The sequence below is a fragment of the Emticicia fluvialis genome, from assembly GCF_024793945.1.
Taxonomy (GTDB): domain Bacteria; phylum Bacteroidota; class Bacteroidia; order Cytophagales; family Spirosomataceae; genus Emticicia; species Emticicia fluvialis.
In genome coordinates this window covers 1-57,671 of sequence record NZ_JANUSD010000020.1, presented here as the reverse complement: position 1 = coordinate 57,671, position 57,671 = coordinate 1, and the positions used below count along the sequence as shown (strand labels likewise).

Here is a 57,671-nt window from a genome sequence, read left to right as displayed (position 1 = left end):
TGATATATAGGTAATTGCATACGTAGATTTTAATTAATTTCAGCTTTTTTTACCTGAAACCTGAATTTTTGTAAAGTAGAGCATTAAAACAATAATGCTTGTAAAATAGACTAGCGTGCGGGAGTCTACCAGGCCACGGCTGATTGATTCATAATGAAAGCTGAGGCCAAGGTAATCTATTGAATATTGCGTAACCCCATTGAATAGCTGGGCCAGTTGATGAACACCATCATAAAGAATAAAACAACCAACCGAACCCAAAATGAAGGCAACCACCTGGTTATCGGTAAGCGAAGACGTAAACAGCCCGATAGATGCAAATACAGCACCCAGATAAAACAGGCCTATATATGAGCCGATTACCGAAGAAGTATCAATATTGGCCTTGGGGTTACCCAGAACCGACAACGAATAATAATAAAGCAATGTAGGTAAAAGCGCTATTACTATTAAAAAAAACGAGGCCAGAAACTTACCGATAATAATTTGCCAGTCGGTTAGTGGTTTGGTAAATAAAAGCTCAATGGTACCTGATTTAAATTCTTCCGAAAAAAGACGCATGGTAATGGCCGGAATCAGAAAAATAAAAATGTAGGGCGCCAACTGAAAAAAGCTTGTCATGTCGGCAAAGCCGTAGTCTAGCACATTGCCCTCAAAAACCCAGGTAAACAAGCCAGCCAGAACCAGAAAAACCCCGATAACTATGTAGGCCACCAGCGAATTAAGAAAACTACTGAGCTCTTTTCTGAATATATTTAGCATGTATTAAAAATTCATTTCCGGTTTATCTCTCTTCATTATAGCTGATATGATTAAAGAACACACAAAACCAATTAGCATATAAACTAAAAGCCCGATAAGAAACATAAAACCTGGTGTTGTAAAAGGAGCAGATATTTCAATAGCCTGATTAATCTGTTCTTCTGTTAAGCCCTGGGCCTCCCAATTATCACGTTGCAGGTCTTGCATTTGGCCCATGAGGGTTGTATCAATAAAAAAAATGTAAACGTAGGCAAAAACAGAAGAAATTACCCCGGTAACGGCACTAACCAGCGTACCAACGCCAAGCGACTCACCAAAACTAATAAAATTCTCGTTCAAGGCTCTGAACTCCCGGATGGCAAGAATAATACCGAATAAAAGAAAAAGATAATTCACAGCGCTAGAAAAACCGCTTTTGAACAAACCGGTTGTATAGCTTACCACTGAATAAATACCTGTAATTACGGCAATAATAATGCCCCACTTAAGAGCTACACGCGCAGTTGAGGGTTGTTCCATAATTGTTGATTATATTTTAAATTCTAATATAAACTAAAATTATTAAAATTTACGAAATATTGAAGGTATGTCGTCTGAAAATCAAAGAAATAATTGTTACGGCAATAATACAAATCTGTTTTTTGCCTATTTCGTCCAGAAAAACATACCCTGCAGACGGTACCTGTTTAGCCTGTTCCAACAGTTGGGTGTATTCCTGCAAGCCGAAGTTCTTGATATGGCTGTCTCTGATTTTTTCAATGGCCTGTATGTTTTCATTTACCCAAAGCATAATGGCTTCATTACCTGCCAATTGCAAAAAAATGAAATACGATGTGGCAGTAATAAAAGCAGCAAACAAATTGGTAAGAAAACCCACCGAAAAGCCTTCGGTAAAAGTTAAAACGCCTCGGTTAGTGGCCCGGTAGGTCCAGATGGCAATCAGAATAAAAAGAACGTTTATACCAAAGGCCGGTAGTTTGTAACGCCCGAACGGACTTTTATGAATACCATAAAACTGAATAAGCGCCACCAATATACAAATGGCAGCTGCCATGCTTCCATAAAGCAGCGAGTGTCTGATAATTCTGTTCTTTAGCATAATATCTTTTTCAAAAGCAGCGCTCAGGCTACCAGGTTCTTATTCACTACCGCAACTACCTTGCCTTTAAAAGTATGCCCCACAAATGGTGTATTTTTAGATTTTGAGCGGATATCTTTTTCAGTGAAAATCCATTCTAAATCAGGGTTAAACACAGTTAAATTGGCAGGAGACTCTTCTGTTATGGTGTTAGATGTTAAACGCAATAAACCTGCCGGATTAGTGGTAAGCTTGCTTATCAGTTTCTCAATCGATAACTGCCCGTAGGTATTGGCTACCGCAAAAGTGGTTTCAAGCCCTATAATTCCGAAATCTGCCATATCAAATTCCAGGTTTTTAGACTCTTCATCCTGCGGGTTGTGGTCAGACACGATCGCATCAATTGTGCCATCGGCCAGGCCGGCTACTAGTGCTTCTATATCAGTAACGGTTCTGAAAGGCGGATTTACTTTCAGATTCGTATCAAACTCTTTCAAATCAGCATCTGTAAATACAAGTTGATGTGCGGCAATATCGCAGCTGACAGGCAAGCCTTTGGCTTTGGCCTCTCTTATTAATTCTACTGCCCTGGCGGTTGAAATAGTTGAAAAATGCAATGCAGGGTTTTCTTTTTTCTCACTTATCTGGCTGTAAGCATATTCAAGTAATTTCAAGTCGCGCATAATAATCAACTCCTCTGCCGTTGACGGAATACCTTTCATACCCAACAAAGTACTTTCTATGCCTTCATGCATCTGGCCAAACATAGCCAGCGTGGTCTCTTCCGGTCTATTCATCAATAAACCATCTATAGGATATAAATACTGAAGCGTTTTAAGCAGGATGTCGGCATTCCAAAGCGGGTGGTCTCCATCTGTAAAAGCCACGGCACCGGCATGATGAAGGTCAAGCATTTCTGTAAAGTCTTTTCCCTCACAATTTTTTGTTACGGCTGCGGCAGGTAGTATGTCTACCACCTGGGTTTTAGAAAAACCTTTATAATAAGCAATAGATTCTTTGGTTTGAACAACAGGCTTTGTATTAGGTAAGGTAACAACAGTAGTAAAACCACCTGCTGCTGCAGCCCGGCATAAAGAACTTAAATCTTCTTTCGATTCGTACCCGGGGTCTTTCGGCGATACACGCAGGTCTATCCAGCCAGTAGATACATGCAGGTTTTCTCCTTCAATCAGTTTATCTGCTTTTTCGTCTATAAGGTCAGCAATCCTGCTGATTTTACCGTCCTCTATCAGTATATCTTTTATCTGGCTGTTGTAGTCAGATTTGGCGTCTATAATCTTTACAGATTTTAGCAAAGTTTTCATTTTCCTATAAAAATTCAAAAAAAATGCCCTTAGCAGGGCATCTCTGTTTAAAATATCTTCGATTCGAATGTCATAATCTTATGCTTAGATAATTTTTTGGTAAGCCTCAGCATCTAACAAAGAGTCTATCTCAGCAACATTAGCTACCTCCACTTTAATCAGCCATCCTTCACCGTAAGGGTCAGAGTTTAACAATTCCGGATTGTTGGCCAGTGCTGAATTTACCTCAATTATTTTTCCGGACACCGGCAAAAATAAGTCAGAAACGGTTTTAACGGCCTCAACAGTGCCGAAGATGGCGTTAGCTGCCAGTTCCTGTCCCTGGGTTTCTATCTCAACAAAAACTATATCACCTAATTCGCTTTGTGCAAAATAAGTAATACCAACCACAGCAACATTGCCACTTTCTAGCTTAATCCATTCGTGTTCCTGGGTGTAACGTAAATCTGAAGGAAAATTCATTTTTCGTGAAGTGTTTTATAATTTCGACCGCAAGTTAGTAGATTTGTCGGAAACTTGAAAAATTCCCGGTTAAAAAAAAGCTGATAAGCCAACAAAATAAGCCTTTACTGTTTTTGAATTACGAAACAAAACGCGCTTATCTTTGGCACACAATTATATACAATGCAAAAAAGGCTTTCAATACAAGCATATATAGAGGGTGTATTATCCGGCAACAGGATGATACTTAGCCGTGCTATTACGCTTATTGAAAGTCAGTTACCACAAGACAAGGCTCTGGCACAACAACTGCTGGAACAACTGTTGCCCTATACGGGTAAATCTATCCGGCTGGGGGTAACCGGTGTACCCGGTGTGGGTAAAAGCACTTTTATTGAGGTTTTTGGTAAAACCATTACCGCCCTGAACAAAAAAATTGCCGTACTGGCCATAGACCCCACCAGCCAGATTACCAAAGGCAGTATAATGGGCGACAAAACCCGCATGGAAGAGCTGGCGCATGACCCGCTTGCGTATATACGCCCCTCGCCGGCAGGCAACAGCCTTGGGGGGGTAGCCAATAAAACCCGCGAGACAATTCTATTATGCGAAGCGGCTCAGTTTGAGGTAATATTAGTTGAAACCGTTGGCGTCGGACAATCGGAAACAGTGGTAAAAGGAATGGTTGACTTCTTTTTGCTATTGATGCTTGCCGGAGCAGGCGATGAACTACAAGGTATAAAACGTGGCATTATTGAAATGGCAGATGCCATTGCCATTACAAAAGCCGACGGAGATAATATGCAGGCTTCTAAAAATGCCAGGCTTGAATACCTGCAGGCACTGCATTTGTACCCCGCCGCAGGCAATGGGTGGCAAACTCCTGTTCTTACTTGTTCTGCCTTAAATAATACAGGTATTGAAGAAATCTGGAACACGATAATTGCCTATGTAAACCAAATGCAGCAGAACGGTTTCTGGCAGCAAAACCGACAAAAACAAAACCTTGAATGGCTGCATACGTATATAAAACAGACACTGGAAGAAGAGTTTTTCGGTAATCCGGTTATAAAAAGTAAAATGAACGAGGTTGAAACAAACATTTTATCGGGCAAAATGCTGGCTATTCAGGGTGCCAGAGAGTTGCTAAACAGTATCAGAAAATAATTAGAAAAAATAAAGAAAGGTGTTGTATGATTAATTTTCATGTTGAAGATATTGATTTCAGGTTGCAGCAAAAGCTTAAGATTAAAAACTGGCTGAAGCGTATTATTGAAGAGGAAGGCTTTAAGGCCGGAGATATCAATTACATTTTCTGCTCAGACGACTACCTGCTGAAAATTAATATTGAATACCTTGATCATGACTTTCTGACGGATATTATCACTTTTGACAATTCGGAAGAAGAAGAACGCATTGACGGAGACATATTTATTAGTATAGACCGTGTAAAAGACAATGCCACCGCATTTCAGGCTAGTTTTGAACATGAACTGAAACGCGTACTGGCACACGGGGTTTTACATCTTTGCGGCTATATGGATAAAACAGATGAAGAAGAAAAACTGATGCGCACAAAAGAAAATCAATATTTGCAATTGTTTCAGTAAGCGCATCAAAATAGATGTTTATTTAATCAATTCTTTTATTTTTTGTATCAGTACCTCATTTATCCGTACGTACGATTCGTGCGTCCAACCAGCTATATGGGGTGTAAAAATCACTTTATCTGACATAATTAACTGTTCAAAAGTTCCTTTCGAATCTTCTGACAACTGGTGAAGTTTTTCGTTCTCAAGCACGTCGAGGCAGGCCCCTGTTATTTTACCCGATTTAAGGCCCGCCAGAATGGCATCAAGCATTACTATTTCTCCTCTGGCGGCATTTACAAAATAGATACTTTTGGCAAAACTGCTTAAAAAGGTATTATCTACCATTTTGTGCGTTTCACGAGTTAATGGTATGTGCAAACTAAGGATATCAGCCTCTTCAAAAATATCCTCCATTGCGGCCTCCTTTATGTATTCATCAGAAAAACCCGTTTTGTATTTATCATAAACCAGTACCTTGCATCCAAAAGCGGCAAACCTTCTGGCGGTTTCAGAGCCATTGTTGCCATAGCCTATAATACCTACGGTTTTTCCGTAAAGCTCGTAACCTCTGTTTTCCTCTCTCAGCCATCTGCCTTCTCTTACCTGCCTGTCTGCTATGAGCAGATTATTCATTAAAACCAGTAGCATACCCAGTACATGTTCGGCAACAGCAACCCTGTTGCCTTCATTAGCGGCAAATACTACAATGCCTTTTTGGCTTGCCAGCTCTTCATCAATTAAATCAAGCCCCGCCCCTGCCCTGGCAATAAATTTCAGCGAATTTGCATTTTGCAGTAGTTCATCATCAACAAAGGTTTTACTTCTGATTATCATGCCCACATAATTACCCAAACACGCAATTATCTCCTGCCGTTTTATTTTGGGCTGGTAATCTGGTACCAGGCCAATACCGTCAAGCATAGGCATGATACTCGGGTGCATTTCATCCACAATCAAAACAGAACCTTTCTTACCAGGCTTAATTGTATTCACAGTATTTTTTTTATCGTATGTTTGTCAGTAAATTGCGGCAAAATTACGTTTGCCAACCATATTGTCAAACAAATATCGGCAAGAATCAATACATATTTGTCGGAAAACCCACCGCCTGCCCGATAACATATCATTTAAGAAAGAATTGAAATAATTAAATCAATAGAAAAGTGAGCGAACAACATAAACCCGTAATTGGCATTAGTATCGGCGACATGAACGGCATCGGACCGGAAGTGATACTGAAGGCAGTTGGAGGAAATCGTTTAAACAGAATATGTACACCTGTTATTTATGGCTCAGGGAAAATCATAAACAAGTACCGGCAAATGCTTGAACTAAAAGATTGGCAGTTTTTTACGATTCAGAAAATTGACCAGATTAACCATAAGCAGGTAAATGTAATTAATTGCATGAACGACCAGAACCTGGAACTACAACCCGGTAAAGTAACGCCGGAAGCAGGTAAACTGGCGTTTGAGTCTTTGAAAAGAGCCGTGGCCGACCTGAAAGCAGGCAAGTTAGATGCTTTGGTAACAGCGCCTATTAATAAGCATAATATACAGAGCGATGAGTTTAAGTTTCCTGGCCATACTGAATACCTGGCCAGTGAATTTGAAGTAGAAGACGTCTTGATGTTTATGGTGAGTGATACCCTTAAGATAGGCGTAGCCACCGGACATGTACCTATTGAGCAGGTAAAACAAAAAATAAACAAAGAACTGATAATTAAGAAAATAGAGCAGATACATACTTCATTGAAGAGAGATTTCGGTGTCCAGAGACCACGCATTGCGGTTTTGGGGCTGAATCCGCATGCGGGTGAAAACGGTTTGCTGGGTAATGAAGAGAAAGAAATTATACAACCGGCTTTAACAGAACTAAAGAAAAAAGGCACGTTGGTTTTTGGGCCGTTTCCGGCTGATGGCTTTTTCGGAACTGCCGCCTGGAAACAGTATGATGCTGTTCTGGCCATGTACCACGACCAGGGGCTGATGCCATTTAAGATGCTGGCATTTGAAAACGGTGTAAACTTTACAGCTGCGCTACCAAAAGTGCGCACATCGCCAGACCACGGAACAGCCTATGATATTGCCGGAAAAAATGAGGCAGATGAGTCGTCTATGATTCATGCCATCTATACGGCTGTTGATGTGGCCAAAAACAGGGCTGAATTAAGTGAACTGGAGGCTAATTCGTTGAAAAAGAAAAATATAGTGCTGAAAGAAGCCAGCATGGAAGATTAAGCATAAAAAACCCGATGGAATTAGTTTCATCGGGTTTTTTATTAGAACCTTAAATTTCAAGATCTTCAAACGGGCTTCTGAGGTTGGCCAGGTCAATATTGGCCAGTTGATAATAGATTGAAGTAGTTTGAAGGTACTTATGGCCCAGAATATCTTTAAGCAGGTGTATGTCCATTCCTCGTTCCAGACAATGCACCGCATAACTATGGCGAAGTGTGTGAACCGTGGCGTTTTTATCAATTTTAGCTTTCTGCAAAGCCTGCTGAAAAACCAACTGCACACTACGCGGGCTGTATGTTTTTCCTTTTTCGCCTACAAACAACAACTCTTCAGGTTTATGTTTTTCAAAGTAAGCAATCAGAATAGGAATCAGTTTTGAGGGAATCCTGAGTTTGCGGCCTTTATCTGTTTTTGAAGAAGGAATGGTAATATGGCGAGCCTGCCAGTCAATATCATTAATTTTAAGCACAAGCACATCGCTCAGCTTTAAGCCAAGGGCATAAATTGTTGCCATTAAAGCTTTATGCTTGGGGTTATCAAGCACGCTTATTATACATTCAACTTCTTTCTCGGTCAGTACCTCGGGCAGCGTATCTTCTTTCATGCGGCCTGAACTTTTTATTCCCAGCTTGCGCTTGAAAATCAGTTCAAAAAAAAGCTTAATGGCTTTTCCTGCCTGCTTTGAAGCCTCAGACCCGGCCCCCTTCCTTTCGCTCAGTTCCAAAAGATAATTAGATACAAGTTCATCTGTGATTTTGCTTTGCGGCAGGTCACGAAAATGGTTGTAAAAAACAAAAATGGCGTTTCTATAAGCGGCTATAGTTTGGGAGTTGTACTTTCCCTTCTTCAGAATTTCTGTAAATCGCTCAATGAGATGGGTCACTGTTGGGCAATTTTTTAATTAAGAAATGGTTTAAACTTTTCTCTGTGGTGTTTGGCTATGTCAGAGATGAAAGCACAAAGTTGATATTAAAAAACGAAACTAGGCGCCTTTTTTAAAAAATTTTGCAAATGAAACAATATTTTTAAATAAAAAACCACATTAGCGGGCACTGAACTCCAAAAATTACTATTTTCAAAACCTGATTAAAGCCAACCGTATCAAAGCTGACTAAGCATGCTATTAACGTTTATTTTTATTTACCTTCTGGGAACAGTACTTGTAGGGTGGTTTGCCTCTAAATTTGTTAAAACAGCCAGTGATTTTGCCATTGCAGGCCGCAGAATGCCAACTTACGTGGTTGCGTCGGGTCTGTTTGCTACGTGGTTTGGCTCAGAAACGGTTATGGGGGCGTCATCAGAATTTGTGCAGAATGGCCTGTTGGGTGTCATTGAAGACCCCTTCGGGGCGTCGTTATGCTTACTGCTCATAGGCTTATTTTTTGCACGCCCGCTTTATAAACTAAACATTCTTACGTTCAGCGATTATTTCAGAATCAGGTACAGCAATAGCCTTGAATGGATTTCGGCACTTTTTCTAATACCCTCTTATTTCAGTTGGATAGCTGCTCAGTTAGTAGCCCTTGCCATAGTTTTACAGGCCATTGCGGGTATCCCCTTTGTTTATGGTGTTTTGATATGCGCCTCGGTGGTTGTGTTTTATACCTATGTGGGTGGTATGTGGTCGGTATCTATTACAGATACCATTCAAACGGCCATTATTATAGTAGGTATGCTTATTTTAATGCTAGAGCTTTTGGGTAAAATTGGCGGCTGGGGCGAACTGATAAACAAAACCCCAACGGGTTTCTTCAGATTTGTACCCAAAGAGCATTCATTCAGCAGTTGGATAACCTATTTTGCTGCCTGGATAACCATTGGCTGGGGTTCGATACCTCAGCAGGATATTTTTCAACGGGTTTTGTCGGCCAAATCAGAGAATGTTGCCGTAAGAGGTGCGTACTGGTCGGCGTTTATGTATATGAGCGTGGCGTGTATGCCTTTAGTAATTGCGCTGTGCGGAAGTTTGCTGTATCCTGACATAAAAGCAGGTGATACCCAGATGGCTATTCCGTTTCTGGTGCTGCGTCATTCTGGCCTGGGTATACAAATACTTTTTTTTGGGGCTTTGCTTTCTGCCATTTTAAGTACATGCAGTGGGGCTGTGCTGGCGCCTGCAACAGTTGTAGGCGAAAACCTGCTTAAGCCTCTATACGGTCATAAGCTGTCTGACAAAAGACTTTTGCAAATTATGAGGCTTTCAGTAATTGGTATTACAATGGTGAGCGTTATATTATCGCTCAACAAGGCTGAAATATATGAGTTGGTGGGCGAGTCATCAGCCGTTAGTCTGGTGGCTTTGTTTGTGCCGTTGGCATCAGGCCTGTACTGGAAAAGAGCGTCGGCACTAGGGGCGTTACTTTCAATGGTTATGGGCATGACCGTCTGGCTTACTTTACAATTTTATCCGACCGATACACCCGGTATTATTTATGGTCTGCTGGCCAGTATTACAGGAATGTTCGTCGGTTCATTCATTAAACCCAATGACAAACTACCTGTCGGTTGAAGACTTTAAAAGTCATCAGCTACCACATATTGGCAAATTGATTGCAGGTCTTCAGGAACTGATTATGAATGCTCATCCTAAAATGCAGGAGCATTTCAGTATCAATACCCCTATGTACAAAGTGAAGCATGATGTGTGCTATATAGGCAAAATACACCCCAAAAAGGGTCTGGAATTGTGTTTTCTGAGAGGTTATCAGTTATCTAACGAGCAGGGACTTTTAGATGCGAAAGGCAGAAAGTATATACAAGGCATCACTTTTACTGATATTGACGACTTACAGAACAAAAAACAGTCTTTTATTGAAATACTAAACGAAGCGCTGATACTTGATGAAATGAATGAGCGAAACGTATTTACCGATATGCTTCAGACAGCCCGCCGGAAAAAATCATAAACTTTGTGCGGCAATCCAGGCGCCTGTCCAAGCTGCCTGAAAATTAAAACCGCCTGTTACGGCATCAATATTCAGTACCTCGCCGGCCATGTATAGGTTGGGATATTTTTTAAGGCTGAAAGTACTGAAATCTACCTCTGCCAGGTCAACGCCTCCGGCTGTTACAAATTCTTCTTTAAATGTACTTTTACCTTTAACACTAAAGCGGCAGTCGGTCAATTGTTCTACCAGTTTTGCTATGTGTTTTTTACCTGTTTCAGCCCATTTCTGGTATTCTCCTACCCCAGCGGCCATGCACAAGCTTTTCCAAAGCCTGATTGACATACCAAACTCTGCATTAGCCAGCACATTCTTTTTAGGCTGGTTTATAATCTGCTGGTGTAGGTGCTGCCTAACTTTTTCAATATCCGGCGTACCCAGCCAGTTTACAGATATGTTAAATTCGTAGTTGGCATCGTGCAGGTCACGGGCAGCCCAGGCCGACAATTTCAGAATAGCAGGGCCAGACAAACCCCAATGGGTAATAAGTAAGGCTCCATTAGAAGTGTAGGCATTCAGTGCTTTATTTTTAGAATCGCTCAGCCTGCATATAACATTTTCTGTGCTGATACCCATTAAATCCTGAATGCGCTCGTCTTTAATATTAAAAGTAAACAAAGAAGGAACAGCCGACACCGTTTCAATTCCCAGATTCTGTAATAATTTCCAGACTGCGTTATCGCTTCCGGTGGCTATCATTAGCTTTTTTGTAGTAAACTGTCTGTCACCAATGGCATTCAATTGCCAGTTTCCGCCATTATTTTCAATGCTTTCAACACGCGTATTGGTAATAATTTCAATCCTGTTTTTATAACAGGCATCTAAAAAGCAATCAATAATGCTTTGCGATGAATTACTGACCGGAAACATCCGTCCGTCAGATTCTTTTTTTATTCTTACTCCCCGGCTTTCAAACCAATCAATGGTGTGTGCCGGATTAAATCTTTTAAAGGGCTCCAGCAATTCCTGATTTCCTCTCGGGTAAAAATTAATGAGTGCCGAAGGCTCAAAACAGGCGTGGGTTACATTGCAACGCCCACCGCCAGACACCTTAACTTTTTGTAAAACATCTCTTCCGCGCTCCAGAATAGCAATCCGCAGGTTTTTGTTTCTTTCGGCAGCATTAATAGCCGTAAAAAAACCTGCTGCTCCACCACCAATAATGAGAAGGTCGTACATGATAAAATTAAAAAGGTTAAAAAAAAGTCACCTTAGCTGATATTCAAGCTAAGGTGACTAATGGCTGCAAAGCAAGTGTTTATAAGGCAGATTTCAAAATACCTGCTGAATAATATTAGTATTTTACATATTTGTTTTCAAAATACTCCCTTTTTTCACGAAGTACTTTCAAAAGAGGCGCAAATTCTTTCACGTCTTGGCCATGCTCAAATGTAACTTTATGTCTCGAATCGTTCATGGTTATTTCAACCCATTCAGCCCCGCCATCAGCGCAATCAGGGCAGCCAATCACCTCTTTCAAGTTTTTAAACTGCTCAAAATCAACACTTTTCACCAGCTCATTCATATAATCTGTTGTAAGTTTCTCTTTATACGTTTGTGGGTCACCACCCTGAGAACCGCGGCCACTGTTAAAATAAATAGTGAACGAGGCTTCGTCGCCCATTAATGTCAATTCTCTTTTGCATGGGCCCAGGCACATACCAAATGAGGTACCGTGTTTAATGACCATTGTATTCAAATCCTTTGACGTTTTCGTCATTACATCATCCGATTGCTGTTCACAGCCTACAAAAGATAATGTGGAAAGAATGATGCCTATAAAAAGTTGAATTTTCATTTTTATAATAGATTTTTGTGTTTGAATTGATTCTATACTCAAGGATTCAGTTTCTAACAAAAAGGTTGGAACCATGACAACAAAACAAATACAAATTATAGTACAAGCTGTAAACGCAGCTGAAAAATATGTTACCAATACCATAAACTTATTGGAGGAAGGCGCTACTGTACCCTTTATTGCCCGCTACCGTAAAGAAATGACAGGTAGTATGGATGAAGTGCAGATAGCCCAGGTGAAAGATTTGTACGGAAAATTTCAGGAGGCGGATAAGCGGCGGGAGGCCATTATTAAATCTATTGAAGAACAGGGGAAAATGACTCCAGAGCTGTTGGAAAAGCTTCGTAATGCATTGTATCTGAACGAACTGGAAGATTTATACCTGCCTTATAAACAAAAGCGCAAAACACGTGCTACCATGGCTATTGAAAAAGGTCTGGAACCGCTGGCAAAAATCATATTTGCGCAAAAAGACCGTAACATTGAAGCCATAGCCGAAAAATACCTGAACGATAAAGTTGAAAGCATTAATGATGCCCTGCAAGGTGCAAGAGATATAATGGCCGAATGGATTAATGAAGACATACAAGCGAGAAATGCCGTGAGGAAGATATTTGACCGGGAAGCCATCGTTACAGCCAAAGTAAAAAAGGGCAAAAAGGAAGAAGGAGCCAAATATCAGGATTATTTCGAGTTTTCAGAACCATTATCGCGCATTCCATCTCATCGTTTGCTGGCCATCAGGCGAGGCGAAGAAGAGGGAATATTGTCTGTTGTTATATCAATAGATGAAGAACGCGGAGTTGATGCCCTCGACAGAATTTATCTGCGAGGCTTGCCTGAAGCCAAAGATCAGGTGGCTGATGCCATCACAGATTCTTATAGCCGATTGCTGAAACCTAGTATTGAAACGGAGTTTTCGAACCTCTCGAAACAAAAAGCAGACGCAGAGGCCATCAAGATATTTACAGGCAATCTCCGGCAATTGCTTCTGGCGTCTCCGCTTGGGCAAAAGCGTGTGCTGGCCATTGACCCGGGTTTCAGAACAGGCTGTAAAACTGTGGTTTTGAACGAGCAGGGCGATTTGATTTACGACACGGTGATATATCCGTTCGATAAGAAAATGGAGGCCGAAGGAATGGTAAAAAAACTGGTACTTGATTATAAAATACAGGCCATTGCCATTGGTAACGGTACTGCCAGCCGTGAGACCGAGGGTTTTGTGAAATCATTAAAGCTGGATAAAATACAGGTGCATGTGGTGTCGGAACAAGGGGCTTCTATCTATTCGGCTTCTGAAATTGCACGAGATGAGTTTCCTAAAAAAGATGTAACAGTACGTGGCGCAGTTTCTATTGGCCGGCGATTAATGGACCCACTGGCCGAACTGGTTAAAATTGACCCCAAGTCAATCGGAGTCGGTCAATACCAGCACGACGTTGAGCAGAAAATGCTGAAAGAAAGTCTGGATTCAGTGGTTGAAAGCTGCGTGAATCTGGTGGGTGTAGAACTCAACACTGCCAGTAAGCATTTGCTTAGCTATGTATCTGGTCTGGGCCCTGCTCTGGCTCAGAACATTGTTGAGTACCGCGCGCAGAATGGTGCATTTGGGTCAAGAGCCGAATTGAAAAAAGTACCTCGTCTAGGCGCTAAAGCATTTGAGCAATGTGCAGGTTTTTTGCGTATTAATGGAGCAAAAAACCCGTTGGATAACTCGGCAGTGCATCCGGAAACCTACCCGATTGTTGAGAAAATGGCCAAAGATTTAGGCTTGAAGGTGTCTGACCTGATAAATAATGCAAGCATAAAATCGAAAATAAACCTGAATAACTATGTAACCCCAACTGTGGGTTTGCCTACACTGAACGATATTTTATCTGAACTACAAAAACCAGGCAGAGACCCACGCGAGGCATTAGAAGAGTTTGAGTTTTCGGCTGATGTACACAAAATAGATGACTTGAAAGAAGGTATGGTGTTACCTGGTATTGTGACCAATATAACGGCGTTCGGGTGCTTTGTGGATATAGGAGTGCATCAGGACGGGCTGGTGCATGTTTCACAAATGGCCAACCGTTTTATTAAAGACCCCAATGAGGTAGTAAAGGTGCATCAGAAAGTGCAGGTGAAAGTAACAGAAGTAGACATACCCCGTAAACGTATTGCCCTGAGCATGAAGTTCTGATGCCATTACCCAGGCGGAACGAATAAATATGTTTTAAAAGTATGATTGATTAGTTCCCCCTGGTGAACAATAATTTCTTAATGGCACGAACTTTTCATAAATTTTTTTTGTCTTATAATGACCATGGGGACGACCGGTTTTGACGGCGTGAGTGGTTGCGAGTAAAAGCATGTCAGGAGTTGGTAGAACCTCCTGTTAAAAATTCTTCCGAACAATAACTGGCAATACTTCGTATGCCATGGCTGCTTAATTCCGGAGTGAATTAAACTTTTAGCCACATTCCGCCCTGGCTAACCTCTGCCGCGGGGATTCCGGAGTGTCGACCTGCAGAGGCGATTAAGTGCGGGGAACTTGTTCTTGATTAGTATTTAGGTTTCTAAGGAAAAGATCCGGTATGTCGGACACCTACCTTTTCTCGAAAATTAAGACCGAATAAACATGTAGAAGGCTCGACAAGTGCCATGTTCGGACCAGAGTTCGACTCTCTGCGTCTCCACAAAAAAAGCACCTTTAAAGGTGCTTTTTCTTTTTTCAGCCAGTAAAAAAACTTAGTTCTTCTTTGATTTTGCCCTGAACCACAGATAGGATACGAACTTTGTAAATGCGTTCAGATAAATGTATCTATCCGGAAAAACAATTAACCTGGGCCGCTCAAGTTTACTGGTTACAGAATAAAACTGAACCAATTTGTTGATTAGGCCTATCCAGCTGAGGGGTTTATCTTGCAGGTTTTTATAGATAATATTATATTTGAATTTAGGCCATACGCGGTCATAGTGCTTGCCTGCCTCCCAGAAATCAAAAATTCTTTGTTGTATCTGCTGTTCAAAACTGTTGAAATTTGCAGGCTCAAAAAACAGATTATTCATAATGGCATTACCCACTTCAAAAACCTTCCGCATCTTCATCTCGGCCGACCAATTACTTAAAACCTGGTCATCATGTTCAGGGAAACTATTCCGGTAAGCAATCAGGTCACAAAAATCTTTTAACCTTACCCAGCACCCCCTGCCTCCGTGGTGATTCATAATCATCTTGAAAATAATTTCAGAATTGGGTACCAGTAATTGCTGATTCTGGAAGTTTTCAACCACAGACTTGCTAAGCATATCATCTACCTCCAATACATAATCATGAAATTTTTCACCTATCGACCAGTGGTAATCAATATGTACTCTAACGGCAGGGCCAAAAATTTTATCAAAACCAATTTCCTGATTTTCATTGCGTGTCAGCAGCTCATTTATCAGTTCGTCATTTATTTCAACAGAATCTTTCTGGTTATAATGACCCAGACTTAGTATATATCCATCTTCCAGAAGCAACTTAACGCCTTTCATGGCGTGTTCGGGCTTCACGATTATATCTACATCTACACTTTCTCTTACAATTTGGTTTTTATAGATTTTCTCTGAAAACAAAATACCTTTATAAGGTATGGCTTGAACGTTATTTTCACTAAAAAAATGAAGAATCCGACCCAGTTCTTTTCTACTTGCCAGGTGGTTAATAACCTGTTGGTGTGTAATTCTCTTCAGATTATCCACGTATTCGTTCTGAATACCTACCCTGCGGCAGGCTTCATATAAAAATGGACGTATGCGATGGTAAAAAGCCAGTCCATGCAGGCGTGTCCAGTTAACTTTAGGGTCATTAATCAGGTTTTCAAAATAGGTGGAATTTTCTTTTAAAAGCGTCAATTTAATTGCCTCTATCAAAATCAGCAGCTCTAACGTAAATTGTTTTGTACGTTTATCCATATTAAGTTTTGCTATAAATCTATATAACTGAGGGTGCAGTTAAAGTCACGAAATAAGTTTTGGTGCGATTACCATTGAAAATATATTCAAAGTAAACGAAAATAGCAGATAAATTGAAGAAGAGATTACATATCTTTGTTATGGGTATTCATACAGTGCTTGCCTTGTTTATGGTCTTTTGCCATTTAGAAAACACACTTAAATTACTTTTCTGAAATTTTGCTGAAGAACAAAAAATAGGTTACTATTACAAAAATTATATCACTTTTAGCTGTTAACACTCAAATCTTCAAAAAATGAAAAAATCACTTACTCTCCTATTCCTGTTCGTTTCGTTTGCATCTTTGGCACAAAACAATGAAGCAAAAATCAAAGACATAAAGCATTTTCTGGTAGTAAGCGGTGCGATTAATGCTGTTAAAGTAACCATTGAAAACATGGTCAATTCGATGAAAAATTCAACAGCCAACAACAACTTACCGGAAGGTTTTCTTGATGAATTCAAAAAAGAAATCAATTATCAGGAATTTGTTGAACTCTATATACCAATCTATGATAAACATTTTTCTCATCAGGAAATACGGGACATGATTATATTTTATGAGACCCCTACCGGGAAAAAATTGGTTGAAAAAACACCCATGCTGTTAACAGAATCTATGAACGCCGGTAGAGAATGGGGGCAAAAGATGGGTATAAAGGTTTATGAAAAAATGCAGAAGAAGCAGGCAAATACCAACTGATTATCAACCATAAACCCAACGACCTGGCTTATGGCAGGTAATTGGGTTTATGGCTTATTGTTCAAAATCACTTATACTTATTAACGTCAAGGTTAAAGAACCGGGCGGCGTTGTTAAAGAAAATGTCTCTTTTTTGGTCTTCAGACAAGTAATTGGCACTTTCAATTACGTTTATTGAGGTCTCGAGTAATTTAGGCCAAACCATCAGGTCTGTACCATACATAATGCGTTTACCGAATCCGGCCTGAATCAAGCGTTTCAGATAGGCATGAACTTCCTCAAGCGGGTAGCTCCAGATGAATCCGGCCAAATCAACATATACATAAGCGTTGGCGCCCATCAGGGCAATCATTTCGTCAATCATCGGGTACCCGGCGTGCATCACCCAAATTTTCAGTTTCGGGTGGCGGGCCAGCATATCTTCCAATAAAAACGGGCGGCCTAATGAAGCCCGGTATTTAGGCGCGGTGATATTCGCCATCCCATTGCCCCCTGTACCCATGTGTATACCTACTGGCACGCCCAGTTTTTCGGCCACACCAAAATATTCATCCAGACTCATATCACTTGGCGACATACCCTGATACTGTGGAGCTACCTCTCCCATCACTTTGTAAAAGCTTTTCGTCAGTGAATCTTCAAAAGCCTTTACAGTCATTTCATTAGCATTACTGATACCAATAGACGGAATAATACGGTTTGGCGCAGCCTTGTGCCAGTCGTGCAAAACGCCTGCATCACCACTGGCCACCATAATTACATTCAGGCGTTCGGCAGTTGCCAGCAATGCGTCTTTCATTTCTTTGTCAGACTTGGCGGCTTTCAATGGGTCGGCACAACCATTGCTCAGGAAAGACGGTGCCGGTTGTTTAGGGTCACCGCCCGGCATATTTTTAAGAAACCAGGGGCAAAGGTCGTTAGCAAAGGCAGGGTTTACCTTCATGGCATGCACGTGTACATCAATAATAGGCGGGCGTTTTTTGGTTTCCTGCGCATGGGTCTGAAAACCGACCAAAGCAGCCACCAAAACTAAAAGCAGATTTTGTTTAACAGAGAATTGTTTCATCATAGTTTTTTATTGTTTAAAGGCTTAAAATAACAGCAAAGCCATCATAAGTCAAAAAACAGTCGACAGAAACCCGGACATTGTCTATCAAAGGGCGAATCTACTTATATTTCAAATTTGAAACTTCTTTTCAGCAAAAGGCGTTAAATTTGTTCACCTTTGCTAATAAAATAGAGCGGGGTACCCATAGGTCTTAATACAAGACCCATAATTTTTTTCAATAATGACTTTCGAAGAATTAAATCTGAATAAACCCTTACTAAACGCCTTAAACGATTTAGGTTACACCAAACCAACTACTATTCAGCAAAAGGCTTTCTCGGTAGTGATGTCAGGGCAGGATGTATGCGGTATTGCCCAAACCGGTACGGGTAAAACTTTTGCCTATTTGTTACCATGCCTAAGACAATATCAGTTTTCGAAAGAGAAAAACCCTCAGTTACTGGTAGTAGTACCTACACGAGAGCTGGTTACCCAGGTAGTTGAAGCCGTTGAGCAATTAAGTAAATACCAGAGTGTGCAGGTTGTGGGTGTTTACGGAGGGGTAAATATTAAGCAGCAGGTGGCAGAACTGGCCAACGGAGTAGATGTGCTGGTAGGTACGCCGGGCAGATTAATAGATTTACTGGCTGCCGGTATTGTAAAATCAAAGTCGATTAAGAAACTGGTGATTGATGAAGTTGATGAAATGCTGAACCTGGGTTTCAGGCCTCAACTGATTAACATTCTTGATTTACTGCCCGCTAAACGCCAGAATCTTTTGTTTTCGGCCACGTTGACCGAGGAAGTAGAAGAAATTATACAAACGCATTTTAATCTGCCTGTACGCATTGAGGCAGCTCCGGCAGGCACACCGCTGGAAAACATAGCACAGTCAGGCTATCAATTGCCTAACTTCTATACAAAGGTCAACCTGCTTGAACTACTGATTGCCAAAAGAGAGGAAGCCGCCAAAGTATTGATTTTTGTGGCTACTAAACAACTGGCTGACCAGCTTTTTGAAGAACTGGAAAATGAGTTCTCGCCTGAGATTGGGGTTATCCACTCAAACAAATCGCAGAATAATCGTTTTGATACCATTCAGAAGTTTCAGACTGGCGCTTACCGTATACTGATTGCCACCGATCTGGTTTCGCGCGGGCTTGATATTTCGGAGGTATCGCATGTGATTAATTTCGATGTGCCTGAGGTGCCAGAAAGTTATATTCACCGTATTGGCCGGACAGGCCGGCAGGATAAAAAAGGTATAGCCATCAGTTTCTTTATCGAGAAGGATTCGGAAGCCAGAGAAGCCATTGAACAACTGATGAATTACCAGATACCCATGCTGCCTTTGCCTGAGCAACTGGAAATTTCAGACCAGTTGACAGAAGATGAAAAACCCAGGGTTTTTATGAAAGAACCTGCACTGAAAAGGGTAAAAAAAGAAGATATCGGGCCGGCTTTTCATGAAAAAGCAGAGAAAAACAGGAAAACAAATGTGCGGCGCGACTACGAAGCCGAAAAGAAAAAGAAGTACGGGAAGTCGTACGAGAAGCGTTCAAGAAATTAAGTATTTTTACCTATTCTCATTTTATTAGCATTGGCCGGTGGCATTATTCAATTTTAATATCTAAGTTTGTATAGTTTTACGACAATTAAATATTTGAATAATTATGCAAAGGCGCAATGCAATTAAAAACTTGTCGCTGGCATTTGGTGGTCTGGTTTCGTTGCCTTCGTGGGCATCAGGCTGGACACCCGAGTCAATCGGCACAACCTCTAACTTACCATTTGATGATGAAGCGCTATTGGGCGAAATCGTTGAAACCATTATTCCGGAAACATCTACACCAGGAGCCAAATCTTTAAAAGTGCACCAGTTTGCCCTAAGAATGATTAACGATTGCTACGGAGAAGCAGCACAGAAAAACCTGAAAGACGGTTTGAAAGCCACCGAGGCACTGGCACAGCAAACCTACCAGAAATCCTTCACCACGTTAGATTCAAACCAGAAAAAAGCACTCTTCACACAGATGCTTAATTCATCAGACACTACCTCAAAAACATTTGCCAATACCATTAAACGGCTTACCATTCAGGGATACACCAATTCTGAATTTTATATGGTAAATGTTATCAAATTTAACATGGCTCCAGGTTTTTATCATGGTTGTGTGCCTGTAAAAGCATAAGCCAAAGTACAACAATTATTACAATCTATTCATACACTATAAGCTATTATGTCATATTTGAATATTGATTCTGTCAAAGACCGCACCTTTGACGCAATCGTGGTTGGCTCTGGTATCAGCGGAGGCTGGGCTGCCAAAGAATTAACAGGAAAAGGTCTGAGAACGCTGGTACTTGAAAGAGGGCGAGACGTAAAGCACGTAACCGACTACCCTACCACCATGATGCAGCCCTGGGAGTTTGAGCATCTGGGCCAGATTCCCAAAGCGCTGAAAGATGCCAATCCAATCGCCAGCCGCTGCTACGCTTTCAATGAAGATGCCGCCCATTTTTTTGTAAAAGATAACGAACACCCATATATACAAGACAAACCCTTCGACTGGATACGCGGGTATCAGGTAGGTGGGAAATCGCTGATGTGGGCCAGAGGAACCCAGCGGTGGTCGGAATATGATTTTGATGGCCCCGCACGTGATGGTTTCGCCGTTGACTGGCCTATCAGATACGCAGACATAGCACCTTGGTACAGCTATGTAGAGAAATTTGCTGGGATATCGGGCAATAAAGACGGCCTGCCACAATTACCTGACGGTGAGTTTTTACCACCGCATGAGCAATCATGTGTTGAAAAACACTTTACCAACGAAATGGCCAAACATTATAAAGGAGCGCGGCCGGTTATTATTGGCCGTTGTGCACACCTTACCAAGCCGCAACCCATACACCTGCAACAAGGCCGCGGGCAATGCCAGAACCGTTCGCTGTGCCAGCGTGGCTGCCCTTATGGCGGCTATTTCAGCAGTAACTCTTCTACCCTTCCCTGGGCAGCTAAAACCGGAAAACTGACATTAAGACCAGACTCTGTGGTGCATTCAATCATTTTCGATGAAAAGAAAAACAAGGCAACCGGCGTAAGAGTGGTTGATGCACATACCAAGCAAATGACCGAGTACTATGCCCGGGTTATTTTTGTAAATGCGGCTACTATCAATACCAACCTCATTTTACTAAACTCAATCTCAAGCCGTTTCCCTAATGGATTAGGCAATGATAACGGTTTATTGGGTAAATATATAGCCTTCCATAATTTCCGTACTACTATATCAGCTGAATATGAGGGATTCCTGGATACTAAAACAGAAGGTATCCGTCCGAATGGTAGTTATATTCCGCGTTTCCGGAACGTTTTCAAACAGGAGACCGACTTTCTTCGGGGTTATGCAGCCGGTTTCAGCGGTAGCCGTATGGAATACACCGATAACAGTGGTATAGGTGAAGACCTGAAAAACAGTCTTTTCAACCGTAAATACGGCAACTGGCGTGTGGGCTCGCACATGATGGGCGAAACCATACCGAAAGAAAGTAATTTTGTAACCCTTGATAAAGACCAGAAAGATGCATGGGGAATACCGCTGATTCGTACTTCTGTTGCCTATGACGACAACGACGAGAAGATGATCAAGGATTTCCACGAGCAAATGACAGAAATGCTCACGCTGGCCGGTTTCAAGAATATCAGAACCAATGACAACCCTAAAAAGGCTCCGGGTCTTGATATCCACGAAATGGGTGGCGTAAGGATGGGCAAAGACGAGAAAACGTCATTACTGAATAAATGGAACCAGATGCACCATTGTAAAAACGTTTTTGTTACCGATGGCGCCTGTATGACGTCTAACTCAACACAAAACCCGTCGCTCACATTTATGGCTATCACAGCCCGTGCAGCAGACTACGCAGTGAAAGAGTTTAAGAAAGGAAATTTATAATACTGATATGAATGCTGCATGCCCGGTGATTCTATTGAATTGCCGGGCTTTTTGGTTTAGTATTTTAATGTAAAATGATATATCCCAAAAAAATACAAATCAGTAATTAGTACCATAGATTCAATGTCGCCTACCACAGTTTCAGTTTTACCTGCTTTAACTTTGTAAGCATAAAACAGAAACCAAAATGAACAAACTCGAAGCAGCTATAAAAATGAAATGCCCCCGTTGCCATGAGGGCGAAATATTTGAAACTAAAAATCCGTTTGCGCTGGGCAAAATGACGGTCATGCACAAACATTGCCCACAATGCCACCTGAAATATGAAAAAGAGGTGGGTTTCTTTTATGGTTCAATGTATCTGAGCTATGCATTTAATATTGCACTTTTTGTGATGGCCACCGTAGCGTATTATGTGTATTTTGAAACCAGAGTAGACTGGCGGGTTTATATCTGGCTTTATTTACTTGTAACCTTCATTTTATTTCCGGTATTTTACCGTTTCTCAAGGTCTTTATGGTTACAGTTCTTTAACGATTACCAGCCACAACACAAAGAAGCCGTTAATTAAGCACAAAAAGGATGAGCCCAACCAATCAAATTCCGATAGTTGATATTTGCAATCTGACTGATTTCAGAGAAGATGATATCCTTGTCAGCCGCTTTGCCGACTATCTGAAAGCCCATCATAATTTGTGTTCGGCTCACAGGCATACATTTTATCACTTATTGCTTTTTACCAAAGGAGGTGGTTCACATACCATCGATTTCAGCAATTTCCCGGTTATTCCGTATCAAATCTATTTTATGGTGCCGGGGCAGGTACATAGCTGGAGTTTTGAGGGCGAGGTTGACGGCTACGTTATTAACTTCTCCACCTCCTTTTTTCAATCTTTCCTGCTCAGGCCCGACTACCTGGAGTCTTTCTCGTTTTTCAACGGCATTGCCGAAGACGGTGTCATTCAACTTCAAGACGAGATAAAAGACACAATCATCCATATTTTTGAAGAAACAATCAGGCAGTTACAGCAGATCAATACTATCAGCCGTGACCTGGTACGTGTATTACTATTGCAGGCATTTATTGAAATAGAAAAACACACCCAGGTTTATAAATTGCCGGGTGTTCCGGCCTTTAACTACACCTTGTTAAAGAATTTCCAGAAATTGGTTGAAAAACAATACATAAGCCTGAAAAGACCGATGGATTATGCCGGGCTGCTCTACATTACGCCTAACCATCTCAATGCCCTTTGCAAAGAACATCTGGGCATAACTGCCGGTGAAGTTATCAGAAACCGGGTTTTGCTTGAAGCCAAGCGAATGCTGGTAAACCAGAATCAGAGCATTTCTGAGATTTCTTACGCACTCAATTTCAGCGACAACTCTTACTTCACAAAATTCTTCAAGAAATATGAAGGCATTACCCCTGAGGAATTCAGAAAAAAGACCAGCCAGGTTCTATTATAGGGTAAATGCCACAATACTCGCCCAATAAATTGTACAAAAAAAAGATATTGTCGTAAATATTAAACTTTCTTATACTTTTTTTAGTTCTCTATTTGCAGAACTAAAAAAACCAATTACTTTTGTAACGTTATTCAGTGATACGATGGACAGTTTGAAATTAAGCGACGAAAAATTAGCACTTATTGAAAAAGTAGGCCTCATGTTTGAGCAGGGCTTACAACCGGCAGCTGCCAGAATTGCAGCCCTGCTGCTGGTTTCTGACAGGCTGGAATTGACCTTTGATGAAATATGTGAAGCACTGAATCTGAGCAAAAGCGCTACCAGCAATGCCATTAATTTATTGCTTAACATGAACAGAATTGAGTATATTACAAAACCTGGCGACAGAAAAAGGTATTTTAAAAGTAATTTGTCTGACTGGAAAGAAACCATGAAAGCCAAGTTTCTTGACTTCGACAAGGTTAATAATATTATGCGTGAGGTACTTGACCAAAGACCCCACGCTACCAAAGAGTTTAATCAAAAACTAGAAGAATTTATTCAGTTTATGGAGTTTATGGGTAGAGAAATTCCGGCTTTATTCAAAAAGTGGGAACAATCTAAAAAATAAAATTTTTTACCCTTTTTGGTTCTTTTATTTCTGAACTAAAAAAATAAAACTAATTCTCAATATTGTACAAAATAATGAAAAAAGTAAAAGTCTTATCAATTGCTGTTTTTGCTTTAAGTGCCACAATAGTAGCTCAGGCACAACAGGCAAACCCTACTATTTTTAGTTTGAAAGAAAGCATTGCTTACAGCCTTGCCAACAACCCCAGCAGTACTATTTATAAAAATGAGGTTCTGATAGCCAAGCAAAAGAAAACCGAGGCGCTGGCCGGATACCTGCCACAAGTAAATGGGACAGGAACTTTTGACGACAACCTGAAACGCCAGGTAACGGTGCTTCCGGCAGGGGCTTTCAGTAAAGAAGAAATTAAGATTCAGTTTGGTAACCAGTATAATACCAATTTGGTGGCACAGGTAGATCAGGTCATTTTTGACAGAACCATAACGGTAGCTAAAGAAGCCAACCGCGTAAATACCCTGCTGGCAGACCTTAAATTGTTGCAAAACAATGAAACCATCGTTTATAATACCGTAGCAGCCTACTACCAGATATTGACGCTGAACGAACAGGAAAAACTACTGGTTGAGAACGAAAAAAAATATGAAGAGTTACTGAGAATCCTGCAATTGCAGTACGAAAAAGGTGTAGCCAAAAAGATAGATTACGACCGCATGCGTGTAAGCCAGAGCAACATTAAGTCGCAGTTGTCGCTTTTAAAAACCAATAAAGAGCTGGCACTTAACAAACTGAAATTTGCCATGGGCATGGATCTGGCACAAAATATTGCCATCACTGATTCGCTGGACTATTCTATGCAGGTAAGTATGCCGGTTAATACAACACTGGAAACCAAAAACCTGCTCGATTACAAGATTTTATCAAACAATATCAGACTTCAGCAATTAGATGTGGAACGTAAAAAGTTTGCTTTTTACCCCACGCTGGCCGGGTATGCGCGCTATGGAGCGCAGACATTCGGCAACGACTTCGGCAAATCTTTCGGTAACTGGTTCGATTACTCTTCCGTTGGGTTAAAACTCAACATACCGATATTTGACGGTAACCGAAAGAAAAGCCAGTTGACACAAAGCAAGCTAAGCCTGTTGAATGCAGAAGAGAATCTGAAAATAAGCTCAAGAAATTACCAGTTGCAGTTTCAGAATGCCAACACTGCTTTGTTCCGTTCTTACACCAGCATGAACGACAACAAAGAAACACTTGACCTGGCGGCCGACATTCTTAAAAACACAAGTTTGCAGTATCAGAAAGGAACAGCATCGCTCACCGATTTTCTGAACTCCGACTATTCGTACAAAGAAGCACAAAGCAATTATATATCATCATTGCTCAGCTTCTTAACCGCCCGCGTTGACTTTGAAAAGGCTCAGGGCAACCTATCAACCTATGTAAATCAATTAAAGTAACATCATTAAAAACCATAGCTTCCTTAGCTTTTAAAATACAAAAAAATGAAAACAAGAATCATCACAATAGCTATTATCGTGGGCATTATTGGTGCCATCTCGTTTAAGCTGGTGGCCAACAAAAAGAAAATAGACGAAAGCAAAAAGGTGGTAGACCGCAGCCAGGTGCCTGTTTATGTGGCTACTACAACAGTAGCACTGCTGCCCGTAAGCGGCAACCTGACCTTGCCTGCCGTTTTAGAACCCAAAGAAAAAGCTACTATATCCACAGGAACCCAGGGTAAAATTGAAACCCTGAATATTGAGTTGGGCACAAGAGTAAACAAAGGCCAGGTAATTGGTACCATTGATTCAAAAGTGAAGCAAATCAACCTGCAATCAACAGAGCTGACCATCAATAAGGCCAAAACTGACTACGAACGCAATAAAGATTTGCTTGCCGGAAACGCCATTAATGAAACCGCTGTAAATGATGCCCGGTTTAACTACGAAAACAATCAGCTACAGGCAGCGCAATTGAAACAACAAATTGCTGATGCGCGCATTATTTCACCAATCAGCGGCATAGTAACCGATAAAAAGCTGACAGCCGGTGAGTACGTAAACATGGGTACCGTAATTGCTTCGCTGGTTGATGTAAGCCAGTTAAAAACAGTAGTTTATGTAAACGAAAAAGATGTGTACGAACTGAAACTGGGTCAACCTGCTACGGTTACTACAGACGTTTACCCAACCAAAACCTTTAACGGTAAAATCATCTACATCAGCCCGCAGGGAGACGACAACCACAACTACAAAGTAGATGTTTTACTGGCCAATGGCAATGCGGCATTGAAAGCCGGTACTTACGTAAAAGTGGAATTTAACCTGAACAAAAGCGCAAATGCTTTGCAGATACCTAAAAAAGCCCTGGGCGACGGCATGAAAAACCCTTATGTATTTGTGGTTGAAGGCAAGAAGGCAGTGTTGCGTAAAATTGTATTGGGCAGAGAAATCGGCGAAAACGTAGAAGTTTTAAGTGGTTTAAACGAAGGTGAAACTATCATTACAGAGGGTATCATCAACATTGTAGACGGTAGTAATGTGCTGATTTCACCTAATAAATAATCCTGAGCTATGTCAATAACAGAATTATCAATTAAACGACCCTTACTGATTACAGTAATTTTCGTTACCCTCATACTATTCGGCTTTATCAGTTATAAAACATTGAATTATAACTTGTTACCGAAATTTGAGACGAATGTAATTATGGTGCAGACTACTTACAGAGGTGCTGCATCTGACGAAGTAGAAAGCAGTGTAACCAAACCTCTGGAAGAAGCGGTATCATCTATTGAAGGGGTAGACATGATATCCTCTTCTTCTCAAGAGGGTCTTTCTCTGATAACCGTAACCCTGAAGTCTGGCTTTAATGTAATTAATGCCCAACAGGATGCCGAACGTAAGGTTAACCAGATAAAATCGAGACTTCCTGACGACATTGATGACCCGGTGGTAACCAGACTAAGCCTTGATGACCTGCCGATTCTGAAAGTGAGTGCCACATCAAAAATACCGCAAACCGAGCTTTACGATTTCATTGACCTGCAGGTAAAACCATTGCTTACCAATGTAGCCGGTGTGGCACAGGTAAATATTATTGGAGGCAATGAAAGGGAGATTGAAGTATATCTGGATAACGATAAACTGCAGACTTACAATATCTCATCATCAACCGTTAATCAGGTTATTGCGGGTAGTGGTGTTTCTTACCCGGCGGGTAGTATTAAAACCGATCAGTCGCGTTTTTCATTGCGACTGGATGCGAAACTGAAAATAGTAGAAGACATCAGAAATCTGGTAATACGCGAAAACACTAACGGCAGCCGTATATTATTGAAAGACATTGCCAGTGTAACCGACTCTCAAACAGAAGCCAGTACGCTGAACCGCATAAACGGCAGACCAGCCATTGGTATACAGATTATGAAGCAAACCGATGCCAACGCCGTAGAAGTAAGTAAAGGGGCAAAAGCGGCATTGGCTAAAATCAAGGCTAGTTATCCGTCAAAAGATTTCAATTACGAAATCGCCTCTGACCAGTCGGTTTATACCCTCGCTTCTGCTGATGCCGTTATGCACGATTTATACCTGGCCATTATTATTGTTGGTGTAGTTATGGTGTTGTTTCTGCACAGTATCAGAAGCTCCTTATTTGTGTTGGTGGCTATACCATCAGCCATGATACCCACCTTTATACTGATGTGGGCGTTTGGTTTCTCGCTGAACCTGATGACCCTGATGGCCTTGTCTTTAGTTGTAGGTATTCTTGTAGATGATAGCATTGTGGTGTTAGAAAATATTTACCGCCACCTTGAAATGGGTAAAGACAAACGCGAAGCATCGTTAGAGGGAAGAAATGAGATTGGCTTTACTGCGATGGCCATTACCCTTGTTGACGTAGTGGTGTTTTTACCACTTGCACTGGCGGGTGGGTTAATTGGAAACATCCTGAAAGAGTTTTCGCTGGTAATTGTGTTCTCTACCCTTATGAGTTTGTTTGTTTCTTTTACCCTTACGCCTCTGCTGGCTTCAAGATGGGGTAAGCTTGAGATTCTGAATAAAAAAACGCTTTGGGGTAAACTAAACCTTGGCTTTGAGAGCATCATTGACAAGATACGTGATATGTACATATCTGCCCTCAGCTGGTCTCTTGGTCATAAGCGTTACGTGTTTATTGGTATCATACTCTTGTTTGTTGCTACATTCACCCTGCTTGCAAAAGGTTTTGTAGGGGCATCATTTATAGGCAATGCAGACCGTGGTGAGTTGTCTATACAGCTGGATATGTCGCCTGAAACACCATTAGTACAGACCAATCAGGCAGTTGCAAAAGTTGAGAAAATGTTGCTGGAAAGACCAGAAGTAACCAATGTTTTCTCGAATGTTGGTACACAATCATCGGTAGTGGGTAATTCTTCAAACAGTAACCTTGCCGAAATTACAGTAACATTGGTTGATAAGCATGATAGAAAACTATCAACTGATGAGTTCGGGCAAATCATGCGCGATACCATTGCGAAGATTCCGGGTCTGAGTGTCAATATTCAGCCTATATCGGCTACGGGTAATGCGCAGGCGCCGATTACCATTGCCGTGAAAGGAACCGTAATGGACGACGTAGTAAAAGCCGCAGCCATTGTAAAACAGATTGTGGTAAAAGTACCCGGCACAGACTACGTAAAATACAGTACTAAAAGCCCTAAAACAGAAGTGGCTATTAACATAGACCGCGACAGGATGTCTAAACTGGGTTTGAGTATTCCGGAAGTAGGCTCTGCCGTTCAGATAGCTTTTCAGGGAAACAATAACACCAAATTTAAGGATAAGGGTGAAGAGTACGGTATCAATATTATCTTTGATAAGTCAGATAAACGCAATATTGAGAACGTAAAGAACCTGACCATACGCAACAACCGCGGTGCGATTGTAAAACTGACCGACTTTGCCAATATTACTGAAATAGTTGGGCAGTCTATTCTTGAAAGAACAGACCGGCTGAGTTCAATTAAAATTAACTCAGCGGCTGTGGGTCGCCCATCGGGTACCATTGTTGAAGACATCAAGAAAGAACTGGCCAAAACCAAATTGCCGGAAGGTGTGATTATTGATTATCTGGGAGACGCCAAAAACCAGGGAGATGCTTTCGGAAGTTTAGGTTTGGCTATGGGTATCGGTATTCTTTTGGTTTATCTGATTATGATTGCCCTTTACGAAAGTGTGGTGTATCCATTTGTGGTGTTATTCTCTATACCTGTAGCCATGATTGGCGCCATTCTGGCACTGGCGTTGACCATGAACTCGCTCACTATTTTCGCTATTCTTGGTCTGATTATGTTGCTTGGCCTGGTTTGTAAGAATGCGATTCTGATTGTAGACTTCACCAACCACCTGAAAAGCGAAGGCATGAGCGTAAAAGAAGCGTTGATTGAAGCCGGTAAAGAACGTTTACGCCCGATATTAATGACCACCCTGGCCATGATATTCGGTATGCTGCCCATAGCATTGGCATCTGGTGCAGGTGCTGAAACAAAAAATGGGATGGCGTGGGTTATTATCGGAGGCTTAACCAGCTCAATGGTACTGACATTAATTCTTGTTCCATCAGTTTATTTGGTAATTGAAGGCTGGAGAATAAAAGTAAATAGAATCTTTGGCATAGGCGGAAAGCAAAAAACCAATGCCAAAGTATCAAAGGTTGAAACGGTTTAAATGATGTCAAATAATAGTTGAACGGATAAAGCGGGTGAATTTTCATCCGCTTTTATTTTTACATCTCCACTACTCCACCCGCTTCATTCTCGAAAACGGAAACCCGTTGCAGCCTTTGCGTGGATTGGCTCTGTCGGCAATTTTTACGGCTTCTGCGGCCTCTGCAGTAGGGGCATTATAAGCGCTCAGGCAGAATCCCCATAAAAATGGGCTCATGTTTTCAAATGCCATGTAGTCAATTCTGGTGTACAACCCGCCATCGGCAGGATTTCCCACGTCATTTCTGGCTATCAGATACTGCTCTTTTTCATTCCATTTAATAATATGGTATTTAGCATTGGGCTTTTGTGTCCAGAGGGTATCATTAATGGTATAGGTAATTTTATAATCGTCCATAAAATTACCCTTTTGTATTTCAGGAGCCTTGGTTTGTGCCAACAAACTGCCATCAGTAAATAGAATTGCGATTGAAATAAGTAATTTCTTCATGAGAAAGGAATTTTAAAAATTCAAAAATACACAAGTCTTGATAAAAGATTAAGGCAGCCATAATAAATCTTTTAATCAAAAGCAGCACTTATTCCATTGGCCATTAAGAAACCTTCATCAATGAACTTTCTCATAATAGGCATTCGCCCAGATATTAAAAAAGGGAGCGATTTTGCAATCACCCCCTTGAACGTTTCATCATAGTACTCAATTAAAACTTAACTACTTCCCAATAAGCCTGCTTAGGCTTATAGTTTTCATCAAATAGCAAGGGGTAGTCTTTCCTACCCACAAAAGGGAAGGCATCCAGCCAGGTTGATTTATCAGACAAATTCCAGAAGGTAACACCTGTCAGCTGGCCTTTGTATTTTCTGAATACCTCAAAAAGCATTTTATAATGCTCTGCCTGCTTTTTTTGAATTTCAGGCGGGTAAGACGTTATATCAGTAGGCCGTTTCTCCCGGCGTTCATGCTCTTTTACATATACCGAAACATCCATTTCAGTAATCTGCACCTGCAAACCTAAAGAAGCAAATTTAGTGATTGACTCTTCCAGTTCTTGTGCTGTTGGTTCATAAACAGACCAGTGCCCCTGCAAGCCAACGCCATGAATAGGCACTCCTTTATCTTTCAGTTTCTTTACAAGCCTGAAAATCCTATCGCGCTTCGATGCGTTTTCGGTGTTGTAATCATTATAAAACAAAACGGCGTCAGGGTCTGCGGCATGGGCATATTCAAAGGCTTTTTCGATATACTCTTCGCCAATAATCTCATAAAATTTGGTTTTTCTGTAAACCTCTTCTCCTGCATCAGGCACGGCCTCATTCACTACGTCCCAGGCATAAAGTTTACCTTTGTAGCGCGTTACTACGTCGGTAATGTGTTGCTTCATGCGCGCCAGAAGCTCTTCTTTTGTTACCGGTTGACCATTTTTGGTAAAAAACCAATTGGGCGCCTGGGTGTGCCAGCAAAGCGTATGACCCCGTACTTTCAGACCATTTTTAACAGCAAAGTCTACAATTTTATCGGCTGGTTCCCAGTTATACCGGTTTTCTTCCGGATGAATCGGCCCCATTTTCATAGCGTTTTCGGGTGTTACACTATTAAAATGCTGCAATATCAGGGCAGACTCCGGCCCCGGCTCCATCATTCGGGGGCTAACGGCCACCCCAACCGGGAAATACCCCTTGTAAAAATCTTTCAATCCTTTGGTTTCCTGTGCCTGTGCTGTAACCAGGCAAATCAGAATAACCCAGGCCATAGCCACAATTTTTTTCATGATTGGATTACTTATTTGTAAGGTTCGATGGTCTGGATGGTTCCGTCCGGATTATACTTCAATTCTGTTACCTTGATGTTGCGCAGGTGAGTCTGGCCGCTAATCTGAACGTCATGATAATACAAGTACCATTTACCTTTAAATTCAATAATTGAATGATGGTTTGTCCAACCCTCTACCGGTTTCAATACTATACCTTTGTAAGTAAATGGTCCGTAAGGATTATCGCCAATGGCATAGCAGATATTATGCGTGTCACCGGTTGAATAAGACAAATAGTATTTACCTTTGTATTTGTGCACCCATGCAGCTTCAAAGAAACGTTTGTCGTTATTGCCCTCTGTAAACAGCTTGCCGTTTTCATCAACAATCCGGATATCCTTTGCGGGTTCGGCAAGGGTAAGCATATCGTTGCTTAGTCTGGCAATTTTGGGTAAAAGCGCCTGTTCATTGGTTGCTCTTAGTTTTCCGTCGGCCTCATATTTGCCACTGGCCCAGCGTTGCAATTGTCCGCCCCAGATACCTCCAAAATACATATAATATTTTCCGTCGGTATCCTGAAAAACAGTCGGGTCAATACTGAATGTACCTGCCATTGGTGTTTTTTCAGGCTTAAACGGCCCTTCCGGTTTTTTGCTGGTGGCCACCCCTATTCTGAACACATCCTGTTTATCTTTTACCGGAAAATACAGGTAATAAGTGCCGTTTTTATAGGCCGCATCAGGCGCCCAAAGTTGGCGGCCAGCCCAGGGAATATCTTTAATGTCAAGTGCTACTCCATGATCAGTTACTTTACCGGTCGGGCTGTCCATTGAAAGAATATGGTAATCTTTCATGTCAAAATGGCTACCGTTGTCATCCTGCTTAATGCCAGACTCTATGTCATGGCTCGGATAAATATATATCCTGCCCTTAAAAACATGAGCCGAAGGGTCTGCAGTAAAAATATGGCTCACCAATGGCTGAGAAATGGGTTGCTTCTTGGTTTGGGCATGGCTTGTTGTTGCTACAACAGTAAAGGCCAACAGCGCAAGCGTTTTTTGTTTAAGGCTATGCATTTATTTGAGTATTAAATTAAAAAATTGATTGTTTTGCAAATAATCAGAATCCAATAGAGTTACCTCCGTCTACGGGCAATGAAGCTCCGGTAATATAAGCCGCTGCTTCTGATGCCAGAAATACTGCCGCCCAGCCGATATCGTCGGGCTTTCCGAATTTACCCATTGGTGTACGGCCTAATGCGCGGTTCATTCTGTCGGGGTCGCTGTTCATGGCGGTTCTCATCATCGAAGTTTCAATAAAGCCAGGCGCTATGGCATTAACGCGCACATTGAATTTTGAAAACTCTGAGGCCAGTACTTTCACCATACCCTCAACGCCAGACTTTGAGGCTGCATAGGCCACCACCCTATCAATACCATAATAGGCAGCCATAGATGATATCATGAGTATACAGCCGCTTTTACGGGCAATCATAAGGCTTGCGCAGGCACGGGTAAGGGCAAAAACAGCATTCAGATTAGTATGAATGATTCTGTTGAAGTCTTCGTCAGAAACCTCCAACGCAGGTTTTTTCATGTTTATACCCGCATTATTAACCAGAATATCAATAGACCCAATGCTGGATTCAATGTATTCAACAAGGCCATTGAGCGTGCTTAACTCCGTAACATCATTTACTACATACATGGCCGATTCTCCTAAAGCCTTCACTGACTCCTGAAGGGCGTGTTCACGCCGACCGGTTATAACCACTCTTGCACCGGCGGCTATCATACATTGGGCAATATTAAAGCCAATACCGCTGCCACCACCTGTTATTAAAGCCAGTTTGTTTTCTAAAGAAAAAACCGTGTTTGCTGCGGCAGGTTTCTCTTCCTTGGCCATACTTTTATCTTCCGTCATCTTAAATGGTATATTTCAACAAGTTTTTTTACTTCATCCAACGACCTCGCCGGTAATTTCAATGGCGCCGGAAGTGGCATTTTAGCATAATTAATAAAATACAAAACGCAGGCATCACGCCACCAGAGCGCTTCTTTTTCCTGAATCATTAACCGCCCTTTTACATTTTCATAAGTTTCTTTGTCAATCAGTGGCTTAAGGCTTTCCCAATCTGCTTGCAAAACTTTTACCTGCTCAGCACCATCATAATAGCGCCAACATAGCTCGTCCCACAAAGTTCGGCCTGTACTCAGTTTCTTTTTCCAGGAAACATGATGAAACCAAAGCAGGTAATCTAAAGGACAATTATCCGGGTTTCCCCATATTTTCTGTACGTCAGGCTGATACAGACTCAGTGCATTACTTACTTTACCGGTTCTGTCGAAACCCAGACCAATGGTATCGGCGCGATGATAATAGACCGAGGTCCAGTCGGGTCTGCCACTTTTTTCCAGCCAGGGTTCCGGCCCATAATGGTGTCCCTCGCCCATCATGTGTGCCGTACCCAGAGGATACGTGTAACTAATGTATATGGGTAATGACCTCATCATCATTTCATTTATTTTGCGTTGGGCAACTTTATTTGGCGTTAAGGTCATGGCTATCCATTCAGACGCTATCTGTTCTGAACTCAGGGTGTAATCCCAGGCCAGTCGGCCAAAAGCATACCAGTTGGCCTGATTGAATGGATGGCCTGTCCAGTTGTTGTCAGAGCCGGTATTAGCAACCCCAGCCATTAACGACAGCTGGTGTCCGTCAAGGCTGCCATCTATTACCTTTGCAACTGTTGACCCTTTTCCTTTGGCGTAAGTGTCAGCATCCAGGCATTCTTTAAACATAGGTGCCAGATAAGTAAGATGGGTTGACTGCCCCAGGTACTCTTGCGTTATCTGAAACTCCATACCCAGGGTAGTTTTAGGAAATGCACCAAACATTGGATGAAAAGGCTCGCGAGGCATAAAATCTATAGGGCCATTTTTTACCTGCACAATTACTTTTGGGTCGAAAGTCCCTTCAAGGGGTTTAAACTGTTCGTAGGCCTCTTTGAAGCGGTCGCCGTTGGGGTCTGCTTTATAAACAAAGGCCCGCCAGATAACGATACCTTTATAAGGTCTCATGGCCTCAGCCAGCATATTGGCTCCATCAGCGTGGGTACGGCTATAGTCTTGCGGGCCCGGCTCGCCTTCTGAGTTAGCCTTGACCAGAAAACCTCCGAAATCGGGTATATATTGATGAATCTCTTTGGTTTTTTCATTCCACCATTTTTTTACCTCGGGGTCAAGCGGGTCAGAGGTTTTTAAGCCTCCTAATGTGCGAGGAGAACGAAAATTAACAGAAATAAACACACTGATGCCATAAGGGCGTAGCACATCTGCCACAGCTTTTATTTTTTCAAGGTATTCGGCAGTCAGAAACCTTGAACTGGCATTTACATTATTAATTGAAGCCGCGTTGATACCTATAGAAGCATTTGCCCTGGCATATTGAATATACCGTGGGTCAATTCTGAAAGGTAACTCGGGCCATTTCCACATAGACGAGCCCGCATAGCCGCGTTCAACGGTTCCGTTGGCGTTGTCCCAATGGTTCAGCATTCTTAGCTTTACCTTGGGGTTACTAACCAGATTCAGGCTTTGCAGGCTTTTGCTGGTTTGTATGTATCTTAACAATTCAAAAGTACCGTAAAGAATACCGGATGGATTCCTGGCAGAAATAACAATATTTCCTTTTTGCGACCTAATGCTGAAACCATCATGAATCAGTAGTGGCGCTTCATTATCTAAATGTAATATTATGCCTCCGGTTCTGGTGTCTGCCTTGCTATAAACCTGTATCCTTCTGCCCAGTAGTCCGCCAAGCCCTGATTGCAATTCGGTTACGGCCGTTTTAATGATGGGTGACTCATCATGCGCAACAATAAACCGGGTAGATGAGGTGTAAGAAGTTCTTAAAACCGGGTCTTTCAGTAAATCATACTTAAGCCATAGTCTGGAGCCATCATCCGCGCGTGCAGCTAAAGAAAAGACCATCAACAAAACAAATATTTTCTTTATCATGTGGTTGCTGTCTTTAGGTTTTTGTCTATCAATTAAATCTTATATGCTAGTCAGACTCCTGTCGATGGCCATTTCAAGCCCTCTTAATTCTGCCAGACCTTTCAGGCGACCAATGGCCGAATAGCCGGGATAAGTCTTTTTGTTCAAATCGTCCAGAATCTGGTGTCCATGGTCTGGCCTCATCGGTATTTCGTAATCGTCAAGCCCATTCGCCTTTCTTTTTAACGCCTCCTTGGCTACAGCTTTCACAACTGCATACATATCTACGTCGCCATTCAGATGCGCAGCTTCATGAAAATCAAGCGGATTTGCTTCACGCCGGGTGGTTCTCAGATGCAGAAAATGAATGCGGTCTCCCAATCGTTCAATCATACCCGGCAGGTCATTATCCGGCCGAACCCCCAAAGACCCCGTACAGAATGTAATACCATTATTGCGGATGTTGCAGGCGGCCATGAGTTGTTTCAAGTCGTTTTCAGTACTAACCACTCTGGGCAGCCCTAAAAGTGGTTTCGGAGGGTCATCCGGATGTACACATAAGTTGATGCCAACCTCCTGCGCCACGGGTGCTACCTGTTGGATGAAGTAATACAGATGCTCACGCAGCTCGGTATCTCCTATGTGCTTGTATGCATCTAAAAGCCCCTGAAAAGTGGCCAAATCAAAAGCTTCCTCTGACCCAGGCAAGCCCAACAAAACTGTATTGGTAAGGGTATGTATTTCACTGGCCGACATGGCCTGCAGTTTGTTCAATGCACTTGTTTTCACTTCAACGGTGTAGTCGTTTTCTGCACCGGGGCGTTTCAATATATATAAATCAAAAATAGCAAAATCTTCCCATACGAATCTTAAAGCCTTACCACCGTCTGGCATTTCATAATTAAGATTGGTTCTTGACCAGTCAAGCACAGGCATAAAATTATAGCACACCGTTTTAATGCCACACAACGCCAGATTTCTGAGGGAAGTTTTATAGTTTTCAATCCATTTTTCTCGTTCAGGCAATCCCTTTTTTATATCTTCATGTACGGGTAGGCTTTCAACTACCAGCCATTTTAAGGGCGTGAACTTATTATTATCGGCCTCAACTATCATTTTTCGTTCTTCTATTGCCTCAATAGACCAGATTTCACCAACCGGAATCTGGTGCAAAGCCGTAACGATGCCTGCGCATCCGGCCTGCCTGATATCCATTAATGAAACCGGGTCGTTAGGCCCAAACCATCGCATGGTATGAATCATACTCTTATCTAACTTATTTTAATTTAAATCTGTTGAAAACGGAGAAGCCGGAAGCCCCTCTTTGTTATATAAATTAGCTGATGCCGGGTTGTCTGCCCAGGCATAACGTACGGCTAAAGGTTGTTTTACCTCATGGCTCCAAACTATTATTTTATGGCCCTTTATGCGGGCATTTGCCCAGACATATTTTTTGTCGGCACCGGCTATGGCAAAATGCTTTAATTGTGGTTCACCCTTTGCCATTAAACCGGAGCCGGTATGGCTAAAAGAAAGAACAATTTTATTTTTACGGATTTGCATTGACTGATAAAGCGGGCCGGAAGATACCAGCTTTTGTTCGCCATAAGCCAGTTTTCTGGCCGCCAAAGCAAGTCTTTTGCCTATGGTTTGCTTGTCAAGCGGGTGGATATCGTTCCATTCACCGGCGTCAATGGCCACAGCCATAGCAGTATTAGTTACGCCAAGCGCCAGCCTTTGTTCTTCTCTCAGCTGCGCCCACTGGCTTTGTGTGGGCTGGCTTTTTGTTTCCATAAAATTGGCAAGCTGCACATAAATAAAAGGGAAATCTCCCTGATTCCATTTTTGCCGCCAGTTAGTAATCAAGGTAGAAAAAACCGATTTGTACCCCAATGGATTGCTGGTATTAGATTCGCCCTGATACCAGATAACACCTTTGATGCCGTAATTGATAATCGGCGATATCATGGCATTGTAAAGGCCTGCAGGTTTGTACTGAAAAAAGGTTACGTCGGCCAGGGGTTCTTGTCGTGTACCCAGTTTATACTGCCATAATCCAGCGAGGTTTATAGAGGCATCGGCCGTTCTGATTTCATAGTTTTTATCTTTAATGAACCCTCCGCGTCCGGATGTATTGATTACCCTTGCTACTATTATGTTTTTTCCGGGTTTAAGAAGCCCTTCAGGTATTTGGTATCTTCGGGGTGGATACTGATACCCAATGGTGCCAACGAACCGACCGTTAACGTAAGCGGAGTCGCTGTCTACAATGCGTCCCATAAAGAACCTGGCAGCTTTGCCAGCCATTGAGGCAGGCACTTCAATTTCTTTTCTGAACCAGACTACGCCGTTGGTATTCTGCAGGCCCTGGTTATCCCAAAAATCAGGCAAGCTCATGGTTTTCCACTCAGATGCGTCAAAATCAGCTTCAAACCATTTTACGGGTCCATTCATGCCTTCATCATTTCTTCTGAGTCTGGTGTACCATTCTCTGGAAACTGCGTTTTCCTGTCTTCTGATTCTGTTTACATAACTACTGTCTTTAACCTGATTGAGCAAAGCCAGGGACCCGGGAAATTCCCTGAGGCCGTCTTCACTTATCCAGGCATCAACGGGTGTGCCTCCTACGCTGGCATTTATCAGCCCTACAGGCACGTTGTATTTTTCAAAAATATCTTTAGCAAAAAAATAGGCAGTGGCAGAAAACCGCAAGATGTTTTCTGGGGTGGCGGTCTCCCATCTACCGGACTGAAAATCATCCAGCGGTGCGTTAAAATCAAACCGGGTAGGTATAAAAAAATGATGTATCTGCGGATTGTTGGTGGCTGCTATTACGTCTGCATATTTTTCTTTCACTCTCTCTAATGGCAATACCATATTTGACTGCCCCGAACAAAGCCATACCTCGCCCACCAAAATGTTAGTCACCAGCAGTTCGTTTTCGCCTTTAATTTTCATTTCATAAGGGCCGCCTGCTTTGGGTGTGGCAATGATGGTTATCCATTTGCCGTCTGCACCGGTGGTTGTATCATAAACCTGACCATTAAAAGTTACACTAACTTTTTCTGCAGGGGCGCCCCACCCCCAAACTTTTACTTTTGATAGCTGCTGCAAAACCATACCATTGCTGATTAGACGCGGGAGTTTCACGATGGCCTGCGAATCTCTGAAGCAGCAGATAAGAAAAAAAAATACAAACCTGGTAAGGGCTTTCATGCGTTAATACTGACTAAGGTTTTATTCGGGATGTAAAAATGAGGGTGGTGAAAAACACCACCCGACATTGTCTCAAAACAAATGTATGAATATAAAATTAGGTACTTTTTTGAGTGTATCCAGTCGGATACTGTTTCATGGCGATGATGATTGGCAAGAAGTATTTCTTCAAATAATACAATTGAATTGATTGTATCAGACGCTCCTTAACCGCTTCCAGCCATGTATATTATGGCTAATTTTGTATAAATGAAAGATTTAAATAGCTATTTTTAATAGTTTTGACCCGGGCATCTATCGGTTGCGTTTCCGGAAACGTTTCCGAAACAAAAAGTATTTTTACAGACAGAATGGTATTGATTAATACATTTAAAACCAGCCCGGTTTAAAAACCAATCATTAAAATTAATGGCTGAAACCAATATTGAAATAATCTAATTCGAATGACACCTTGCATAAAATGTGGTAATACCGACCAAATAGTGAGGGCCGGATTCGTCAGAGGGAAACAGCGGCTCTATTGCAAAGCGTGCGACCTATATTTTACGGTTGCAACAGACCATCAGGCGCAAGCCAAAAAGCCTCGCCAGACTACCATTATTGATATAGCCAAGGTGCTTGGTATAGCCGCTTCTACGGTATCGCGGGCATTGAATAACAGCCCCGAAATTAATGAAAACACCAGAAGAGAGGTGCTCAGGATTGCGAATGAAATGGACTATCGCCCTAATTTTCTGGCACAAAGCCTCAATCGCGGTGAAACACATACCATAGGTGTGATTATTCCGGATATACAAAGGCCTTTTTTTGCCGGAGTAGTGGCTGGCATTCAGAAAGTAGCAACAGAAGCCGGCTACAGAGTAATGATTTGCCAGTCTAATGAATCACATCATACAGAGACCCTGAATGTGCAGGCATTGGTTACAAGCCGGGTAGATGGCTTGCTGATCAGCCATTCAAAAGAGACGAGTTCATTTGAACACGTTAAACTGCAATTGAAAAAAGGGGTTCCGATTGTGCATTTCGACCGGGTTTGTAACGAGGTTGATACCGCAAAGGTAGTTCAGCAAGATTATGAAGGCAGTTTTATACTTACCCGGCATCTGATTGAGCAAGGATATAAAAGAATTGCGGTTCTGGCAGGACCAGCCGACTTACTTATCAGTAAAAACAGATTAGAAGGATATAAAGCTGCACTGAACAAATATGGAATAGAATTTGATGAAAAGCTGGTCTACTATAGCAATTTCAGTACCGAAGAGTCTCTGAAAGCGCTAGGATACTGGCTGGCCCTACCACAAAAACCTGACAGCGTTTTTACGGTTCATTATGGTAATGGAATAGAACTAATTATGGAGCTAAAGAAGAGAAACATAAAAATACCGGAAGAAATGGGTGTTGTTGCGTTTGGAGATGAGCTGATAGCCTCGCTAATAGAGCCATCGCTCACGGTCTTTCAGCAGTTTCCATTCAGCATTGGCGAAACCGCTGCACGTGTTTTAATAGACAACATCATCAATAAAGATAATTTTGAACCTTATACCCGAACAATAGAGGGAGAACTGATAATCAGGAAGTCCTCCCGCAGACGCTGATCGGTAAACAAGGGTTTTATAAAAACGTGGTTCTCTCGCAATCCTTTTTAATAAATGAAATACCTAGCCCGGATGTTTGATTGACGAATAACGCAAATTCAGACTTTGAAGTCAACCTATAAAAGCGCCATCGGGTCATCAACAATTCTCAGGTTTTCATTAAAACTACAAATGAAGGTTATGTCTTGCTGGCTGATTTCAAAATCAAACACACCAAAATTCTCTTTCAGTCGCTCCGGGTTGGCTGATTTAGGAATGGTAGATATACCAAGCTGCATTGCCCAGCGCAGGATAATCTGAGCAGGTGTTTTATTGTATTTTTGTGCTACACTCAGCAATTTGGGGTCGTTCATGCGCAGCCCTCTTACCAATGGCGAATAAGCCTGCAACTGGATGTTTTTTTCCCGGCAATAATTCAGCAGTTCTTCCTGATACAGATACGGGCTGAATTCGACCTGATTCACGGCAGGCATCACAGTAGCTTCAATGGATAGTTCATCCAGGAAAGGTATCAGGTAATTCGCTACACCTATGGCTTTTACACGGCCCTCGTTATAGAGCCTTTCAAGCGCTTTCCATGTAAATTTTCTTGTCAATTTTATTGGCCAGTGCACCATATACAAATCAACGTAATCAAGGTTCATTTTCTGGAGGCTGGCATCAAATGCACGCAGGGTTTTTTCATAGCCTTGCTCGTCATTGTTTACTTTTGTGGTAATAAACAGTTCGTTTCTGTTTATGCCGCTTTGGTTTACCGCATTCCCAATTTCGGTTTCGTTTCTGTACATACTTGCTGTATCAATTAACCTGTAGCCGGTTTCTAATGCATAAAGCACTGCCTGTTCGGCTTCTTTTTTGTACATATCGTACACACCAAGCCCCAACAGGGGCATTTGCACACCATTGCTGAGGCTTATCATTAACTGTTTCGTTTGCATATTTACCAGTTTTTCAATCCTAAAAGTTTTTCGCCTAATTCGTTTAGCCCGGCCACGCTATATTTTGTTTGTTCCCATTTCCGGGGGTCGCCGGGGAAAGCATAACCTTCCGGAGCAATGCGGTTTTTCCATGAGTTAATTCTCCATTGACGCAGACTCTCATTATCTTCTTCTGCGGGCATCATAGAAATATACTGAGCTATTCTTACTTTGTCTGCTGAGCGGTTGGGTCTGATTCCGTGCGGCTGGCTGCTGTTGAAAATCAGTAAATCGCCTGCTTCTAATTTTACTTTTACCAGTTTATCTTCAAAGCCTGTAATATCTGGTTTAAATCTGTTCCGGTCTTCCGGCTGCGTTAGCTTCCAGGTATCATAAGTACGAAAAAGTTCTGGTATACACTGAAAACCACCCATGTTTTCATCGGTCTGGTCGGCCAAAGCCAATACCCCCTGCACGTTCTGTGGTTTGGTTTCAGGGTCGTAGTCCCAGTGTATAAAACCCTTAAATTCATCTTGCGGCCTTAACGGGAAATTGAGATTCGCTCTGTCAATGGTAACCCATAGTTTTTCGGTGCCCCAAATATCAACAAAGGCATCATAAACCTTCTGCATCTGGCGGTTATTCCAGAGGTGCTGATTATTGTAAACCTCTACCATTCCGCTGCCAATCAGTTCTTTCATCTGCATATCGGCACGCGGGGCGGTATACCAGGTATTGGGGTTATTGGGGTCTTTTTCTTCAAATTCCCATATAAAACCGGCGGTTGCCAAAGCCTGTTCGCGCGGTACGGCATTTTTAATAACAATATAGCCATTTTTAATCCAGAAATCCCAGTCTTCTTCGCTTAACACTCTTAATGGTTTTCCGTTAGAGCGGTCGTTAAGTTTAATGGCGCTGCTGGTAGCTGTTGAGGGGTTACCCGGTATATCTTTATGTGCATTGTTTTGCATTGGCTGAGCCATGGTGGGGGCCATCGTTGGTATCATGGTTTGTTCAGGTTCCATAATTAGTTCTATTTTTGATTGAAATAATGATACAAATGTACAGACCCAGGCAAGTGCATTTCTACTCCGATAATTACCATTATTTGAACAATATTGACATTTTGTTTATATATTTAGGCAACCATTGAAAATAACAGACAATAATCACTGTACTTAATCGCTTTTCAATTGCTAACATTTTGTTTTTTTAAATAAAACTGTGCTGAAGATTCGCTGAGTTTTTTCAGAACACACTCTGGTAAACTAATTGCCGGAGTACCACTCCGGCCTACGCTATGAAGCTCCATTTTGAAGAATTTACACCCGACTCAGACAGCTCATTCAGGTTAATTATTAACCCTCGCCTGAACGACGTCTTTTACTGGCATTTTCATCCGGAACTGGAACTGGTTTATATTGAGGGCGCCAATGGTACGCGCCATGTAGGCGAGCACATTAGCAGATACGAAGAAAGCGACCTGGTCTTTATAGGTTCATACATACCTCATCTTAACTTTGACTACGGCGTAAAAACCGAATGCGAAAAAGTAGTAGTACAGATACGCCAGGATTTTCTGGGCAATGCCTTTGCCAATATTCCTGAGCTATCGGCAGTGTATCAACTATTTGAGCAGTCAAAACATGGGCTGGCATTTGGCAAAGAAACCAAGCAGCAATTAAGAGAACGATTACTGAATCTTAAAAACCTGGGGCATTTTGAACAGTTTCTTGAAATACTAAGCATTTTGCAGGTCTTGGCCCATAGCACTGAAAAGAATTTACTGCACAACAAACCTGTAGAAAACCAGCACAATAAAAAAGAACAGGAAAGGCTGAAACGCATTTACCATTTTATTGATGAAAACTATCAGCAAAAAATTGAACTTGACGATGTAGCCGCGCTGACAAACCTTAGTAAATCGGCATTTTGCAGGTATTTCAAAAAATTAACCAGGCTGCCCTTTGTTGAATTTCTCAACCATTACCGAATCAATCAGGCACAGAAATTACTGCTTCTGGATAAAAACGTAACAGAAACCTGCTTTGAATGCGGCTTTGAGAGTTTGTCTTACTTTAACCGAACCTTTAAAAAGGTTACCGGCGAAAATCCACTTGGCTTCAAAAAGCGATTTCTGCATAACGCAAAGTAGAAATTATATGATATTAAATACGTTTATACTTTCAAAATCAGCTACGGCACTTTAAATTTGATTTTCTCAAACTAAAGCACTAAACAATACTGTCTATCCATGAAAAAGACTTTGCCTTTTCTGGCGCTTCTACTTTTATTTAAAACGATTGGTTTTGCCCAGACACCCGCCAAAAGAACGCTGAAGCCATCTGATGTTTACCTAATTCAAACACTGGGCGACCCACAGATTTCGCCCGAAGGCAAGTGGGTTTCTTATACCTTGTCTGCTGTGGATTCAACCAAAAATAAACGCAATGCCGATATCTGGATGGTGTCGTGGGACGGAAAAGAAAACATACAGCTAACACATACACCCGACGGAGAGTCGCAGGGCAGATGGAGCCCTGATGGCAGATTCTTATCATTCGTATCGTCGAGAAATGGGCTTACAAGCAGCCAGATATGGCTGATGGACAGAAGAGGTGGCGAAGCCCGGCAACTTACAGATTTGAAAAAAGGTTCTTTGACAGACTACGCGTGGTCGCCGGACAGTAAAAAAATGGTGCTGGCGATTAAAACCCCTGCCGATACCGCAAAGGTTAAAACTCCTAAACCCATCGTAGTAGACCGATTCCATTTTAAGCAGGATGTAGAAGGTTATCTCACCAAAGCGCCTGTTCACCTGTATCTATATGATATAGCTACCAAAAAACTGGATACTCTTACTAAAGGGAATTTTGATGAAACCAACCCGAAGTGGTCGCCGGATGGAAGCCAGATTGCGTTTAGCAGTAACCGGACAGATGACCCCGACAGAAACTCTAATGCAGATATTTGGGTGGTTGATGCCAGACCCAATGCTCAGATAAAACAAATTACTAAATGGCCTGGCCGGGATTCTGGTTTTGAATGGAGCCCCGACGGTAAACAGATAGCCTATTTGAGAAGTACATCAAGCGAAAACTATATCATGTACGACCAATCCATTTTATGCGTTGTTTCAAAAGATGGTGGCGAACCTAAATTATTGAGCCAATCTTTAGACAGACCCGTAAGCACTTTGCGTTGGGCCAAAGATGGCAATAGTATTTATGCCTTAGTTGCCGACGACCGCATTCGCTACGTGGCACAATTTAATGCAACAGATGGCAAAATGACCAAAGTAATGGGTGGTAACCGAAGCTTTGGAGGATTGGAAAGACACCCATCAGGCAGTTTTCTGACTACCATGAGCGACCCGCAAACACCATCTGAAATTTATGTACTTGAAAACAATAATTTACGAAAACTAACCGCCCATCAGGAAAACTTTTTATCTAAGGTATCTTTGGCAACAGTAGAAGGCTTCACTTCAAAAAGCAAAGATGGCACCCTGGTGTCTAATATTCTTTATCGCCCTGCCAATGCCCGTAAGTCAGATAAACTCCCAACTATATTCTTTATCCATGGCGGACCAGTAGCACAGGATGAGTATAGTTTCGACCTGGGCCGCCAGATGCTGGCCGCCGCAGGTTATGCCGTTGTGGCCGTTAATTACAGAGGCTCAACAGGCAGAGGTCTTGATTTTTGCAAGGCCATCTGGGCTGACTGGGGCAACAAAGAAGTAATTGACATATTGGGTGCCGCAGACTACGTAGTACAAAACGGCATAGCCGACCCGACCAGACTGGGCATAGGTGGCTGGAGCTACGGAGGTATACTGACTAATTATACCATTGCAACGGATACCCGTTTCAAAGCGGCATCTAGCGGTGCGGGTGTGGCCATGATATCGTCTTTATATGGTGTCGACCAATACATTCTTCAATATGAAAACGAATTGGGCTCGCCATGGAAAAACTTTGATAAATATGTGGCATTGAGTTATCCGTTTCTAAAGGCAGACCGCATTAAAACGCCAACGCAATTTATGGTGGGCGAAAGCGATTTCAACGTACCTTCGGTTGGAAGCGAGCAAATGTATCAGGCGTTTAAATCATTGGGCATCCCGACCGAACTCATAATTTATCCGGGTCAGTTTCATGGCATAACCAATCCGGCCTTTCAGAAAGACCGGTTCGAGCGTTATATCAACTGGTTTGACAAGTATCTAAAAAAATAATTTATAGGTATCGGCAGCGGCTTTCATCCAAAAGAAAGCCGCTTTTTTATTTCTATCCCTGTTTTTAAGGCTTTGTCACATTTGCTGGAAATGTACCTGAAGAATCCGTAATCTTGTCAGAAAAATACAAGATGATGAAAAACAGAATCAGAAGTTACGAATTAACATTAGTTACCTTGCTGGCAGGTATTACGCTCGCCAACTATTTATGGGAGGCTTTTAACATCAGTAATGATGCTATTTATGAAAATTACCAAAAAATATTTACAGCCAATGGATTGTCGTTCCATTATTTCACCAATGTGTTATCTCCCCGCATAGGCAGCATCATTTTTTTTTATTTAATGTATTTAAGCCTGCATCTGTTCAGTATTCCTCAACTACTCATTACCCGCAATAAAAGCAATTTACAGTATTTCTGGCTCGGGGCATTTATAATTACAGTAACATTTTTACTGGCACTTAATGCAAATGTAGCTACCTATTTTGCGCATCCTTACCTTTTTAGCTATAAAGGGTATCAGTTTCTGGCTTTGTTCGGGTATAATGATGCTCCGCTTACCGATATCTTTTTTGGTTTTCAGAGAGCTTTTGTCTTTATCAGCCTTTATCTGATTTTTGCCTGCCTCAGAGAATACCTGATTCTGCTCATTCAAAAATCAGCAAAGAAAGAGTACCGCATTTTGGTTGCCAATCAAATAGCTTTAGCGATTGTAGTTTATCTGATTATACCGTTTTTTACTTTAACATTTATTAGCGGAGATAACCAGATTTTTTTTATTATCTATTTCTCAATTATTACGCCTGCTCTCTTTGTTTCGCTGACTAATATTTTCCTGATTTTTCCGTTGTCAGACTCAAAGCCCTTGCTGAATATCCGCACCATTGTGCTAACCATTGCGTTCTCATTGTTTTATACTTTTTTGTGTTTGCTTCTATTCCGGCGGTTTGCTCCATTGCCACTTTTCATCACCTCATGGATAGCCCAATTATTGATGGTAACACCTATTAGCTGGCTGATTTATACAATGCAAAAAGATAAGTTGCTGCAATTAAGAGGCACCGAAAAAGCGCTGGTGAAATCGAAGGCAGATTTACAGTTCTTGCGTTCGCAGATAAATCCACACTTTTTGTTCAATGCCCTTAATACTTTGTATGGTACTGCTCTGATAGACGGTTCAAAACGAACAGCCGAGGGCATACAAAAACTCGGAGACATGATGCGTTTTATGCTGCACGAAAACCACCTTGATTTTATACCTATGAGTAGCGAAATCAACTATCTGAAAAACTACATCAGTTTACAAAAACTACGCATACAGACCAGCCCGAGTATTACTATTGAAGAAAACATTGCAGAGCAAGGCTGTAACCATGTAATTGCCCCTATGTTGCTGATTCCGCTTGTTGAAAACGCATTTAAACATGGAGTTCACCTCTATGAACCATCCTGGATAAAAATCAGATTGAACTGTGACGACCATAGTATCAGGTTTGAAGTACGGAATAGCATTCATACTGCCGCTGACAATGACCCTGAAAAGGAACACTCGGGTATTGGCTTGGTAAATGTGCGGGAAAGATTACATTTGTTTTACGAAAACAAACATGAACTTCAAATCGAGTCTGACGGAAATGAGTTCAAAGTCGTATTAATCATCCATCCGAATCAATAAATTATGCTGAACGCCATTGCCATTGATGACGAACCCATAGCGCTGGAGATTATTAAAAATCTGGCAGCTCAAATCAGCTTTGTTAATTTGTCGGCCTGTTTTACCAAGGCTGCTGAGGCAATATCATTGATGCAGACTCAAAAAATTGATTTGTTGTTTCTGGATATAAAAATGCCGGGTATTTCTGGCATTGAATTGGTAAAGGCTTTGCCGCACAACCCATTTGTGATATTCACCACCGCCTACAGCGAACACGCCGTACAAAGCTTTGAACTAAATGCCATTGATTACCTGTTGAAACCGTTTTCATTTGCCCGTTTCTTACAAGCCTGTACCAAAGCCAATGAGCTATATGAGGTGCGGAACAACCGGCAGTATAATGAAGTTGCGCTTCCGGCTATATTTATTAAAAGCGGATATGAACAGATTAGGGTAGACCTGGCAGATTTACTCTATGCCGAAAGCACGGGTAACTATATAAAATTTGTAACAGACAAACAAACTGTCATTTCAAGGCTTACCATGACAGAGGCCGAATTGCTATTGCCGGTCAAGGCGTTCATCCGTATTCACCGATCATTTATTGTGGCGCGCAAAAAAATCATTAAGACAGACAAAAGGTGTGTCTGGATTGGAACCAAAGAATTACCTATCGGCGCAGCATACAGCAATGAATTAGAGAAGTTTATTCTGGCGCACGCTAAAGCATAAATCTCAATTATCATTATTACGCATTAAATTTTTATCTTATGAGAAAGATAATGGCAGCGCTTTGCCTTTTGGTAAGCCTATCAAATACAATTATCGCCCAAAGTACCTCGCAAAAGCTGGATGAACTGATGAGCGCATATACCCAAAACCGCGAGTTTAACGGGTCCGTTCTGGTGGCTAAAAAGGGTAAAATATTATTAGAAAAAGGATATGGGTTTCAGAACCTGCAGAAAAAACTAAATAACAATACTGCTACCCTCTACCCCATTGCCTCTGTAACCAAAACCTTTACAGCCACTTTAATACTAAAACTGGCTGAAATGAAACAATTATCGTTACAAGACAAACTGAGTAAATATTATACTGATTATCCGCTGGGAGATAGCATAAGCATTGAACAACTACTAAGCCATACGGCGGGCATTTATAACTACACCAACAACAGCGACTTTATGTTTAAAGAAGCAACTAAGCCCGCAAGCCAGGAAAGAATGTTATCTTTGTTTAAAGACCAACCGCTTGATTTCCTACCTGGTAAGGGCTGGAATTACAGCAACTCAGGTTACATCCTTTTAGGATACATTATTGAAAAAGTAAGTGGCATGTCTTATGAAAAGGCAGTAAGAAAATACCTTTTCACACCGGCAGGAATGGTAAACAGTGGGTTTGATTTCGCTGGCCAGCCGGAAGATAAGATAGCGTTGGGTTATTACTCAGACTCCGGAAAAGACTATAACAAGCTGGCTCCACTGTATGATTCGTCGGTTGTATTTGCGGCAGGAGCGGTTTATTCTTCCGTTCAGGATTTATACAAATGGCATCAGGCTTTACAGCAAAATCAGATTATTAAAATCCAGACGTCAGCCAAAGCCTATACACCAGTAAAGCAGAATTATGGATACGGCTGGATAATTGATTCAGTTTTTAGTAAGCGCGTTGTATCTCATAGCGGCGGAATACCAGGCTACAGAAGCAACTTTGCCAGAATAGTGGAAGATGATGTTTGCATTATTCTGCTGAACAATACCGAAACGCCCGGAATGAGTATCATAACCAGAAATATTATGGCTGTTTTGTATAACCAGCCGTACAAGCTACCAAAAGTTAAGCATGTAGTAAAAATATCGACCGATATATTAGCTCAATACGCAGGTTCCTTTGAGGTTGAGCAACAGAAACTGGTCATTGATTTCAGGATAGAAAATGGAATATTAATTGCCTACCCTGTTAATGGGCCCAGGTCAGTTCTGGCGGCAGTAGACGAAACCAACTTTTTCGATATTGAGCAGGAAGCCGTAGAGATATCTTTTGCAAAAGATGAAACCGGAAAATACAATAAATTAAAATTGGATATTGGTGGCATTATCAGAACCGGGCACAGGATACGCTAACCATTAATAAACAAAAAATCAGCGCTGGCTTTAACAAAATGGCCAGCGCTGATTATATTAACTCCTATACCAGCGGCTTATTCTTTATAATCGCCAAAGAGCTCGATTAACTTCTTTTGTCTGTATTCAAAGATTTCTTCTAATTGCCCGCTGACCATGATGCTGTTGGCAATATTACCCAGAAAACCCAAAGGAAGTTTGTAATGAATGATGTCTTCCATTAAAACACCATTTTTGATTTCCTTTAACTTATGCTGATGATGCCAGAATTGATAAGGCCCCATGCGTTGCTCATCAACAAAATAATGAGGCTCATGAACATGGGTAATTTCAGTACACCATTTCAGAGGTATCCCCATCACAGGTTTTACCAGATACGTAATTATCTGACCCGCATACATAACGTTTCCATGATGTCTGGAGGTCATTTCGAAGCCCATATAAGAGGGCGTAATAGTTTTAAGATTTTCAGGAACCGACAGGAACTTCCAGGCGGTTTCTATATCTATGGGTAGTTTTTGAGTTTTATACAGGCTGTGCATTTAAAAGGCAGTTTTTTTATTTAACCAGTGGCTTCTATTAAATGTTTTAATATTTTTTGGTGTCTTTTAATTATAGTAATAATACCCACGGCTAAATAAGATGAATGCAAAGCCTGAAATGAACTTCACAACTACCTTCCCCTCCTTCTCATTTTGCCACAAACTCTGTTTTTTAAAAGAAAATTAAACAACAATTGTAACCGGTTTTAGTAATAGTCAATCCGTTAATCGCTACTATTTCAATCAATAAAATTAAACCAGTATTAATGTTAAGCCGGGAACTCCCGAAAAGGAGCGTTTTTCATAAAACTTTGCTTATCATTGTATCTAATTCATTATTCAACCAATTATAATATTTTTTATATGAAACGATTCCTGTCGGTTCTGCTGCTGCTTACGCTCAACGCCACTGCATTTGCTCAATTAAAACTGGCCAGGCTATTCTCTGACCACGTAGTGCTGCAACGCCAAAAGCCTATTCCGGTTTGGGGATGGGCAAACCCAAATGAAACCGTAAAAGTAACCCTGGCTAACCAAACACAGTCAGCTCAGGCAGATGCCTCGGGCAAATGGCTTGTAAAACTGAACCCGCTGGAAGCAGGCGGCCCTCATCAACTAAATGTATCGGCGCAATCAGGTAATCTAACCGTAAAAGACATTCTGATTGGTGAAGTCTGGCTTTGTTCGGGACAATCGAACATGGAATGGAGAGTAATACAGGCCGACAACTATATGAACGAAAAGAATGATGCTAACTATCCGCAGATAAGACATTTTTATGTGGACCATGAGGTTACCATGACCCCACAAACAAATCTGAAAACTGGTGAATGGGTTGTTTGCATACCAGAAACATTTGGCAATTTTACGGCGGTAGGGTTCTTTTTTGCCCGCGACTTATACAAAAAACTGAATATCCCGGTTGGTTTACTGCATTCATCATGGGGAGGCTCGCAGATTGAAGGCTGGATAAGCAAAGAGGCGATGCTGACCGACAATGAACTGAAAACCTATGCCCAAAAACTGCCTGACAATTGGGAGGCGGCAGATGCCATTCATGATGCCAAAACCAGAAAAGCACTACTAGGCAGTGCAGATATAAACCCCGATTCGGCTTATGAAATGAAATATCTGGAAGAAAACTATGACATTTCTAAATGGCTTAATGCAGGTAGCCCGCTTGGCCAATGGGATTGGAAAGGCGTGTGGATGTTCAGAGGGAATGGCTTCATGGCCCGTACTGTAAATGTACCTGCCGACATGGCCGGTAAAGAAACCACCCTTGGACTGGGTATTCAGGACAGCCCAAATGAAATTTATGTAAATGGCCAGCTGCTATTTAAAGGTATTCTGAAAGGAAACCGTAAAATTATTGTTCCTGCCAATACCTGGAAAGCAGGCAACAACCGCCTTACCATAAAATTTGGTAAAATGGCTGACCCCTCATGGTACGGATTAGGCATAATGGGCAGTAATGAAGATTTATACCTGAGTGCCGGAACTGATAAAATCAGCCTGGCCTATGAATGGAGAATCTTGCCGTCATTTGCTGATAAGCATGAGTACCTGCACTCGAGTAACAATGTAGGTACCACTATTTATAATGCCATGATAGCCCCTTTGGTACCTTTTGCAATTCGTGGTGCACTGTGGTATCAGGGAGAAAGCAATGCCGGACGTGCCTACCAATATCGCAAGAGTTTTCCTTTGATGATAAACGACTGGCGCAAACACTGGAATGATGAGTTCTCGTTTTATTTTGTACAGTTGTCTAGTTACGGTGGATACCAGAACAGTAATCAGGGCAGTAACTGGGGAGAACTGCGCGAAGCACAAACCATGACCTTGAGCCTGCCGAAAACCGGAATGGCAGTTTCTACAGATGTAGGCAACCCGAAAGATATTCATCCCACCAACAAACAGGACGTAGGCCACAGGCTTGCCCTGAATGCGCTGAAATTTGATTATGGACAAGAGTTGCTGCATTCAGGCCCGATGTACGAATCCGTAAAATTTGAGAAAGGTAAAGCCACTTTGACGTTTAAATATATAGGCAAAGGTTTAACTGCCAAAGACAAATTCGGCTACCTGAAAGGTTTTGAAATAGCCGGAGACGATAAGGTGTTTTATTATGCCAAAGCAGACATAGTGGGTAATAAAGTAGTGGTGTTTCATCCGAAAGGATTAAAACCTGTTGCTGTTAGGTATGCCTGGGCAGATGCGCCAGAAGATGCCAACTTATTTAATGCAGATGGATTACCCGCAAGCCCGTTCAGAACTGACGACTGGAAAGGTATAACCATTAACGGTAAATTTGAATAAAGCTAAAAAATGGGGTATTCAGCAAATAATAACCGATACGGGCAAATGACCTACCGCCAATGCGGTAAAAGCGGACTCAGACTGCCGGCCGTGTCGTTGGGTTTATGGCATAATTTCGGAGGGGTAGATGTGTTTGACAATTACCGGGCCATACTCAGGGCTGCGTTTGATAACGGCATCACCCATTTTGACTTAGCAAACAATTACGGGCCGCCGCCTGGCTCGGCAGAAGAAAATTTCGGCTTACTGCTGAAAAAAGATTTTGCACCGTATCGGGACGAACTCATTATTTCATCTAAGGCCGGATACCCGATGTGGCCTGGCCCTTATGGAGACTGGGGTTCAAAAAAGTACCTAACAGCAAGCATAGACCAAAGCCTGAAACGCATGGGTATTGACTACGTAGATATATTTTATCATCACAGACCAGACCCACAAACGCCGCTTGAAGAAACAATGAGTGCCCTTGATTTAATTGTCCGTCAGGGTAAAGCCTTATATGTCGGCATATCCAATTATAAAACTCCGGATGCCGTTAAGGCTTTCAACATTCTTCAACAGTTGGGTACACCCTGCCTGATACATCAGCCCAAATATTCAATGTTTGAGCGCTGGGTTGAAGACAGCCTTCTTGATGCACTTGAGGTGCATGGCGTTGGTTGTATTCCGTTTTCGCCTTTGGCGCAGGGATTACTGACTGATAAATACCTGAGGGGGATTCCGGCAGACTCAAGGGCTGCCAAACAACACGGGCATCTTCAGGAAAACCAGGTAACCGAAAATGCCATCTTTAAAATACAGCAATTAAATAGCCTCGCCATTGGGCGTGGCCAAACACTGGCTCAAATGGCGCTGGCATGGGTGTTAAAAGACAACCGGGTTACCTCAGTTCTGATAGGCGCCAGCAGGGTATCTCAGCTGGAAGACGCTCTCAAATGCCTGAACAATACTGATTTCACCCATCAGGAACTCAAACAGATTGAATTGATTTTAAAAGGTTAAAATCTAGCCTTTAATACTACCGGCACTGATTATGGCCTAATTTATGGGTGCCGGTAGCATTGCAGTTTAAAAAATAAAAGACCTGTTTTTGTTTTAATTGCTTTGATTCTTCCTTTCTTTAAACCCTATGAAACGACTATTGGCTGTAGTTATACTCTTCATATATCAGGTTGCTTTGGCTCAGGTCAGTATCAGAATAAACCCGGCAAAAGACCTGAAGCCTATATCACCTTATCTTTACGGGCGCAATAACTCTTTTGCCTCTACCAACCCCAATGAGCAAATTTCAGCAGAAGACCTGATACGGTTAAAAGAGGCAGGTGTACAGTTTTTCAGAGAAAGTACAGGCAACAACAGCACCAAATACAACTGGCGCAGGAAATTATCGAGCCACCCGGACTGGTACAATAATGTATATGTAAACAACTGGGATATCGCCGCAAAGAACCTGCAAAAGCATGTGCCTTACGCACAAGGTATGTGGGCTTTTCAGCTTATAGGCCGGGCAGCCAAAACCAATGCCTTTAATTTTAATGACTGGGTCTATAACCAATCGGCCTGGTGGGAAGGCGTAACCCAGAACCTGGCCGGCAATGGTATACTAAGCCCAACCGGAAATAAAGCAAAAACAGACGGAGACCCCAGCCTATATCTTGAAAAATGGCCGGCCGACTCAACCATCGGTATTCTTGACCATTGGTTTGGTAACAATGGTTTAGGCCTTAGCAAAAGCAAGATTATCTATTGGAACATGGATAATGAACCTGAAATTTGGAGCGGCACACATGATGACGTAATGCCGACACAGCCATTGGCTGAGGAGTTTATGCAGAAGTATTTTGCCGTTGCAAAAAAAGCCCGGGCGAAGTTTCCTGAAATTAAACTGGTTGGGCCGGTAACTGCCAATGAGTGGCAGTGGTACAACTGGCCCGCTGGTATTAGCTACGAGGGACGCAAATTTCCGTGGCTGGAGTACTTCATTAAAAGAGTAGCAGAAGAGCAAAAAGCAAGCGGTGTGAAATTACTGGATGTACTGGACATACACTTTTACCCGTCTACAAAAATAGCTGATGAAATTGTACAACTGCATAGGGTGTTTTTCGATCGAAATTATGCGTTTCCGGGCGCGAATGGTGTTAAGAACGTAATTGGCAACTGGGACAACAGCCAGAACAAAGAATATATTTTTGGTAGAATAAACGACTGGCTCGCTCAATATATGGGCGCGAATCATGGAGTAACGCTGGGACTGACTGAAACAGGCATTGAAAGCGAAAATGCAAACGTAACCGCAGTTTGGTATGCTTCAACTATAGGAGAGTTTATGAAAAATGGCGTAGAGATACTTACACCCTGGCAATGGAAGCCCGGTATGTGGGAAACCCTGCACCTTTTCAGCAGATTTAATAAATCATTTTACATTAACACAGAAATATCTAACGAAGTACTGGTATCGGCTTACCCGAGTATCAATGCGGCCAAAGATTCTATGACTGTGGTTCTGGTGAACCGTAGCGCGGCCAACAGCCAACCTGCAACAATCAGCTTTGATAATTTCATTGTCAGCAGTACCAAAGCTAAGGCGATGAGCCTTAAATCATTACCCGTCACCGAGACTTTTTTTTCTCATACAAAAAACGCTTTAACAGAAAGCGACATTGATGTTGCAGGCAATACACTGGCCCTTAACTTACCGCCTATGTCGGTTACCTCAATACAATTGGCAGGCCATATTGGCCAGATTAATTTATTGGGTACTGAAATAAATCAGGGGGTTAATGTGAAGGTTTTCCCGAATCCATCATCAGAAAAAGTATTTATTGAATGGGAAACCGGGGCATTTGAAGAATTAGAAATAACAAATGTACAAGGAAAAGTGATTTATCAGGAAACAATCAGCAAAGAGAGCCGTAAGGTTGCAATAAAGCATCTTTTACCTGCGGCAACTTATTTTGTGAGATTAACCAACAACGAAGGCGTCATTGTAAGAAAAATTATGATTGAATGACTCTTTCAGGCATTAAAGAATTTGTTCAAAAAAAGTAATCTTTTGATGAATGCTGGTGATTTCAATAGTTGATTCAATTAAATAGTTAGTAGAAAAATAATAAAAGAATTAATTGTCATTCTGACATTTAATTCTTTTATTAGCATTAGTTTTTGTAAGCAGACCGTCAGTATCGGTTATGTATTTAAACAACCCAAAGAGAATGAAAGGAATTTCCCGTCGTAATTTCGTAAAAAATGCTGCGTTAACTGTTGGAGCCGCAGGATTAACATCACCCGCTGAGGCAAAAACTGCTAAAGAATTGTTTGTGCATCATGTGTTTTTTTACCTGAAGAACCCGAATAGTGAAGCCGACAAAACTAAATTACTGGAAGGACTCGAGAAACTCTCTAAAGTTCCAACCATCAGAATGGCACATATCGGCTCTCCTGCAACAACCAACCGAAGTGTAATTATACGCGACTACTCTGTTTCATGGCTATGCTTTTTTGATAGCCTTGAAGAAGAAGAAATATACCAGAAACATCCGATCCACTTAAAATTTGTAGAAGAATACTCACATCTATGGGAAAAAGTGAATGTTTATGATTCAGTAGGGCCCAAAAGATAATTATCTCAATGCCAATAATATTTAAAAAGCCACACTTTCTGTTTTAACAATGAGTGTGGCTTAATTTTTAAAAAACCTGTAACTTATGAAACGTATATTCAACCTGTATTCAATTGTACTGTTTCTTGTCGCCATTGGCAGGATGACCGATGCCGCTGCACAAACAGAAAACATAAGGCTTAATCAACTGGGTTTTTATCCAAAAGCACCTAAAATGGCTGTTTGGGTAGGCGAAAAACAAAGTGATTTTAGTATACTGGCATCAAACAAAAAAGATGTGGTTTACAGAGGAAAGCTGTCTGAGCAAAGAACTAACAGTATTTCTCAGAAAACTACTCAGATTGCCGATTTTTCTGCCTTCCAGAAGACAGGCGTTTACTATGTAAGTATCGGAGAAATAGAGATTTCATATCCTTTCGAAATCAAAAACGATGTACATCGTAGTGCCGCCATTGCTTCGCTGAAAGGCTTTTATTACCAGAGGGCATCTACTGAGCTACCTGAAAAATATGCAGGCAAATGGCACAGAAGCGCCGGGCATCCGGATGACAAAGTATTGATACATGCCTCGGCGGCTTCCAAAGAGAGATCTGAAAATTCGATAATTTCTTCGCCTGGCGGTTGGTACGATGCAGGAGACTACAACAAATATATTGTAAACTCGGGCATAACAATGGCTACGCTGTTTTCATTGTATGAAGACCATCCGGCATACTTTAAGACCTTCAAGGCCAATATTCCTGAAAGCAAGAATGCCATGCCAGATTTACTGGACGAGGCACTTTATAATTTAAGATGGATGCTAACTATGCAAGACCCCGCCGACGGCGGTGTTTATCATAAGCTGACCAACCCTTCGTTCGACGGAATGATAATGCCAGACAAAGCCACAAAGCCACGCTATGTGGTACAAAAAAGCATTACAGCCTCGTTAGATTTCGTAGCCGTGATGGCACAAGCCAGCCGGATATTGAAAGACTATCAGAAGCAGTTACCCGGCCTTGCAGACTCATGCCTAACAGCCGCTACCAAAGCCTGGGCATGGGCCAGGGCCAACCAAAATGCGTTCTACAGGCAAAATGAAATCAATAAACAGTTTGACCCCGATATTGTAACCGGTGAATATGGCGACAGAAACGCAACTGATGAGTGGATTTGGGCAGCAATAGAACTCTGGATAAGCACTAAAGACGATAACTATGCCGACGTAAACAATCTGTTCCCTGAAACCCCTTTACAATTACCCTCGTGGAATCAGGTCAGAATGCTGGGGTATTACAGTTTGGTGAGGTCGGAGAAAACACTTACACCCAAAGCTTTGGCTGCATTGCCTAAAGTAAAAGAGTTGCTGAAAACCTTTGCCGACAAACTGTTAGACGGTTCTGACAAACAGGCCTTTAACACTGTAATGGGCAAAAGCGCCCAGGATTACATGTGGGGTAGTAGTTCTCATGCGGCCAATCAGGGAATTGCACTTTTGCAAGCCTACAAAATTACCTCTGACAAGAGGTACCTTGAAGCGGCCTTATATAATCTGGATTATTTGTTTGGAAGAAATGCAACCGGATATTCTTTTCTTACCGGTTATGGCTCAAAGCAGGTTATGCACGCACACCACAGGCCATCAGTTGCCGACGGTATTCCACAACCGGTGCCGGGTTTGCTATCTGGCGGGCCTAATGTTGGCAGACAAGATAAATGCGCCTCTTATACTTCTTTGTTTGCTGACGAGTCATTTACAGATGATGAGTGCTCTTATGCATCAAACGAAATTGCCATCAACTGGAATGCCCCGATGGTTTATCTGGCAGCGGCAATAGAGGCCCTGCAAAAGCAGTTCTGAACGGGCAGCAAAATACTGATGCCTTAACGTGTTGCGGGGCTTGCCTGAAGGCATAAAAAAATCCAGTTCTGGCAGGACTGGATTTTTTTATGATTATATGTCCCGTCCTGAAATAGCGATACACAAAAAAAGTATCAAAAATGGAAGGACAAAACAGTTATGTCAAACGTACCCAAAAAGACTATTCATTATCTTTTAAGTTACAGATAGTTCAGGAAA

49 protein-coding genes and 1 other RNA gene (1 of these 50 running past the window's edge) are annotated in these 57,671 nt (G+C 41.8%); 28 read left to right on the top strand and 22 right to left on the bottom strand.

The window, feature by feature from the left end:
- From NZ848_RS19565 to gcvH, 6 genes are all read right to left on the bottom strand, one after another.
- On the bottom strand, positions 1-20 hold the 5' end (the start) of the coding sequence (locus NZ848_RS19565) for a PhzF family phenazine biosynthesis protein (RefSeq protein ID WP_259016937.1). The gene continues 769 nt to the left of window position 1, outside the view; 20 of the gene's 789 nt are visible here — the first part of the coding sequence; it begins with the start codon at positions 18-20; its stop codon lies off the left edge, out of view.
- A gap of 19 nt (positions 21-39) precedes the next feature.
- A complete protein-coding gene (gldF, locus tag NZ848_RS19560; RefSeq protein ID WP_259016936.1) occupies positions 40-762 on the bottom strand; it encodes a gliding motility-associated ABC transporter permease subunit GldF in 723 nt (240 codons plus the stop codon).
- 3 nt (positions 763-765) lie between these two features.
- Positions 766-1,281, bottom strand: coding sequence for a DUF4199 domain-containing protein (locus NZ848_RS19555; RefSeq protein ID WP_253535051.1), 516 nt, complete (start codon positions 1,279-1,281; stop codon positions 766-768).
- Between the two features lie 49 nt (positions 1,282-1,330).
- Entirely contained in the window at positions 1,331-1,861 is a 531-nt protein-coding gene (locus NZ848_RS19550; protein ID WP_259016935.1) for a DUF4199 domain-containing protein, read from the bottom strand.
- A 23-nt stretch (positions 1,862-1,884) separates the two neighbouring features.
- Positions 1,885-3,165 carry a dihydroorotase gene (locus tag NZ848_RS19545; protein ID WP_259016934.1) on the bottom strand — a complete coding sequence of 427 codons (1,281 nt, stop codon included), beginning with the start codon at positions 3,163-3,165 and terminating at the stop codon, positions 1,885-1,887.
- Positions 3,166-3,249: 84 nt separating this feature from the next.
- A complete protein-coding gene (gene gcvH / locus NZ848_RS19540) occupies positions 3,250-3,627 on the bottom strand; it encodes a glycine cleavage system protein GcvH (RefSeq protein ID WP_253535034.1) in 378 nt (125 codons plus the stop codon).
- Between the two features lie 162 nt (positions 3,628-3,789).
- Here gcvH and meaB point away from each other — a divergent pair, with 162 nt between their 5' ends.
- Positions 3,790-4,773, top strand: a complete 984-nt coding sequence (gene meaB, locus NZ848_RS19535) for a methylmalonyl Co-A mutase-associated GTPase MeaB (protein WP_259016933.1) — start codon at positions 3,790-3,792, stop codon at positions 4,771-4,773.
- Positions 4,774-4,799: 26 nt separating this feature from the next.
- On the top strand, positions 4,800-5,216 hold the full coding sequence (gene ybeY, locus NZ848_RS19530) for an rRNA maturation RNase YbeY (protein ID WP_259016932.1): 417 nt from the start codon (positions 4,800-4,802) through the stop codon (positions 5,214-5,216).
- A gap of 18 nt (positions 5,217-5,234) precedes the next feature.
- Here the strand turns inward: ybeY and NZ848_RS19525 are convergent, their stop codons facing one another.
- Positions 5,235-6,191 carry an NAD(P)-dependent oxidoreductase gene (locus NZ848_RS19525; protein ID WP_259016931.1) on the bottom strand — a complete coding sequence of 319 codons (957 nt, stop codon included), beginning with the start codon at positions 6,189-6,191 and terminating at the stop codon, positions 5,235-5,237.
- Between the two features lie 170 nt (positions 6,192-6,361).
- On the opposite strand from NZ848_RS19525, the gene pdxA reads away from it, so the two are divergent.
- Positions 6,362-7,438, top strand: a complete 1,077-nt coding sequence (gene pdxA / locus NZ848_RS19520) for a 4-hydroxythreonine-4-phosphate dehydrogenase PdxA (protein ID WP_259016930.1) — start codon at positions 6,362-6,364, stop codon at positions 7,436-7,438.
- Between the two features lie 49 nt (positions 7,439-7,487).
- Here the strand turns inward: pdxA and NZ848_RS19515 are convergent, their stop codons facing one another.
- A complete protein-coding gene (locus NZ848_RS19515; protein ID WP_259016929.1) occupies positions 7,488-8,321 on the bottom strand; it encodes a tyrosine-type recombinase/integrase in 834 nt (277 codons plus the stop codon).
- A gap of 234 nt (positions 8,322-8,555) precedes the next feature.
- On the opposite strand from NZ848_RS19515, the gene NZ848_RS19510 reads away from it, so the two are divergent.
- The gene (locus tag NZ848_RS19510; protein WP_259016928.1) at positions 8,556-9,947 is read left to right on the top strand and encodes a sodium:solute symporter family protein; all 1,392 of its coding nucleotides are present in this window, start codon (positions 8,556-8,558) and stop codon (positions 9,945-9,947) included.
- Positions 9,925-10,344 (top strand): DUF1801 domain-containing protein, encoded by a 420-nt coding sequence (locus NZ848_RS19505; protein WP_253535018.1) that lies wholly within the window; start codon positions 9,925-9,927, stop codon positions 10,342-10,344. Before NZ848_RS19510 ends, NZ848_RS19505 begins: the two co-directional genes overlap by 23 nt.
- On the opposite strand, the gene NZ848_RS19500 is transcribed toward NZ848_RS19505, so the two are convergent.
- Entirely contained in the window at positions 10,339-11,562 is a 1,224-nt protein-coding gene (locus NZ848_RS19500; RefSeq protein ID WP_259016927.1) for a BaiN/RdsA family NAD(P)/FAD-dependent oxidoreductase, read from the bottom strand. The two genes, NZ848_RS19505 and NZ848_RS19500, sit on opposite strands and share 6 nt — an antisense overlap.
- A 115-nt stretch (positions 11,563-11,677) precedes the next feature.
- Positions 11,678-12,181 (bottom strand): hypothetical protein, encoded by a 504-nt coding sequence (locus NZ848_RS19495; protein WP_259016926.1) that lies wholly within the window; start codon positions 12,179-12,181, stop codon positions 11,678-11,680.
- A 73-nt stretch (positions 12,182-12,254) separates the two neighbouring features.
- Between NZ848_RS19495 and NZ848_RS19490 the strand changes: the two genes are divergently transcribed.
- Both NZ848_RS19490 and ssrA read left to right on the top strand, forming a co-directional pair.
- Positions 12,255-14,366 (top strand): Tex family protein, encoded by a 2,112-nt coding sequence (locus NZ848_RS19490; RefSeq protein ID WP_259016925.1) that lies wholly within the window; start codon positions 12,255-12,257, stop codon positions 14,364-14,366.
- A gap of 125 nt (positions 14,367-14,491) precedes the next feature.
- Positions 14,492-14,865: a transfer-messenger RNA gene (gene ssrA, locus NZ848_RS19485) on the top strand.
- A 49-nt stretch (positions 14,866-14,914) separates the two neighbouring features.
- On the opposite strand, the gene NZ848_RS19480 is transcribed toward ssrA, so the two are convergent.
- Complete coding sequence (locus tag NZ848_RS19480; protein WP_259016924.1) at positions 14,915-16,126, bottom strand: nucleotidyltransferase family protein; 1,212 nt, start codon at positions 16,124-16,126, stop codon at positions 14,915-14,917.
- A 296-nt stretch (positions 16,127-16,422) separates the two neighbouring features.
- On the opposite strand from NZ848_RS19480, the gene NZ848_RS19475 reads away from it, so the two are divergent.
- Positions 16,423-16,869: a DUF2059 domain-containing protein gene (locus NZ848_RS19475; protein ID WP_253535007.1), complete on the top strand. Its 447-nt coding sequence runs from the start codon at positions 16,423-16,425 to the stop codon at positions 16,867-16,869.
- Between the two features lie 67 nt (positions 16,870-16,936).
- Here NZ848_RS19475 and NZ848_RS19470 read toward each other — a convergent pair whose 3' ends face one another.
- On the bottom strand, positions 16,937-17,938 hold the full coding sequence (locus NZ848_RS19470) for an amidohydrolase family protein (protein ID WP_259016923.1): 1,002 nt from the start codon (positions 17,936-17,938) through the stop codon (positions 16,937-16,939).
- 220 nt (positions 17,939-18,158) lie between these two features.
- Between NZ848_RS19470 and NZ848_RS19465 the strand changes: the two genes are divergently transcribed.
- From NZ848_RS19465 to NZ848_RS19425, 9 genes are all read left to right on the top strand, one after another.
- A complete protein-coding gene (locus NZ848_RS19465) occupies positions 18,159-19,487 on the top strand; it encodes a DEAD/DEAH box helicase (RefSeq protein ID WP_259016922.1) in 1,329 nt (442 codons plus the stop codon).
- Between the two features lie 103 nt (positions 19,488-19,590).
- On the top strand, positions 19,591-20,109 hold the full coding sequence (locus NZ848_RS19460; protein ID WP_259016921.1) for a gluconate 2-dehydrogenase subunit 3 family protein: 519 nt from the start codon (positions 19,591-19,593) through the stop codon (positions 20,107-20,109).
- A gap of 48 nt (positions 20,110-20,157) precedes the next feature.
- A complete protein-coding gene (locus tag NZ848_RS19455) occupies positions 20,158-21,876 on the top strand; it encodes a GMC oxidoreductase (protein WP_259016920.1) in 1,719 nt (572 codons plus the stop codon).
- 187 nt (positions 21,877-22,063) lie between these two features.
- Complete coding sequence (locus tag NZ848_RS19450; RefSeq protein ID WP_253534999.1) at positions 22,064-22,447, top strand: DUF983 domain-containing protein; 384 nt, start codon at positions 22,064-22,066, stop codon at positions 22,445-22,447.
- An 11-nt stretch (positions 22,448-22,458) separates the two neighbouring features.
- On the top strand, positions 22,459-23,346 hold the full coding sequence (locus NZ848_RS19445) for a helix-turn-helix domain-containing protein (protein ID WP_259016919.1): 888 nt from the start codon (positions 22,459-22,461) through the stop codon (positions 23,344-23,346).
- Between the two features lie 142 nt (positions 23,347-23,488).
- Positions 23,489-23,956, top strand: a complete 468-nt coding sequence (locus NZ848_RS19440) for a GbsR/MarR family transcriptional regulator (protein ID WP_253534995.1) — start codon at positions 23,489-23,491, stop codon at positions 23,954-23,956.
- A 74-nt stretch (positions 23,957-24,030) separates the two neighbouring features.
- Positions 24,031-25,380 carry a TolC family protein gene (locus NZ848_RS19435; RefSeq protein WP_259016918.1) on the top strand — a complete coding sequence of 450 codons (1,350 nt, stop codon included), beginning with the start codon at positions 24,031-24,033 and terminating at the stop codon, positions 25,378-25,380.
- A gap of 45 nt (positions 25,381-25,425) precedes the next feature.
- Positions 25,426-26,487: an efflux RND transporter periplasmic adaptor subunit gene (locus tag NZ848_RS19430; RefSeq protein WP_259016917.1), complete on the top strand. Its 1,062-nt coding sequence runs from the start codon at positions 25,426-25,428 to the stop codon at positions 26,485-26,487.
- Positions 26,488-26,496: 9 nt separating this feature from the next.
- Complete coding sequence (locus NZ848_RS19425) at positions 26,497-29,634, top strand: efflux RND transporter permease subunit (protein ID WP_259016916.1); 3,138 nt, start codon at positions 26,497-26,499, stop codon at positions 29,632-29,634.
- Between the two features lie 69 nt (positions 29,635-29,703).
- Here NZ848_RS19425 and NZ848_RS19420 read toward each other — a convergent pair whose 3' ends face one another.
- From NZ848_RS19420 to NZ848_RS19390, 7 genes are all read right to left on the bottom strand, one after another.
- Positions 29,704-30,123 (bottom strand): hypothetical protein, encoded by a 420-nt coding sequence (locus NZ848_RS19420; protein ID WP_259016915.1) that lies wholly within the window; start codon positions 30,121-30,123, stop codon positions 29,704-29,706.
- 211 nt (positions 30,124-30,334) lie between these two features.
- Complete coding sequence (locus NZ848_RS19415) at positions 30,335-31,384, bottom strand: endo-1,4-beta-xylanase (RefSeq protein WP_259016955.1); 1,050 nt, start codon at positions 31,382-31,384, stop codon at positions 30,335-30,337.
- Positions 31,385-31,413: 29 nt separating this feature from the next.
- Positions 31,414-32,460 (bottom strand): glycoside hydrolase family 43 protein, encoded by a 1,047-nt coding sequence (locus tag NZ848_RS19410; protein ID WP_259016914.1) that lies wholly within the window; start codon positions 32,458-32,460, stop codon positions 31,414-31,416.
- Positions 32,461-32,503: 43 nt separating this feature from the next.
- Entirely contained in the window at positions 32,504-33,307 is an 804-nt protein-coding gene (locus tag NZ848_RS19405; protein ID WP_259016913.1) for an SDR family NAD(P)-dependent oxidoreductase, read from the bottom strand.
- Positions 33,304-35,403, bottom strand: a complete 2,100-nt coding sequence (locus tag NZ848_RS19400) for an alpha-glucuronidase family glycosyl hydrolase (protein WP_259016912.1) — start codon at positions 35,401-35,403, stop codon at positions 33,304-33,306. The genes NZ848_RS19405 and NZ848_RS19400 overlap by 4 nt, the downstream gene beginning before the upstream one ends.
- Positions 35,404-35,442: 39 nt before the next feature.
- Positions 35,443-36,645, bottom strand: a complete 1,203-nt coding sequence (uxuA, locus tag NZ848_RS19395; protein WP_259016911.1) for a mannonate dehydratase — start codon at positions 36,643-36,645, stop codon at positions 35,443-35,445.
- Between the two features lie 18 nt (positions 36,646-36,663).
- Positions 36,664-38,598 carry a sialate O-acetylesterase gene (locus tag NZ848_RS19390; RefSeq protein ID WP_259016910.1) on the bottom strand — a complete coding sequence of 645 codons (1,935 nt, stop codon included), beginning with the start codon at positions 38,596-38,598 and terminating at the stop codon, positions 36,664-36,666.
- 443 nt (positions 38,599-39,041) lie between these two features.
- On the opposite strand from NZ848_RS19390, the gene NZ848_RS19385 reads away from it, so the two are divergent.
- Positions 39,042-40,193, top strand: coding sequence for a LacI family DNA-binding transcriptional regulator (locus tag NZ848_RS19385; RefSeq protein WP_259016909.1), 1,152 nt, complete (start codon positions 39,042-39,044; stop codon positions 40,191-40,193).
- A 116-nt stretch (positions 40,194-40,309) separates the two neighbouring features.
- Here NZ848_RS19385 and NZ848_RS19380 read toward each other — a convergent pair whose 3' ends face one another.
- The gene (locus NZ848_RS19380) at positions 40,310-41,131 is read right to left on the bottom strand and encodes an aldo/keto reductase (RefSeq protein WP_259016908.1); all 822 of its coding nucleotides are present in this window, start codon (positions 41,129-41,131) and stop codon (positions 40,310-40,312) included.
- A gap of 2 nt (positions 41,132-41,133) precedes the next feature.
- Positions 41,134-42,135 (bottom strand): phytanoyl-CoA dioxygenase family protein, encoded by a 1,002-nt coding sequence (locus NZ848_RS19375; protein WP_259016907.1) that lies wholly within the window; start codon positions 42,133-42,135, stop codon positions 41,134-41,136.
- A 275-nt stretch (positions 42,136-42,410) separates the two neighbouring features.
- On the opposite strand from NZ848_RS19375, the gene NZ848_RS19370 reads away from it, so the two are divergent.
- From NZ848_RS19370 to NZ848_RS19350, 5 genes are all read left to right on the top strand, one after another.
- Entirely contained in the window at positions 42,411-43,265 is an 855-nt protein-coding gene (locus tag NZ848_RS19370) for an AraC family transcriptional regulator (protein WP_253534963.1), read from the top strand.
- Positions 43,266-43,364: 99 nt separating this feature from the next.
- Positions 43,365-45,347 carry a S9 family peptidase gene (locus NZ848_RS19365; RefSeq protein WP_259016906.1) on the top strand — a complete coding sequence of 661 codons (1,983 nt, stop codon included), beginning with the start codon at positions 43,365-43,367 and terminating at the stop codon, positions 45,345-45,347.
- A 134-nt stretch (positions 45,348-45,481) separates the two neighbouring features.
- A complete protein-coding gene (locus NZ848_RS19360; RefSeq protein ID WP_259016905.1) occupies positions 45,482-47,023 on the top strand; it encodes a sensor histidine kinase in 1,542 nt (513 codons plus the stop codon).
- Positions 47,024-47,026: 3 nt separating this feature from the next.
- Positions 47,027-47,734, top strand: coding sequence for a LytR/AlgR family response regulator transcription factor (locus tag NZ848_RS19355; protein WP_259016904.1), 708 nt, complete (start codon positions 47,027-47,029; stop codon positions 47,732-47,734).
- Positions 47,735-47,772: 38 nt separating this feature from the next.
- Positions 47,773-49,125, top strand: a complete 1,353-nt coding sequence (locus tag NZ848_RS19350; RefSeq protein WP_259016903.1) for a serine hydrolase domain-containing protein — start codon at positions 47,773-47,775, stop codon at positions 49,123-49,125.
- 77 nt (positions 49,126-49,202) lie between these two features.
- On the opposite strand, the gene NZ848_RS19345 is transcribed toward NZ848_RS19350, so the two are convergent.
- Complete coding sequence (locus NZ848_RS19345) at positions 49,203-49,667, bottom strand: SRPBCC family protein (protein WP_259016902.1); 465 nt, start codon at positions 49,665-49,667, stop codon at positions 49,203-49,205.
- A 363-nt stretch (positions 49,668-50,030) separates the two neighbouring features.
- Here NZ848_RS19345 and NZ848_RS19340 point away from each other — a divergent pair, with 363 nt between their 5' ends.
- The 5 genes from NZ848_RS19340 to NZ848_RS19320 all read left to right on the top strand — a co-directional run bounded on the left by NZ848_RS19340 (position 50,031) and on the right by NZ848_RS19320 (position 57,452).
- Entirely contained in the window at positions 50,031-51,989 is a 1,959-nt protein-coding gene (locus NZ848_RS19340) for a sialate O-acetylesterase (protein ID WP_259016901.1), read from the top strand.
- Between the two features lie 9 nt (positions 51,990-51,998).
- A complete protein-coding gene (mgrA, locus tag NZ848_RS19335) occupies positions 51,999-52,991 on the top strand; it encodes an L-glyceraldehyde 3-phosphate reductase (protein ID WP_259016900.1) in 993 nt (330 codons plus the stop codon).
- 127 nt (positions 52,992-53,118) lie between these two features.
- A complete protein-coding gene (locus NZ848_RS19330) occupies positions 53,119-54,999 on the top strand; it encodes a glycoside hydrolase family 44 protein (protein ID WP_259016899.1) in 1,881 nt (626 codons plus the stop codon).
- Between the two features lie 202 nt (positions 55,000-55,201).
- Positions 55,202-55,609, top strand: a complete 408-nt coding sequence (locus NZ848_RS19325; protein ID WP_259016898.1) for a Dabb family protein — start codon at positions 55,202-55,204, stop codon at positions 55,607-55,609.
- 85 nt (positions 55,610-55,694) lie between these two features.
- A complete protein-coding gene (locus NZ848_RS19320; RefSeq protein ID WP_259016897.1) occupies positions 55,695-57,452 on the top strand; it encodes a glycoside hydrolase family 9 protein in 1,758 nt (585 codons plus the stop codon).
- The last annotated feature ends 219 nt before the right edge of the window (positions 57,453-57,671 follow it).

Excerpts from the sequence above, each read along its gene's own strand:
- NZ848_RS19510 (WP_259016928.1), top strand. The coding sequence starts at position 8,556 with ATGCTATTAACGTTTATTTTTATTTACCTTCTGGGAACAGTACTTGTA.
- NZ848_RS19365 (WP_259016906.1), top strand. The coding sequence starts at position 43,365 with ATGAAAAAGACTTTGCCTTTTCTGGCGCTTCTACTTTTATTTAAAACG.
- NZ848_RS19545 (WP_259016934.1), bottom strand. The coding sequence starts at position 3,165 with ATGAAAACTTTGCTAAAATCTGTAAAGATTATAGACGCCAAATCTGAC.
- NZ848_RS19420 (WP_259016915.1), bottom strand. The coding sequence starts at position 30,123 with ATGAAGAAATTACTTATTTCAATCGCAATTCTATTTACTGATGGCAGT.
- gcvH (WP_253535034.1), bottom strand. The coding sequence starts at position 3,627 with ATGAATTTTCCTTCAGATTTACGTTACACCCAGGAACACGAATGGATT.
- NZ848_RS19330 (WP_259016899.1), top strand. The coding sequence starts at position 53,119 with ATGAAACGACTATTGGCTGTAGTTATACTCTTCATATATCAGGTTGCT.
- NZ848_RS19400 (WP_259016912.1), bottom strand. The coding sequence starts at position 35,403 with ATGATAAAGAAAATATTTGTTTTGTTGATGGTCTTTTCTTTAGCTGCA.
- meaB (WP_259016933.1), top strand. The coding sequence starts at position 3,790 with ATGCAAAAAAGGCTTTCAATACAAGCATATATAGAGGGTGTATTATCC.
- mgrA (WP_259016900.1), top strand. The coding sequence starts at position 51,999 with ATGGGGTATTCAGCAAATAATAACCGATACGGGCAAATGACCTACCGC.
- NZ848_RS19410 (WP_259016914.1), bottom strand. The coding sequence starts at position 32,460 with ATGCATAGCCTTAAACAAAAAACGCTTGCGCTGTTGGCCTTTACTGTT.
- NZ848_RS19555 (WP_253535051.1), bottom strand. The coding sequence starts at position 1,281 with ATGGAACAACCCTCAACTGCGCGTGTAGCTCTTAAGTGGGGCATTATT.
- NZ848_RS19465 (WP_259016922.1), top strand. The coding sequence starts at position 18,159 with ATGACTTTCGAAGAATTAAATCTGAATAAACCCTTACTAAACGCCTTA.
- NZ848_RS19385 (WP_259016909.1), top strand. The coding sequence starts at position 39,042 with ATGACACCTTGCATAAAATGTGGTAATACCGACCAAATAGTGAGGGCC.
- NZ848_RS19455 (WP_259016920.1), top strand. The coding sequence starts at position 20,158 with ATGTCATATTTGAATATTGATTCTGTCAAAGACCGCACCTTTGACGCA.
- NZ848_RS19475 (WP_253535007.1), top strand. The coding sequence starts at position 16,423 with ATGAAAAAATCACTTACTCTCCTATTCCTGTTCGTTTCGTTTGCATCT.
- NZ848_RS19450 (WP_253534999.1), top strand. The coding sequence starts at position 22,064 with ATGAACAAACTCGAAGCAGCTATAAAAATGAAATGCCCCCGTTGCCAT.
- NZ848_RS19360 (WP_259016905.1), top strand. The coding sequence starts at position 45,482 with ATGAAAAACAGAATCAGAAGTTACGAATTAACATTAGTTACCTTGCTG.
- gldF (WP_259016936.1), bottom strand. The coding sequence starts at position 762 with ATGCTAAATATATTCAGAAAAGAGCTCAGTAGTTTTCTTAATTCGCTG.
- NZ848_RS19460 (WP_259016921.1), top strand. The coding sequence starts at position 19,591 with ATGCAAAGGCGCAATGCAATTAAAAACTTGTCGCTGGCATTTGGTGGT.
- NZ848_RS19500 (WP_259016927.1), bottom strand. The coding sequence starts at position 11,562 with ATGTACGACCTTCTCATTATTGGTGGTGGAGCAGCAGGTTTTTTTACG.
- NZ848_RS19495 (WP_259016926.1), bottom strand. The coding sequence starts at position 12,181 with ATGAAAATTCAACTTTTTATAGGCATCATTCTTTCCACATTATCTTTT.
- NZ848_RS19380 (WP_259016908.1), bottom strand. The coding sequence starts at position 41,131 with ATGCAAACGAAACAGTTAATGATAAGCCTCAGCAATGGTGTGCAAATG.
- NZ848_RS19375 (WP_259016907.1), bottom strand. The coding sequence starts at position 42,135 with ATGGAACCTGAACAAACCATGATACCAACGATGGCCCCCACCATGGCT.
- NZ848_RS19320 (WP_259016897.1), top strand. The coding sequence starts at position 55,695 with ATGAAACGTATATTCAACCTGTATTCAATTGTACTGTTTCTTGTCGCC.
- NZ848_RS19445 (WP_259016919.1), top strand. The coding sequence starts at position 22,459 with ATGAGCCCAACCAATCAAATTCCGATAGTTGATATTTGCAATCTGACT.
- NZ848_RS19550 (WP_259016935.1), bottom strand. The coding sequence starts at position 1,861 with ATGCTAAAGAACAGAATTATCAGACACTCGCTGCTTTATGGAAGCATG.
- NZ848_RS19340 (WP_259016901.1), top strand. The coding sequence starts at position 50,031 with ATGAAACGATTCCTGTCGGTTCTGCTGCTGCTTACGCTCAACGCCACT.
- NZ848_RS19325 (WP_259016898.1), top strand. The coding sequence starts at position 55,202 with ATGAAAGGAATTTCCCGTCGTAATTTCGTAAAAAATGCTGCGTTAACT.
- NZ848_RS19480 (WP_259016924.1), bottom strand. The coding sequence starts at position 16,126 with ATGGATAAACGTACAAAACAATTTACGTTAGAGCTGCTGATTTTGATA.
- ybeY (WP_259016932.1), top strand. The coding sequence starts at position 4,800 with ATGATTAATTTTCATGTTGAAGATATTGATTTCAGGTTGCAGCAAAAG.
- NZ848_RS19355 (WP_259016904.1), top strand. The coding sequence starts at position 47,027 with ATGCTGAACGCCATTGCCATTGATGACGAACCCATAGCGCTGGAGATT.
- uxuA (WP_259016911.1), bottom strand. The coding sequence starts at position 36,645 with ATGATTCATACCATGCGATGGTTTGGGCCTAACGACCCGGTTTCATTA.
- NZ848_RS19490 (WP_259016925.1), top strand. The coding sequence starts at position 12,255 with ATGACAACAAAACAAATACAAATTATAGTACAAGCTGTAAACGCAGCT.
- NZ848_RS19425 (WP_259016916.1), top strand. The coding sequence starts at position 26,497 with ATGTCAATAACAGAATTATCAATTAAACGACCCTTACTGATTACAGTA.
- NZ848_RS19350 (WP_259016903.1), top strand. The coding sequence starts at position 47,773 with ATGAGAAAGATAATGGCAGCGCTTTGCCTTTTGGTAAGCCTATCAAAT.
- NZ848_RS19405 (WP_259016913.1), bottom strand. The coding sequence starts at position 33,307 with ATGACGGAAGATAAAAGTATGGCCAAGGAAGAGAAACCTGCCGCAGCA.
- NZ848_RS19470 (WP_259016923.1), bottom strand. The coding sequence starts at position 17,938 with ATGATGAAACAATTCTCTGTTAAACAAAATCTGCTTTTAGTTTTGGTG.
- NZ848_RS19390 (WP_259016910.1), bottom strand. The coding sequence starts at position 38,598 with ATGAAAGCCCTTACCAGGTTTGTATTTTTTTTTCTTATCTGCTGCTTC.
- NZ848_RS19415 (WP_259016955.1), bottom strand. The coding sequence starts at position 31,384 with ATGGCCTGGGTTATTCTGATTTGCCTGGTTACAGCACAGGCACAGGAA.
- NZ848_RS19370 (WP_253534963.1), top strand. The coding sequence starts at position 42,411 with ATGAAGCTCCATTTTGAAGAATTTACACCCGACTCAGACAGCTCATTC.
- NZ848_RS19440 (WP_253534995.1), top strand. The coding sequence starts at position 23,489 with ATGGACAGTTTGAAATTAAGCGACGAAAAATTAGCACTTATTGAAAAA.
- NZ848_RS19505 (WP_253535018.1), top strand. The coding sequence starts at position 9,925 with ATGACAAACTACCTGTCGGTTGAAGACTTTAAAAGTCATCAGCTACCA.
- NZ848_RS19345 (WP_259016902.1), bottom strand. The coding sequence starts at position 49,667 with ATGCACAGCCTGTATAAAACTCAAAAACTACCCATAGATATAGAAACC.
- NZ848_RS19435 (WP_259016918.1), top strand. The coding sequence starts at position 24,031 with ATGAAAAAAGTAAAAGTCTTATCAATTGCTGTTTTTGCTTTAAGTGCC.
- NZ848_RS19430 (WP_259016917.1), top strand. The coding sequence starts at position 25,426 with ATGAAAACAAGAATCATCACAATAGCTATTATCGTGGGCATTATTGGT.